Here is a 56,780-nt window from a genome sequence, read left to right on the forward strand (position 1 = left end):
TGGCCTCCCGGGCTTCCGGGCGGGGCGCGGCCGTGTCACCCGGGTGGGGGAAGCGGGGCGCGGTGCCGGTGGCGCGGGACGGGGTCATGGGTCCATGATGCCTGCCCGCCGGGGCGTAGCGGGCCGCGGGCGGCTCTTCAAGGGACTTCTCCGCCGCTGAGCGCGTTCGCGTGGGCCGTCGCCGCGCTCAGCCGTTCCGCGGCGGTGGCCCGGCGTACGCGCTCCGGCCAGGCGTCCCACTCCCGTCCGCCGCCGTACGGCCGCAGCTGTACGTACGGCCCCACGTGCCCCATGACGATGCCGAGGCGGCCGGTGACGGTGTCGACGGCGCAGGAGCCGACCGGGGGGTTCATCGCGTCCACCTCCGGTGGTTCCCCTGCCGCTGGCAATTTCACTCTTCGCATGCCACCGGTGGCCGAGCGTGTCTACACTCGGCCGGAGTCTGTCCCGGCCGCGGGCGGCGCGCCATCGTAGGAGGTGGACCAGCCGACCCGAGAACCAGCCGCCAGGAGCTCCGCATGACGTTCCCCGCCCCGCTCACCGGTGTCGTCCCGCCCGTGTGCACGCCGCTGACACCGGACCGCGAGGTGGACGTGCCCTCGCTGCTGAGGCTGGCGGGCCATCTGGTGGAGGCCGGCGTGCACGGGCTGTTCCTGCTCGGCTCGACGTCGGAGGCGGCGTACCTGACGGACCGGCAGCGCCGGCAGGTGGTGGAGGCGGTCGTGGGCCACGTCGGCGGACAGCTGCCCGTCCTCGCCGGGGCCATCGACATGACGACCCCGCGCGTCCTGGACCACGTGCGGGCGGTCACCGCCGCCGGCGCCGAGGCCGTGGTCGTCACCGCGCCGTTCTACGCCCGCACCCACCCCTCCGAGATCGTCCACCACTACCGGCGCACCGCCGCCGCGAGCCCGGTCCCGGTGATCGCCTACGACATCCCGGTGTCCGTGCACACCAAGCTGCCCGGCGACCTCCTGCTGGGGCTGGCCGCCGACGGCGTGCTGGCGGGGGTGAAGGACTCCAGCGGCGACCTGGGCGCCTTCCGGGAGATCGTCACCGGCGCCCGTGCCCACGCCGGCTTCAGCGTCCTGACCGGCTCGGAGCTGCTCGTCGACGCCGCGCTGGCGGTGGGCGCCGACGGCGCGGTGCCCGGTCTCGCCAACGTCGACCCGCACGGCTACGTCCGGCTGTACCGCCTGTGCCGGGCGCGCGACTGGGAGGGTGCGCGGGCCGAACAGGAGCGGCTGTGCGCGCTGTTCGGCATGGTCCGCGCCGGTGACCCGGCCCGGATGGGCGCCGGTTCGTCGGCGCTGGGCGCGTTCAAGGCGGCGCTGCACCTGCGCGGCGTGATCGACTGCCCGGTGACGGCCGAGCCGCAGGTCCCGCTGTCGGGGGACGAGGTGGCGAAGGTGGGCAAGCACCTCGCCGCGGCGGGCCTGCTCTAGCGACGGCCGGGGGCACGCAAGGGGCGGCCGGGTGCGCCGGCCCCCTGGACCGGCCCGCCGCGGGCCGGTGAGCGGGCGAGGAGCGCGAGCACGGTGCGCGGGGAGCGGCCGAGCGGGGTCGTCCACTCGTGCTCTGCGCCCTGACCCGCCGTCCGGCACGGCCCACCGTCCGGGCCCGGGCCGGCCGCCGCGGGACGGGCGCGCCGGCCGGGGGTCGTCAGCGGGCCGCCGTGGCGGCGCCGAGCCGCCCGTCGCGGACCTCCACGATCCGGTCGGCGGCGGCCAGCCGGGTGCGGTCGTGGGTGACCAGGACGGTGGCCGTGGCCCGCTCACGGGTCAGCCGGGTGATCAGGTCGACGACCGCCGCGCCGCGTTCGTGGTCGAGGGCGCTGGTGGGTTCGTCGACCAGCAGGACGGTGGGGTCGTTCATCAGGGCACGGGCGATGCCGACCCGCTGGCGCTGGCCGCCGGAGAGCTGGTGGGGCCGCCGCCCGGCCTGGGCGGCGAGGCCCACGGCGTCGAGCAGTTCCATGGCCCGGCCGCGGGCCCGGGCCGCGCGGCGGCCATCGATGTGGGCCATCACCTGCAGTTGCTCGGCCGCCGTCAGGGAGGGCAGCAGATGGGGCTGCTGGAAGACGATGCCGATGCGGTGGCGGCGCAGCTCGGTCAGTTCCCGGCGGCCCATGCCGGTCGTGGTCACGCCGTCGACGGTGACGGTGCCGGAGTCGGGGGTGACGAGGGTGGCGGCGACCGCGAGCAGGCTGGACTTGCCCGAGCCGGAGGGGCCGACCACGGCGGTCAGGGTGCCCGCGGGCACGTCCAGGCAGACCCGGTCGAGAGCGGTCAGGCGGCCCTCTCCGTCGGGGTAGGTCAGGACGACGTCGGACAGGGTGAGGCTCATCGGGTGCTCCCCAGGGCGGTCAGCGGGTCGACGGAGGTGATGCGGCGGACGGACAGGGCGGCTCCGAGCACACCGAGCAGCACCGTCACGGCGGCGGGGACGAGGAGGGTCGCGGGCGTGAGGAGGAACGGCACCGCGCCGTCCAGGACGAGGCCGCCGAGCGCTGCGGCGCCGCCGATGCCGAGGAGCGTGCCGGCGACGAGCAGCGCGGCGGACTGGCCGAGGGCGTCCTTGAGCAGGTACGCGGTGGGCGCGCCGAGCGCCTTGAGGACGGCGACGTCGCCGCTGCGCTGGATGGTCCAGACGGTGAAGAAGGCGCCGACGACCAGGGCGGAGATGACGAAGAGGAAGCCGCGCATCAGCTGCAGGGAGCCGTTCTCGGAGCTGTAGGAGCCGATCGCGGAGAGCGAGTCGTCCTTGGTGACCGTCCGGGTGCCGATGGCCCGGTCGGCGGCCGTGACGTCGGCGCCGGCGCGGGTGTCCAGGGCGATCACGGTGGCCGTGGGTTCCTGGCCCGTGCCCCGGGCGGGTGCCACCTGCTGCCAGGTGGTGAGGCCGGTCCAGATCACGGGTGTGTGGCTGAAGGAGGCGTCCCCGCGCACGGCGGCCACCGACAGCTTCCGGCCGGCGAGGGTGAAGGTGCCGCCCGGTGCGAGCCCGAGGGCGTCGGCGGCCGTGGCGGACAGCACTGCGGCGCGCCCGTGGATCCGTCCGCCGTCGGGGGCGAGGTGCGTGCCGGGCCGGACCCCGAAGACGGAGACACCGGCGCTGCGGTCACCCGCGGTGGCCCTGGTGGTGGTGATCCCGAGGGGTTCGGCGGCGGTGACTCCCGGCACCTGGGCCCACTGCTCCCACTGCCGTGCGGTGACGGTGGAGTCGGCGTACGACAGGCGCTGCCCCTCGCCGGACGCGCCGAAGGCGATCCGGTCCGCGGGCAGGCCGGTGACGGCGGAGACGTTCTGCCGGCCGAGGCCCGCGGTCAGTCCCGACAGCAGCCCCACCAGCAGGGTGATCAGTGTGATGACGGTTCCCATCAGGGCGAACCGGCCCTTGGCGAACCTCAGGTCTCTCCAGGCGACGAACACGGCTTCGGCTGCTCTTTTCCGGTGGCGGAGGGTGGGGGAATCGGTACGTCTCCACCGTGGCCGACCGGGACCCGCCCGGACATCTGGCGCCGGAGGGCACTTTCCGCACCCGAAGGGAGGCGGCCGGATTACAACTTTCGACAGAGGCCGCGCCCCGGGCCGCCTGCTTAAGCTGGGAGGACTGTGAACGCCGCCGCTCCCCTCCCCACCTCGACCAGCCGGGCCCTGTCCTGGTGCCTGCACCTGCTCGTCGTCGCGCTCCTCGCGCTGGCCGCCGGCCGGGCCGTGACCGACGGCGCGGCGCACCCCGCGCCGACCGTCGCCGTCGCGGCGGCCTGCGGGCTGGCTTACGCGGCGGGCCCGCTGCTGCCCCGGATCCGCGACGAGCGGCGGGCCGCCGCCTGGTGGCTGGCCGGTGTCGGCGCGCTGTGGCTGGTCCTGCTGACGCTGTCCGCCGACGCGGTGTGGGTCGCCTTCCCGCTGTACTTCCTGCAGCTGCATCTGCTGCCGCGCCGCACCGGCCTGGCCGCGGTGGCGGCGACCGCGGTGGCCGCGGTCGCCGGGTTCGCCGGGCACCAGGGGCGGTTCAGCGCGGGCATGGCGATCGGCCCGGCGCTGGGTGCCGCGGTGGCCGTCGCGGTGGTGTGGGGGTACGAGGCCCTGTACCGGGAGAGCGAGCGGCGCAGCCGTCTGATCGAGGAACTCACCTCCACCCGAGCGGAGTTGGCCGAGGCCCAGCACACCGCCGGGGTGCTGGCCGAACGGGAACGCCTGGCCCGCGAGATCCACGACACCCTCGCCCAGGGCCTGACCAGCATCCAGTTGCTGCTGCGGGCCGCCGAACGCAGCATGCCCGACGACGCGGGGAACGCCGTTCGCCATGTCGGCCAGGCCCGCCAGGCCGCGGCCGACAACCTCGCCGAGGCCCGCCGCTTCGTCGCCGCCCTCGCCCCGCCCGGCCTGGAGGGCACCAGCCTGGCGGACGCGCTGGAACGGCTGTGCGCCACGACCGGCGCCCGGCACCGTCTCACCGCACGCTTCCGGCACGACGGCGAGCCGGTCGTGCTGCCGACCTCGCACGAGGTCGCCCTGCTGCGCGTCGCGCAGTCCGCCCTGGCCAACACGGTCCGGCACGCGCGGGCCGGCTCGGTGGAGGTCACCCTCGGCCGCCTCGGCGACGAGGTCGTCCTCACCGTCGCCGACGACGGTGCCGGCTTCGACCCGGCCCGGCTGCCGGCGCCCGACCCGGAGTCCGGCGGCTTCGGCCTGGCCGCCATGCGGGCTCGCGTCGGCGCCCTCGGCGGCACCCTGACGGTGGACTCCGCCCCGGGCCACGGCACCACGCTGACCGCCCGGCTCCCTGTCCCCGTACCGGGCGGACCCGGGACCCGGTCCACCGAGGCGGGGTCCGGATCCGGGCCCGGGAACGGGTCCGCCGGAACCGGCACGGGGATCCGGCACCACGACGACCAGGACCCGCCCACCAGCTCCGCGACCCGGTCCGCACCCGAATCCGAAGCCGGGCCCGCGTCCGCGTCCGCGTCCGCCGAGGCAGGGTCCGGGGTCCGGCCCGGTGACGACCGGGTCCGCCCCACCGGGTCCTCGACCGGGTCCACCACGTCCGCGACCGGGCCGGCCGGCGTCCAGGCCCCGGCCGCCCGCACCGGCAGCCGGCTCCCGGACCACCGGGCCCAGCCCGGCGAGCCGGAGACCCGGCACGTCGCGCACCCCGCCCGTCCCGCCACTGCCCAGCCTTCCGGCCGGCCCCGGGCCGTTCGGACCGAGGCCCGCTGATGACCGGTCACCCCGTTCGTCTCCTCCTCGCCGACGACCACCCCGTGGTGCGGGCCGGGCTGCGGGCGGTGCTGGAGACCGAGCCGGATCTCCTGGTGGTGGCCGAGGCCGCCACCGCCGAGGACGCCGTCGCCCGCGCCGCCGTGGGCGACATCGACGTGGTGCTGATGGACCTGAGGTTCGGCAGGGGGATGGGGGGCGCGGAGGCCACCGCCGTGATCACCGCCCGGCCGGACGCTCCCCGTGTCGTGATCGTCACCACCTACGACTCCGACGCCGACACCCTGCCTGCCATCGAGGCCGGCGCGACCGGCTACCTGCTCAAGGACGCGCCGCCGGAAGAGCTGGCGGCCGCGGTGCGCACCGCCGCCACCGGGCGCACGGCGCTGGCGCCCGCGGTCGCGGACCGCCTCGTGAACCGGCTGCGCACGCCGGGTACGTCACTGACCCGGCGCGAGACCGAGGTCCTCGCCCTGGTCGCCGAGGGGTTGTCCAACCAGGCCGTCGGCCGGCGGCTGCACCTCACCGAGGGCACGGTCAAGTCGCATCTGGCGCGCGTCTACGCCAAGCTCGGCGTCGACTCGCGCACCGCCGCCGTCGCCACCGCCACCGATCTCGGGCTCATCCGCCGCTGACGGCGGTCAGGAGGGGGTCCGGGCCGCCTCCAGCAGCCTGCTCACCTCGTCGGCGCAGATGGTCAGGGCGGCGCCGATGGTGGTGAGGGCGTCGCGTTCGGCGGGGGTGTAGGGGCCGTCGGCCAGGGCGATGCGGGCGGCCTGCAGCAGGAGGGACTCGCGGCCGGCCGGGGCGAGATGGGGGGCGAGCGGGTCGAGGGCCTCGTGCAGCTCTATCGTCAGGCTCGCGCCGCACGGCCCGCCGAGGACCCGGCCGGTGTCGGCGGCGACCCCCTCGACCAGCGCGGCCAGCTGGTCCTCGGTGCACTCCTCGAACCCGGCGGCGCGGACGGCGCCGGCGGCCGTCTCCAGGGCCGTACGGGCGCAGGTGCCGCCGGCGGCGAGGACGGCGAGGGCGACGGTGTGCACGGCGTCGCGGAGCATCGCGGAGAAGTGGCGGGTGGTGGGGTGGTCCAGGACGTCGGTGCCGTAGTGGTGGCGGCAGGCGGCGCACTCCACGACGGGTCCGGTCGCCCCGCGCGGCAGCACGGGCACCCCGAGGAGGGTGAGGCGGCGACGGCCGGTCAGCCGCTGGTAGTTGCGGTCGCCCCCGCAGCCCGGGCAGTAGAACTCGCCGTCTCCGACGGGTGTCCATGCGGTGCGGGTGCCCAGCAGGCGCACAGCCCCGGTGGCACGGCCGTCTCGTCCCCGTACTGGCAGCACGTCGCACCTCCGTGTCCGACGCGGCAACATCGCCGCGCTGGCGTGATGTTAGCCACATCCTGGAGGCTGAGTCAGTACCCCGTAAGAGACCTTTCTGTGACCTGGCCGGCCCTGTGGCCGATAACCGACGGGGCTCCGGCCGCCCGGTGCGGCGGCCGGAGCCCCTGAAAGAGCCGGTCGGAAGGGGTCAGCGGGTCGCGCGGTTGACGGCGGAGACGATCGCCTTCAGCGACGCACGCGTCGTGTTCGCGTCGATGCCGATACCCCACAGAACCTTGTCGCCGATCGCGCATTCGATGTACGAGGCGGCCTGCGCGGAGGCGCCCTCGCTCATCGTGTGCTCCTGGTAGTCCAGCAGGCGCACGTCGATGCCGATGGACTGCAGGGCGTCGAAGAAGGCCGAGATCGGACCGTTGCCGGAGCCGGTCAGGACGGTGTCCTCGCCGTCGACGGTGGCCTCGACGGTCAGGGTGTCCACCCCGTCGGTGTCGGTGGTGGACTGGCCCGTGCGGACCTGGATCCGGCCCCACGGGTTGTCGGGGTTGGGCAGGTACTCGTCCTGGAAGACCGACCAGATCTCCTTCGGCGTGATCTCGCCGCCCTCGGCGTCCGTCTTCGCCTGGATGAGCTTGGAGAACTCGATCTGCATCCGGCGCGGCAGGTCCAGCTTGTGGTCGTTCTTCAGGACGTAGGAGACACCGCCCTTGCCGGACTGCGAGTTGACGCGGATGACGGCCTCGTAGGAGCGGCCGACGTCCTTGGGGTCGATCGGCAGGTACGGCACCGCCCACTCCAGGTCGTCCACCGTGACGCCCCTGGCCTCGGCGTCGGCCTCCATGGCGTCGAAGCCCTTCTTGATGGCGTCCTGGTGGGAGCCGGAGAAGGACGTGTAGACCAGGTCGCCCACGTACGGGTGGCGCGGGTGGACCTCCATCTGGTTGCAGTACTCCCACACGCGGCGGATCTCGTCGATGTCGGAGAAGTCGATCTGCGGGTCGACGCCCTGCGAGAACAGGTTCATGCCCAGGGTGACCAGGTCGACGTTGCCGGTGCGCTCGCCCTGCCCGAACAGGCAGCCCTCGACGCGGTCGGCGCCGGCCATCAGCGCCAGCTCGGCCGCCGCCACGGCCGTGCCGCGGTCGTTGTGGGGGTGGACGGACAGGCAGACGTACTCGCGGCGGGAGAGGTTGCGGTGCATCCACTCGAAGCGGTCCGCGTGCGTGGACGGGGTCGAACGCTCCACGGTGGCGGGCAGGTTGAGGATGATCTCGCGGCCCGGGCCCGGCTGGTAGACGTCCATGACCGCCTCGCAGACCTCCAGCGCGAAGTCCAGCTCGGTGTCGGTGAAGATCTCCGGGCTGTACTGGTAACCGAAGTCGGTCTCCGGGCCCAGCAGCTTCTCGGCGTACTCCATCACCAGGCGGGTGCCGTCGACGGCGATCTGCTTGATGTCGTCCTTGGAGCCGCGGAAGACGACCCGGCGGAACACCGGGGCGGTGGCGTTGTACAGGTGGACGGTGGCGCGGCGGGCGCCCTTCAGGGACTCCACGGTCCGCTCGATCAGGTCCTCGCGGGCCTGGGTGAGGACGGAGATCGTCACGTCCTCGGGGATCGCGCCCTCTTCCTCGATGATGGAGCGTACGAAGTCGAAGTCGGTCTGGCCGGAGGCGGGGAAGCCGACCTCGATCTCCTTGTAGCCCATCTTGACCAGCTGGTCGAACATCCGGCGCTTGCGCTCGGGCGACATCGGGTCGATCAGGGCCTGGTTGCCGTCGCGCAGGTCGGTGGAGAGCCAGCGGGGGGCGGCGGTGACGCGCTTGCCGGGCCAGGTGCGGTCCGGGATGTCGACCTGCTCGTAGCGGCCGTACTTGTGGATCGGCATGGGGCTGGGCTGCTGGCGGTTCGCCATGATGCGGGGGCTCCTCAGGGGTGTCCGGATGTCCGAGTGGACGGCCGACGACGCAACGCCAGAGCTCCGCGGGGAGGGAGTCGGCCTCGACTACAGGCCCTCGCCGCGGCAGCTAAGAAGAAGCAGCCCGAAACGCATGATGCTCCGCAGCCTAGCCGAGCCGCGCGGAATGCGCGGGCGTGTTCCATTATGCGGGACCGGGCGGCCGAACCGGACAAAACGTGCGCCATACCACTTCGTGACGCAGCGCGACGACGAATGTCCGCGTATTTCACCAATCATGGTTGCGAGTAGTGACAAGACCATCACGCAGTGCAATGGTCGGGACATGACGACCCACGGGGGCTTCCAGCCCGTCTTCTGCACGATCGTGCCGCCGCACATCCTCGACCGGCTGGCGCAGCACGAGGACTCCGCACTCGCCGGACCGGCCCGCCGGTCCCTGGAGCACGACGCCTACCAGCGCACCAAGCGCCGCCTGACCACGGTGCTCGGCGCGCCCGCCGTCGCCCCGCCCGCCGGGGCCGCCGCGGACCAGCCGCACCGCACGGTCTACGACGCCCGCCACACCCAGGACCTGCCCGGCCGGAAGGTCCGCGAGGAGGGCTCCGACCCGGGCTCGGATGCCAGCGTCAACCGGGCCTACGCGGGCCTCGGCGCCACCTTCGAGCTGTACCTGAAGGCGTACGGCCGGCACTCCATCGACGGCCACGGGCTGCCGCTGGACGCCACCGTGCACTTCGGCGAGGGCTACGACAACGCCTTCTGGAACGGCGAGCAGATGGTGTTCGGCGACGGCGACGGCGAGGTCTTCCTCGACTTCACCATCCCGGTCGACGTCATCGGCCACGAGCTGACCCACGGCGTCACCCAGCACACCGCGAACCTGGAGTACTTCGGCCAGTCGGGCGCCCTGAACGAGTCGGTCTCCGACGTCTTCGGCTCGCTCATCAAGCAGTACACGCTGGGCCAGACCGCCGCCGAGGCCGACTGGCTGATCGGCGCCGGCCTCCTCGCGCCGCGCGTCCACGGCACGGCGCTGCGCTCGATGAAGGCCCCGGGCACGGCGTACGACGACCCGGACCTCGGCAAGGACCCGCAGCCGGCGACGATGGAGCACTACGTCCGCACCGGCCGCGACAACGGCGGCGTGCACATCAACTCCGGCATCCCCAACCACGCCTTCTACCTCGCCGCCACGGCCCTCGGCGGCCACTCCTGGGAGAAGGCGGGCCAGGTCTGGTACGACGTGCTCACCGGCGGCGAACTGAAGCAGGACGCCCTGTTCACCGACTTCGCCACCCTGACCGTCAAGGCGGCCCGGGAGCGGTTCGGCGCCGGGAACGAGCTGCAGGCCGTGCAGAAGGCCTGGGAGCAGGTGGGGGTGCGGACGCTGTAGTTCCGTACTAGACAGGCTCCCATGCGTATTCAGGTACGGCGCACGGGCGGTTTCGCGGGCATCGAGCGCCGGGCCGAGGTCGACACCTCGGACCGGCCCGACGCCCCCGCATGGCAGACCCTGGCCGAACAAGCCCTCGCCGACGGTCGGGCCACCCCGCCGCCCGGCGTCCCCGACGGCTTCAGCTACGAGATCACGGTGGACGGCCGCACGGCGTACGCGGCCGATCCCCGACTGACCGACGAGCAAAGGGAGTTGGTGTCGCGCGTGCTGAAGGAGGGGGCTTAGGGCGCTGTCGTGCCGGCGTGGAAGCCACGGAAGAGCAGTTCCGTGTTGTCGGCGCGGATGCCGACGCCCCCCGGCAGCAGGAGGGAGCCGGGCGTGCGGTCGACGGTGGACAGCACCCTCCGGCCGTCGATGGTCAGCGCGAGCCGCACCCCGGCGAGCTGGTTCACGGCGGACGCCGTGACCTCGTGCCAGCCGTCGTAGGGGAAGGCATGGCGTGCTTCGGCCAGGGTCGCGTAGTCGCCGCCGTCGACGGCCTGCGCGTCGTGGGCGGGGACCTTCCGCTTGATCGCCACGGAGCCGTCGCGGCGCCGGAAACTGAGCGCGTACAGCTCCTGGGGACTGCGGTAGCGCAGCCACACGTGACCACCGTCCCAGTCCTGGGCCGGAGTCCGCGCCGTGGTGACGGGCGACCGCAGTCGGACCCAGGTGGTGACGGACACCGCACCGAAGTCCCGCCGCCTGCTCACCAGCCGGAAGACGGCGGAGTCGTTGGACCGGGCGGAGTCCGGGCCGGTGAAACCGGTGTCCGGCACCCCGGTCCAGCCGGCGCCGTGCGCGGTGAACAGGGAACCGCTGGTGACCACCCAGTCCCTGGAGCGGCGCGCACCGGCGGCGTGCGGGTGACGGAAGGCGTACTCGTTCGTCACCAGTCCCGCCCCGGTGAACACCGGCGCGAAGGGGGCCGTCCGGTGCCGCCCGGAGCCGTACAGCGCGAGGGCCGCTCCGGCCGCGGCACCGGCGGTGAGGACGCCGCCCAGCAGGGCGCGCCGGGACACCCCCGGGACGCCGGCCGCCCACGCGTGCACGGCGTCCGGAACGTCCGTCACGAGCTCCCCCGGGAGGTCACCACGAGGTCGGTGACGGTGGGCCAGGAGTGCCGGGTCATGTCCCGGTAGGCGGAGTACGCCACGCCGCCGGTCTCCGACTTGGCCATCAGCGTCATCCGCGTGCTTCCGTCCACGGCGATGACCGTCGAGCCCTCGGTCACGGTCACGGACACCCGGTGGCTGTCCGCCGCGGTGAGGGCGCGGGTGCCGACCACCTGCTGATTGTCCGCGTCACCGGAGAGGACGTTCAGCTGGTCGCGGCCGACCTGCACGCTGATGGCCAGCGCGCTGCCCACCCGCACCCAGATGGCCCCCCTCACCCCCGACCCGGACAGTCGCCGCACGGTGCCGGTGACGGTGTAGCCGGTCCAGCCCTCGGTCCGCCCCGGCTGGTAGGCGCCGTAGGCGGAGAGGGTACGGCCGGTGGGCTCGATGGCGGCGCGGGAGATGTGGAAGGGCGCCGGGACACCGGGGGCGCTGAGCCACTGGGCGGCGGGGTCCATCAGGTGGGCGGCGGAAACGCTCTGCTGAGTGCCGCCCGAGCCGGTGAACACGCCGGTGAGTGCCTTGACGGACAGGGCCGTGAACCTCGGCCAGGCGGCGCCTGACCGGTTGATGCCGACCCGGATGCCGATGCCACCGGTGGTATCGGCCGCGGGCAGGCGAGACGTGTGGTGCAGGGTGACCGTGTCGTCGACCTGCACGGTGGTGGTCCGGCCCTTGACCGTGACGCGCACATGATGGGAGACAGCCGGCGTCAGCTTCGCCTCGCCCACGTGCCTGCCCTTGACGGACAGCAGGAGGGAGCCCTGACTGACGCTCACGTCGACCGGTTCCACGCTGCCGTGGCGGACCTGGACGCCGCCTTGGTTGGTCCCGTCGCCGAGGTTGCCGACCGTGGCGTCCACCTGGTAGCCGGTCCAGTCGGCACTGCTCATGTCCCGGTAGTCGGCCGAGACGTACCTGGCGGACACGGAGGGCGTGGGGCGCTTCCCGGTGAACGCGTCGATGTCGGCCGGCCCGGCGCCGTCGTTGCGTTCCCACAGCTCGGGGTGTGCCAGCGGCGCCGGGTCGGACGGGGCGACTTGGGTCCATCGGGCGATGTCGGACATCAGACGGTCCAGCTTGGTACCGCTGACCACCTCGAGGCGCTGTACCACCCGCGCCGCGGCCGCCCGCCGGCTGGCGGTCAGTGGCCGGGACGACTCGTTCGTCATCGTCGCCGTGAAGTAGTGGTCCATCAGGCCCTGCAGACTCGGACCGGGCTTGGGCAGGTTGACCTTCTCGGTCGCCTCCGAGAAAGGGAAGGCGAAGACCTGCGGCTTGGCCAGCCCGTGGTCGGCGAAGTCCACGAAGGACCGCTCGATGTCGGCGGACACCCGGGTCTTGTACTCCTCCGGGGTCTCCAGCCGGTTCTCGCCCTTCAGCCACAGCCGGTTGGCCAGCATGGAGGCCGTGTGCCCAGCGGCGTCCACCGCCGCCCGCCGGTGCAGGTCGTGGGTGTGGTCCTGGAAGTCCCAGCGGCCGGAGTCGACCATGCGCTGGATCTCCTTCCAGGACAGGTAGTACGGCCGCTGGTCGACCCGTCCGGTGATCAGGAAGACGGTGCCGTGCATGTGGTGCCGGGCGAGGATCCGGTCGCCGTACACCCACAGGCCGTTGGGGCCGTCGTCGAAGGTGATGTACACCGAACGCGGCGGCGCCGGACCGCCCTTGAGGTAGTCGGCGAACTCGTCCGTGGTCAGGCTGCGGTAGCCGGCCTGCTCCAGCGCCGCCATCTGGGCCTCGAAGGCCTTCGGAGTGACGGCGTAGTCGCTCTTGTTGTAGCCGATGTCGTGGTAGGCGAGCACGACCGGCGCCGAGGTGGCGGGCAGGCTCTTGACCTGTGCGGCCCAGGCGCTGGTGTCGGCGGAGGCCAGATCCACCGCCGTGGTGTCCACCTGCGTGCTCACGTACTTCTGGTACAGGTAGTACTCGGTCGCGGCGTAGAACGGCAGGGCGAGCACCGCCAGGGCGAGGAGCACCAGGCCGGCCCGGGCAGCGTAGTGGCCCGGCCCCCGGCGCGGCCGGCGGCGCGGGGAGGGCGCCGCGAAGGACTCGTCGGGGGTCACGGCAGGATGCTTCCTCTCGTCAGCACGATCAGGTACACGCCGCACACCACGGCGAGGGACAGCAGGGCGGCCAGGAGCCGCAGAACGAAGGGCGGCCTCTTCATCAGTTCGCCCCCCGCGCCCACACTCCGCGCCGGATGGTGGCGAAGGAGTACGGCAGGAGCCAGGCCAGGACGAGCGCGGAGAGCAGGCTCATCAGCGGGCGGTAGCGCCAGCGGCCGTCGCCCGGATTGTCGATCTTGAAGGCGAGGCCCCAGACGCAGCCCTTGAGGACCACTCCGCACAGGTACAGAAGCGTGAGGAACGCAGCCCCGTGCAGCGGCGCCCACAGCAGGTGCCGGAACGCCATCACCGGCGCGGCGACCACCCAGAGGGCGTGTCCGTAGTACAGGGCGGCCGGGCCGATGCCCCGACGCCACATGAAGGAGCCGGTGAAGAACATGTTCCGGATGAAGCTCTTCTTCCAGCGGATCTGCTGCTTCATGAACGGCTTGAACCGGGCCGGCACGTTCGTCCACACCTTGGCGGACTGGACGTAGCCGATCCGCCAGGTACGTTCGGGATAGTCCTCGGCGGTGACGAACGGCGAGTCGGCGTAGCGCCGCTTGAGGGCCTTGCCGCGCCAGCGCTGGCCGAGAACGTAGCCGGTGAGCTGGCGGTCGGTGGCGAAGCGGAAGGGCGCGCCGAGGAAGCGGTCGCCGGCCCAGGCGGGCAGGTAGTTGTAGATGGCGTCGCGCCGGAACACGGCCAGCGGGCCGGAGACGCAGGTGACCGAGCCGAAGGTGGCCTCGGCGGCCTTCGCCACCCGGAACTGGCCCTCGTACCAGACGTCCTGGGCCTTGGTGAAGAAGGTGTCGGCCGCGTTCAGCGCCCGGGCGTGACCGCTGACGGCGCCCAGCTCCGGGTGGGTGACCAGGGCGCGGATACAGCGGGCGAGCGCGTCGGGGGCGAGGATGCAGTCGGAGTCGGTGAACGCGATGACGTCACCGTCGGCGATTTCGCAGGCCCGTACCAGCGCGTGCTTCTTACCGAGGTTCTTCTCCAGGTAGATGACCGTGATACCGAGCTCGGCCTCCAGTCGGCGCAGTACGTCCCGGGTGCCGTCCTCGGAGAGGTCGTCCACCACGATGACCTGCAGGTCCGGGTAGTCGCTGCCGGCCATGGAGCGCACGCAGTCCTCGATGCAGTCCTCCTCGTCCTTGACGGCGAGCAAGAAGGACACGCGGGGTGCCGCGGGCAGCGCGGGAAAGGCGGCGAGGTCCCTGGCCCGGGGGCGGCGCCTGAGCAGGCGCTCCGACGGGTCGTCATAACGGCTGTAGGCGATGTAGAGCATGGCGATCGTGCCGACCAGCACGGTGAAGCCGTAGCCGAGCACCAGCGGGCTCTGCGCCAGCCGCGGCGCCTCCCGGGCAAGGATCAACAGCAGCGGCAGGAGTCCCAGCAGGGTCAGGACGCGCCGGGCCGCATGCCGGATCGCCGGGTCCTGCCGGTCCAGCCGGCGGCGCAGGAAGCCGGGTCTGTGCCGGCGTGCGGAGCGCAGCGGGGGCAGCGGCACGGGCGGCGCGGTGGGCCGGGCGGGCGCGGTCGCCACGGCGGCCCGTCGCGCCGGCGCGTCGGAGTCGACGAGCGCTACCGGGCCGGCCGGCTGGTCGTCCGGCTGCCGGGGCGTCCATGACGGCTCGGCAGCAGCAGTGACGTACGGGGTTCCGCCGGTGGGCACAGGGTCGTACGCCGGCGCGGGCGCGTACGACACGTCTCGGGCATGGTCGGCGGCCCAGGCACCGAACGCCTCATCGACGTAGGTGAGGGCATCGCCGGCGCTGCAGGTGTCCGGGTACTCCGCCGGTCCGGCGGACGGGTCGGCGTGGCCGGGCCCGCGGGGCGGGGTGTCGCCGTACCACTGCCCGTCGCCCGGCGGCCGGTGCGATCCGTTGCTCACACGACCGCCTTGCTGGGCACGGAGTCCAGCCGGTACGTGGCGTCCAGCACGAGCGGCTGTCCGGCCAGCCAGCCGAGGTCCACACCGGGGTGCACGGTGTGCACCAGTACGAGGTCCCATTCCCGGTCCGCCGGTTCGGTCACGCTGGGGTGCACGGCGGCGCCCAGGCGGAGCGAGGTCACCAGCGGGTCGGAGAACTCCACCTTCGCGCCGTCTTCCGCGAGTTCCTCCATGATCTCCAGGGCGGGAGACTCCCTGAGGTCGGCGACGCCCGGCTTGTAGGCGACACCGACGACCAGGATCCGGGCGCCCGAGACGGAGGTGGCGCGCTCGGCGAGGATGTCCCGCACCCGCTGCACGACGCGGCGCGGACGGCCGGCGATGGCGCTCATGGCGGCGTCGATCAGGGGCGAGGAGACCCGGCGGGCGCGCAGCTGCCACAGCAGGTAGTGGGGGTCGCAGGGGATGCAGTGCCCGCCGACGCCGGGGCCGGGGTAGAAGGGCATGAAACCGTAGGGCTTGGTGGCGGCCGCCTCGATGATCGACAGCGGCTCCAGGCCCAGCTCCCGGCAGTCCTCGGCGAACTCGTTGGCCAGCGCGATGTTGACCGCGCGGAAGGTGTTCTCCCACAGCTTGGTCATCTCGGCCTGCTCGGCGGAGGGCAGCAGGTGTACGGCCGGTGCCGTGCGCTGCAGGACCGCTTCGGCCAGGCGGTTGGTGAGGTCGTTCGTGCCGCCTGCCACGCGGGGCGTGCGGTCCTGGGCGTGATGGGCGTTGCCCGGGTCGATGCGCTCGGGCGAGAAGGCCACGTACACGTCGGTGCCGACGCGGAATCCGCGCGCGGTCAGCGGTTCCACGAGGAGTTCGCGGGTGGTGCCGACGTAGGTGGTGGACGTCAGCATGATCAGCTGGCCGGGCACAGCGTGTGCGACCACGGTGGCGCAGGCGGCGGAGAGCGCGGTCAGGTCGGGTACCAGGTGGCGGTCGACCGGCGTCGGTACGCAGATGACGACGGTGCGCGCCCTTTGGACGGCCGCGGGATCGTTGGTGAGGGTGAAGCGCGGGTCTTCCCGGTGGGTGGTGAGCCGGTCGTGATCGCTCGGCAGCAGGTCGACCTCACCGCAGCGGATGGCGGCCAGTCTGTCCTCGCTGACGTCCACCCCGACCACCTCGTTGCCCGCGGCAAGCAGGGCCAGGGCGGTGGGCAAACCGACGTAGCCCAGGCCCACGACGGCCACGGGCGCGGCGGCGTGCTCGTCGGGGGATGGCACACCGAACGCGGATGCCGGCCGTGCGGGCATGACAAGTTGCATGACTCTCCGTGGTCAAGATCAGATCAGATGGGCGACTGCCCCCCACTGGGCCGCTTCGGCATGTACTTCGCGCATGCGAGCGCGGCGTCGTGCTGACAGTGCTGCGGATCGCGCAGTCGCCCGGCAGATCGGGGAGCCCCGTGTCCACGGCGGCGGGCGCTGGCCTGACCCGGTCCATGAGGAGACGCCGTGAAGAAACGTTGAATGTGAACTTACTTGCGATGAGGTCATTCGATCAAACGTCAGATACATGAGAACTTGCGAGATTTACCCGGTATATGCGCGCAACAACTCGACGATTTATCCGATTTGACCACCCTCGACACCCGCCGACGTGGAGAGATCATTAACAAGTTGCGATCGAGGCGTGATGAATTGTGGAGAGTTCGTGAAGTCTTACTGACGGTAACCAGTCGGTCCGCACCGGGCGTTGACTTCCGTTACCTCGGGTAAGGATGATCCCGGCCATGGCGACTGACGCAGGCGACGCGATGCCCCGTTTCCCGGCCGGCTTCCTGTGGGGTGTGTCCACCTCGGCCCATCAGATCGAGGGGGCCGCCGGGGAGCGGGAGGCGTCCGTGTGGGACGTGTTCACGGCGGAGCCGGGGCGGGTGAAGGACGGGTCGACGGCCGCGGTGGCCTGCGACCACTACCACCGGTACCGGGAGGACGTGGCCCTGCTCGCCGGGCTGGGCGTGGACGCCTACCGGTTCTCCGTGTCGTGGCCCCGGGTCAACTCCCCCGGCGGGCTGGACTTCTACGACCGGCTGGTGGACGAGCTGTGCGCGGCCGGCGTGCGGCCCGTGCCGACGCTCTTCCACTGGGACCTGCCCGCCTCGCTGGACTGGCTGCGACGGGACACGGCCGCCCGGTTCGCGGACTACGTGTCCGTGGTCGCCGGGCGGCTCGGCGACCGCGTCGGCACGTGGATCACCCTCAACGAGCCCGCCGAGCACACCCTGCTGGGCCACGCCCTCGGCGCGCACGCCCCCGGCAGGCGGCTGCTGTTCGACGCGCTGCCGGTCGCCCACCACCAGCTCCTCGCCCACGGCCTGGCGGTCCAGGCCCTGCGCGCCGCCGGGGCGGGCGACATCGGCATCGCCAACTCGCACGGCCCCACCTGGGCCGCCTCCGGGGAGCCCGCGGACCTGGAAGCGGCCGGCTTCTACGACACCCTGCTCAACCGGCTGTTCGCCGAGCCGATCCTCCTCGGGGCGTACCCGGACGGCCTCGGGGAGCTGATGCCGGGAGACGTGGCGGCCGACCTGAAGGTCATCGCCGAGCCGGTGGACTGGTACGGCGTCAACTACTACGCGCCGACCCGGGTCGGGGCGCCCGGCGGCGCCGACGCCGAGTACGGCGGACTCGCCCTGCCCGCCGAACTGCCGTTCTCGGTGCGGGAGATCGAGGGCCGGCCGGTGACCGGTTTCGGCTGGCCGGTCGTACCGGAGGGGCTGACCGAGCTGCTCACCACCTTCCGCGACCGCTACGGCGACCGGCTGCCGCCGGTCGTCATCACCGAGAACGGCTGCAGTTACGAGGGCCTCGACGACCAGGACCGGATCGCCTACCTGGACGCCCACATCCGGGCCCTGCACGCGGCCCTGGAGGCCGGCGTGGACGTGCGCGGCTACTTCGTCTGGTCCCTGATGGACAACTTCGAGTGGGCGGAGGGCTGTGCGCAGCGGTTCGGCCTGGTGCACGTGGACTACGAGACGCTGGAGCGCACCCCGAAGGCGTCGTACCACTGGTTCCGGGACGTGCTGCGGGCGCAGCGGTGACCACGGCGCGCCCCGGCCGGACCGGGCTTCGGCCACAGCACGACCAGGAGTGAGAAACACCGATTCGCCCCGTCGGGGCCACCGGGGACCGTAAGGTACCCGCCGGACCGGTCGACCCGTGAGGACACGAGACACGAGTGAACACAACTGGCGCTTCCCCCTGGCACGGTGATCCCCGCGTGCAGGCGATTCCCCGCACCGTCACCGCCATCCATGACGCCTTGCCCCCCGCCCGGCGCGAGGAGTTCCACGCTGCCGTGACGCGGGCCGCTCAGGGCGACGAACGGGACGCGGTGATGACCGTGTGGTGGCTCGAGGCCATGTTCGAGGCGGTGCCCGACCGGGACCAGCGCCTCGACGACACCGTCGCCGCGGTGGGACTCGTCGCGCTCGAACCGGAGGCGGAGGACTGATGGAGCCTGCTTCGACGGGCTGGACGGCGGTGACCCAGGTGACGGCCGCCAAGGTGCTCAGCCAGATGCGGGCCGCGGGTCACGCCGATCTGCACGACAACGTCGTCCGCTTCATCAAGGCCCTGGCGCTGGAGGTCGGCGGGACCGTCGCCTCCGGTAGGCAGCCTCCGGGACTGCCCCTCGTGATTCGCGGCGTCACCTGGTACAGCCTGCCCGTCCCCGAAGAGCCCGTCTTCTTCAACTACAGCGTCTATCCGGAGGAGCGGCAGATCAGGGTCTGCGACCTGATCTGGGTGGCGACCGTGTGAACGCCGGGTCAGAACCCCAGCTTGCGCAGCTGCTTCGGGTCCCGCTGCCAGTCCTTCGCCACCTTCACGTGCAGGTCGAGGAAGACGGGCGTGCCGAGCAGGGCCTCGATCTGCTTGCGGGACTTGATGCCGACCTCCTTCAGGCGCTTGCCCTTGGGGCCGATGATGATGCCCTTCTGGCTGGGGCGCTCGATGTAGACGTTGGCGTGGATGTCGAGCAGGGGGCGGTCGGCGGGGCGGTCCTCGCGCGGGAGCATCTCCTCCACGACCACCGCGATGGAGTGCGGCAGCTCGTCGCGGACGCCCTCCAGCGCGGCCTCCCGGATGAGTTCCGCGATCATGACCTGCTCGGGCTCGTCCGTCAGGTCGCCCTCGGGGTAGAGCGCGGGGCCCTCCGGCAGCAGCGGGACCAGCAGGTCCGCCAGCAGGTCCACCTGCTTGGATCCCACCGCCGACACCGGCACGATCTCCGCCCACTCGATGCCCAGCTCCTTGCCCAGCTGGTCGATGGCGATCAGCTGCTCGGCGAGGGTCTTGGAGTCGACCAGGTCGGTCTTGGTGACGATGGCGACCTTGGGGGTCTTCCTGATCCCGGCCAGCTCCTTGGCGATGAAGCGGTCGCCGGGACCGATCTTCTCGTTCGCCGGCAGGCAGAAGCCGATCACGTCGACCTCGGCCCACGTCGTGCGGACGACGTCGTTGAGCCGCTCCCCGAGCAGGGTGCGCGGCTTGTGCAGCCCGGGGGTGTCCACCAGGATCAGCTGGGCGTCCGGCCGGTGCACGATGCCCCGGACCGTGTGCCGGGTGGTCTGCGGCTGGTTCGCGGTGATCGCGACCTTCTGCCCCACCAGAGCGTTCGTGAGGGTGGACTTGCCCGCGTTGGGGCGGCCCACGAAGCAGGCGAAGCCGGCGCGGTGGGCGGCCTCGGCCGACCGCTCGGATGACTGGGTACGAACGCTCATGGCGCCCATTGTCCCTGATCCACGAGGCCCCGCCGTACCGTGAGGTTTCGGTAACCCTCAGGCAATGAAACGTCACGGAAACACACCCGTACGCAACCGGAAACGCGCACCGGTGACCCTCTGACGAGCCACCACACCGTTGGAGACGCCCGTGACCCTCGCCGCCGCGCACGTGAACACCGGCGACACCGCCTGGCTGCTCGCCGCCACCGCCCTCGTCCTGCTGATGACCCCGGGTCTGGCCCTGTTCTACGGCGGCATGGTCCGCACGAAGAGCGTCCTCAACATGCTGATGATGAGCTTCGTGTCGATCGCCCTGGTCACGGTGGTCTGGCTGGCGGTGGGGTACGCGCTCGCCTTCGACGGCGACGCCTTCGCGGGCCTCGTCGGCGGCCTCGGTCACGCGGGCATGAGCGGCCTCGGCCCGGGGAGCGTGCACGGCACGGTCCCGACGCTCCTCTTCGCCACCTTCCAGCTGACGTTCGCCGTCATCACGGCCGCCCTGGTCAGCGGCGCGGTCGCCGACCGCACGAAGTTCTCCGCCTGGCTGGTGTTCGTCCCGGTGTGGACCCTGCTGGTATACGTTCCGGTCGCTCACTGGGTGTGGGGCCCGGGCGGCTGGATCGGAAACGCGCTCGGCGCGCTGGACTTCGCCGGCGGTCTGCCGGTGGAGATCACCTCCGGCGCCTCCGGTCTCGCCCTGTGCCTGGTCCTCGGCCCCCGGCTGGGCTTCAAGAAGGACGCCATGCGCCCGCACAACCTGCCCATGGTGATCCTCGGCGCCGGTCTGCTCTGGTTCGGCTGGTTCGGCTTCAACGCGGGCAGCGCGCTCGGCGCCGACGGCCTCGCCGCCGCCGCGTTCCTCAACACCATGGCCGCCGGCTGCACCGGCCTGCTCGGCTGGCTCTTCGTCGAGCAGAAGCGCGACGGCCACCCGACCACCCTGGGCGCCGCCTCCGGCGCGGTGGCCGGCCTGGTCGCGATCACCCCGTCCTGCGGCACGGTGTCGCTGCTCGGCTCCCTGGTCGTGGGCCTGGCCGCCGGTGTCGTCTGCTCCTACGCGGTGGGCTGGAAGTTCAAGCTGAACTACGACGACTCGCTGGACGTCGTCGGCGTCCACCTGGTCGGCGGCGTCATCGGCACCCTGCTGATCGGCCTGTTCGCCGAGAAGGCGATGACCGGCGGCACGGAGGGCCTGTTCTACGGCGGCGGGCTCGTCCCGCTCGGCAAGCAGCTGCTGGCCGTGGTGGCCGTCGCCGTGTACGCCTTCGCGGTGACCTACGGCCTCGGCAAGCTGCTCGACAGGACCATGGGTCTGCGCGCGAGCGAGGAGCAGGAGTACACCGGGCTGGACCTTACGGTGCACGCCGAGACGGCCTACGATCACGGGGTCCTGGGACACGGTGCCCCGACCGGCGCGTCCCCCGTCGCCACCTCCGCGCAGAAGGTCAACACGCAGGCATGAAGCTCATCACCGCGATCGTCAAGCCGTTCCGCCTCGACCAGGTCAAGACGGCCCTGCAGGAGCTCGGCGTGCACGGCATGACCGTGACCGAGGCCAGCGGCTACGGCCGCCAGCGCGGGCACACCGAGGTGTACCGGGGGGCCGAGTACCGGGTCGACCTGGTGCCCAAGGTCCGGATCGAGGTCGTGGTCGAGGACGCGGTCGCCGAGGATGTGATCGACGCGATCGTGAAGGCCGCGCAGACGGGGAAGATCGGGGACGGCAAGGTGTGGGCGCTGCCCGTGGAGACCGTCGTGCGGGTGCGCACCGGCGAGCGCGGCCCCGACGCGCTCTGACCGGCACCGCCCCGTCACCACCCGGGCCCGAGGCCTGGCCGCTGGTGCGTCAGCCCGCGGAGACGGTGTCCCGCACCGCGCCGTCGGCACCGGCGAGCAGCACGGGCGTCCCCGCGCCGCCGAGGTCGGCGACCGCGGCCAGGTCCTCGGCCGGCAGGGCGTCCGCCCCCGTCACCACCGCCGCGGCCTCCAGCGACGTCGCTCCCGACGCCACCGCCATGGCCACGGCCGTCCGCAGCGCGCTCAGCCTCAGAGACGCCAGCTCCACCGTCCCGGCGGCGTACGTCCGCCCGGTCTCGTCCCGTACGGCGGCGCCCTCCGGGACTCCGTTGCGGGCCCGCACGGAGCGGGCCAGGGTGACGATCTTGCGGTCCTCGGGGTCCAGCGCGTTGCTCTCGGTCATGCCCAGAGCATACGAAGCGCCCGCCCGCTCACCCCGCCACGGGGTACATCGCCCCGCGGCACCCCACCGGCGAGGCGAGCCACTCCGGCTCGGCCGCGGTGTTCGCCCCGTCCCTGCGCCACGACCGTGCGAGAAGTCGGCGATGACGCGTTGCTCCTCGTCGTCCCAGCCCCGGACCGCCCCGACGTGCTCCCGCGTGGCGGACCGGCGGAGCCGGAAACGGAACGCGCCGTCGGCCGGGGTGGCCGGGCGCAGGGCGACGGCGCTCATGCGCGGATCACACGAGGGTCTGGACGATCTCGCTCCGCCCTGCCGTCTGCACCACGCGGGCGCGTGCGCCGTTGACCAGGGGGAGGTAGGGGGCGACGTGCCCGCACTCGACGTCGGCGACGACGGGCACGCCCAGGGGGGCGAGCGCGTCGAGGACGGCCTCGTGCTGGGTGAGGGTGGGGGCGTCGGGGGCCTTGGTGCGGCCCACGAGGACGGCGGCGGCGCGGTCGAAGAAGCCGGCCAGGCGCATGCCGTGCAGGTTGCGGCAGATGGTGAAGGCGTTGTCCTCGGCGGCCTCCACGTAGACGAGCAGCGGGTCGCCGGCGGCGAAGGACGCGGTGTCCAGGTACCGGGTGCCGGCGAGGTTGACCAGGGTCTCGACGCAGCCGCCGATCAGCCGGCCCTCCACGTCCACGTCACCGCTGCCGTCGAGGCGGGTCCAGGTGCCGGCCCTGTCCAGGATCAGCTCCCGGACGCCGGGGTGGGCCGCGTAGTCGTCCCAGCCGGTGGCGCGGTGCCGGCCCGGCGGAGTCTGCGCGAGCGGCTCGCCCTGCGCCGACTCTGCGATGTCCAGCCAGGACAGCAGGCCCTCCGGCGTCCGGTACGGCGTGTCCATCAGGTTGTTGCCGTGCACGGTCGCGACGCCGGTGAGCAGGGTGAGCGGGGTGATGATCGTGGCCATGTCCGAGTAGCCGACGACCCAGGTCGGCTCGGCCAGCCCGATCTTGTCGAAGTCGAGCAGCGGCAGCAGGTCGACGGCGGTCTCGCCGCCCCAGGGCGGAACCACCGCCCGGACGGACGGGTCGGTCAGCAGGTCCGTCAGCTCGGCCGCCCGCTCGGCGGCGGGTGCGCTGAGGTGCGTCGAGCCGTCCATGCAGCGGCCGACGGCGACTTCGTACCCGCGTGCCTCGAGGTCCCGGACCGCGACGCCGAGCCGCGCCCGGTGCTTCTCCGCGACCCCGCTGGAAGGAGAGGTCACACCGACACGGTCACCGGGGCGCAGCGGGCGCGGGTATCGAACGTCCATGCCGGATTCTGACACGGGGTCACGCATCTGCGGCAGCGGTTTCACGGCCGGTCCAGCCGCAGCCGCTCCGCCCTCGGCAGGCCCGCGACGACGAGGTCGTAGGAATCCTCGATCAGCTCCCTGACCAGGCGGTCCGGCAGGTCACCGTCCACGGTCACGGTGTTCCAGTGGCGCTTGTTCATGTGGTAGCCGGGGACGATCAGTCCCTCGTGCTCGCCGCGCAGCCGGACCGCGTCCTCCGGGTCGCACTTGAGGTTGACCGTCAGGGGCCGCGCGCCCAGACCCGTCAGGGCGAACATCTTGCCGAGCACCTTGAAGACCGAGGTCTCCGGGTTGAACGGGAAGTCCTCCACCGCGGCGTTGAACGACAGGCAGAAGGCGCGCAGCTCCTGCGGGGTCACGTGGGCGTCTCCTCCTCGGCGGGCTTGCCGGACGGCTCCACCAGCACCGTGACGATCTTGTTCCGGCGGCCGGCGGCCGCCTCCGCCGTCAGCTTCAGCCTGCGCTCGTCGGGCAGCTCGACCTCGGCGGAGGCCCCGGCGATGGGCACGCGGCCGAGCGCCTTGGCGAGCAGGCCGCCGACGGTCTCCACGTCCTCGTCGTCGTACTCCTCGAGCCCGTACAGCTCGCCGAGGTCGGTGATGTCCAGGCGGGCCGTGACCCGGAAGCGGTCGTCGCCGAGGTCCTCGACCGGCGGGAGTTCGCGGTCGTACTCGTCGGTGATCTCGCCGACGATCTCCTCGAGGATGTCCTCGATGGTGACGATGCCCGCGGTGCCGCCGTACTCGTCGATGACGACGGCGACGTGGTTGCGTTCCTTCTGCATCTCGCGCAGCAGGTCGCCGGCGTTCTTGGTGTCGGGGACGAAAACGGCCGGCCGCATGGCCGTGGAGACCAGGTCGCTCTCGGCGTCCCGGCTGATGTGCGTCTTGCGGACCAGGTCCTTCAGGTACACGATCCCGACGATGTCGTCCTCGCTCTCGCCGGTGACCGGGATCCGGGAGAACCCGGAGCGCAGCGCGAGGGTGAGGGCCTGCCGGATGGTCTTGTAGCGCTCGATCACGACGAGGTCGGTGCGGGGCACCATGACCTCGCGCACGAGCGTGTCGCCCAGCTCGAAGACCGAGTGCACCATGCGGCGCTCCTCGTCCTCGATGAGGGACTCCTGCTCGGCGAGGTCCACCAGCGCGCGCAGCTCGGCCTCGGAGGCGAACGGCCCGCGCCGGAAGCCCTTGCCGGGGGTGAGCGCGTTGCCGATGAGGATGAGCAGGGACGGGATCGGGCCCATGACGCGGGCGAGCGGCAGCAGCACGTACGCCGCCGCGGTCGCCGTGTTCAGCGGGTGCTGGCGGCCGATGGTGCGCGGTGAGACGCCGACGGCGACGTAGGACACCAGGACCATCACGCCGATGGCGACCAGCAGGGCCTGCCAGGTGGCGGGGAACTCCTGCAGGCAGGCGTACGTCACCAGGGCCGCGGCCGCCATCTCGCAGGCGACGCGGACCAGCAGGGCGACGTTCAGGTAGCGGGTGGGGTCGGCGGCGACCTGGGCGAGCCTGGCGCTGCCGCGCCGGCCGGACTTGACGGCCTCCTCGGCCCGGAAGCTGGAGACGCGGGCGAGGCCCGCCTCCGCGCAGGCGGCGAGCCAGGCCACGACGACCAGCGCGATCGCGCCGACCACGATCTGCGGACTCATGTGTCGACCGGCCCGCCTACGAGACGGTGGGCGCCGGGGAGGGCCCGGTCAGCCCGCGCTCGGCCCGCCAGCCGTCGACGATGGCGGCCTGCAGCCCGAACATCTCGGCCTTCTCGTCCGGCTCCTCGTGGTCGTAGCCGAGCAGGTGCAGCACGCCGTGGACGGTGAGCAGCTGGAGCTCCTCGTCCATGGAGTGCTGCGTCGGGGCCTCGGCCCCCTGTTTGGCGGCGACCTCCGGGCACAGCACGATGTCGCCGAGCAGGCCCTGCGGCGGCTCGTCGTCGTCCTTGGACGGCGGCCGCAGCTCGTCCATCGGGAACGACATGACATCGGTGGGCCCGGGCAGGTCCATCCACTGGATGTGCAGCTGCTCCATGGCGTCGGCGTCCACGACGATCACCGAGAGCTCGGAGAGCGGGTGGATGCGCATCCGCGCGAGGGCGTAGCGGGCGATGTCGAGGATCGCCTGCTCGTCGACCTCGGTGCCGGACTCGTTGTTGACGTCGATCGACATGGGCGTGCTGGTCTACTTCCCCTGGGGAGCCTTGGCGCCGGTCCTGCCACGGCCGCCCTTGTGGCCGCCGTTCTCCGTGCCGTGCTTGCTGTCGTACTGCTCGTACGCGTCGACGATACGGCCCACCAGCTTGTGCCGGACGACATCGTGGGACGACAGGCGGGAGAAGTGGACGTCCTCGACGCCCTCCAGGATGTCCTGGACCTGCCGCAGGCCGCTCTTGGTGCCGTTCGGCAGGTCGACCTGGGTGACGTCACCCGTGATCACGATCTTCGAGTCGAAGCCGAGGCGGGTGAGGAACATCTTCATCTGCTCGGGGCTCGTGTTCTGGGCCTCGTCCAGGATGATGAAGGCGTCGTTGAGCGTGCGGCCGCGCATGTAGGCGAGCGGCGCGACCTCGATCGTGCCCGCCGCCATCAGCCGCGGGATCGAGTCCGGGTCGAGCATGTCGTGCAGCGCGTCGTACAGCGGGCGCAGGTAGGGGTCGATCTTCTCGTAGAGCGTGCCGGGCAGGAAGCCGAGGCGCTCGCCGGCCTCGACCGCGGGGCGGGTCAGGATGATCCGGTTGACCTGCTTGGACTGCAGGGCCTGCACGGCCTTGGCCATGGCCAGGTAGGTCTTGCCGGTACCGGCGGGGCCGATGCCGAAGACGATCGTGTGCTTGTCGATCGCGTCGACGTACCGCTTCTGGTTGAGCGTCTTGGGGCGGATCGTGCGGCCGCGCGAGGACAGGATGTTCTGCGTCAGCACCTGGGCCGGGGTCTCCGGGCCGTCGCTCGTCCCGTTCTCGCTCGCCTTGAGCATGGCGATCGAGCGTTCCACTGCGTCCTCCGTCATCGGCTGCCCGGTGCGGAGCACCAGCATCATCTCGTCGAACACGCGCGAAATCAGGGCGACGTCCACGGGGTCGCCGACCGCGCTGATCTCATTGCCCCGGACATGGATGTCGGCCGCCGGGAATGCCTTCTCGATCACGCGCAGGAGGGAGTCGCCGGATCCCAGCACGGTCACCATGGGGTGCTGGGCGGGGACGGTGAACTGCGCTCTCGCCTGCTCCTGCGCGGGGGTGTGAGCTGTGGGTGTCTGAGTCATGGGCCGGCGCTGTAGGCCTGCGGTTCCTCCTCGTCACGGCCGCGTAGCTGAGGGCGGCCTCGCACTGTCCAGAGTACGACGGTGGGCTGACAACACCGTAGGGCTTTTCGGCAGGCGCGTGTACGCCGGCGGGCCCGGTGCCGGAGGCCGGCCGGACGGCTGGATCCGGCACCGGCCGGGGACCGCCGGGTCCCCACGTCGCGGGGACCCGGCGGCCGGACGGGGAGGACGGCCCGGGGACGGCGGCTCGGGGACGGCGCCCCGTGCGGCGCGGACGGGCCCGGGGCCGTACGTCCTCGTGCCGCAGCGCCCGGCCGGACGGGCGATGCGGTGGGCACCCCGGCAAGGCCGGTGTGGGCGGGCCGGTGGTCGTCCCGCTCCGAACGGAATGGGGTAACGGCCCGCGGGTCCCGTGACGACCACGGGTCGGCGGGAGGCGGCTGAGGGGTGAGAAGAGGGCGCCCGGACGGCGTGCAGGTGCCGGTGGCCGTCCGGTCCCCGGCCCGATGGGGAGACGGCCGGCCGGTCCGGTGCCTGCCCCGGTCGTGGGCGGCGGGGAGGAAGGCGCCCGGGCGGTGCGCAGCCGCCGCCCGCAGTCGTCCGGTCCCGGGCGGACGGGAAACCGTCCTCCGGGCCGGGGCCGGTACCGGTCGGCGGGACTTCAGTCGGCCGGGCGGAAGCCGATCGTCGGTACCGCTCGTCTGCGGGGCCAGACCTCCGCGGCCGCGGGGACCGGCGGCAGCAGGGCGTCGAGGAAGGCGTAGCGGCGCAGGGCGGCCGGGTCTTGTTGCGGGGCCGGCAGGGACTGGACCTTGCGCCACCAGGCGGCGATCTCGAACCAGCCCGGCGCCGACAGCGACCCCCCGAACTCCTGCACCGACAGGGCCGCCGTGAGGCCGGCGAAGGCGAGCCGGTCGGCCAGGGGCCAGCCCGCCAGGGAGCCGGTGACGAACCCGGCGACGAACACGTCGCCCGCTCCCGTCGGGTCCAGTGCCTCCACGGTGATCGCGGGCACCTCGGCGGCCTCCCCGGTGCGCCGGTCCACCGCGTAGGCGCCCTCCGCGCCCAGGGTCACCACCGCCACCGGCACGTGCTCGGTCAGGGCGTGCGCGGCCCGGCGCGGGCAGTCGGCGCCGGTGTACCGCTTCGCCTCCTCCGCGTTGGGCAGGAACGCCTCGCAGTGCCGCAGGTCGGCCAGCCCCGCGAGGTCCCAGGCGCCGGTCTCGTCCCAGCCGACGTCGGCGAAGATCCGGGTCCCCCCGCGGGCGGCCTGGGCGATCCACGGCGCCCGCCGGCCCGGGGTGAGGGAGGCGACGGCGGCCCGCGCGCGGGGCGGGCAGTCCGGGGCGGGCTCCTCCGGCGGCGGCTCGTGCCCGTGGGACACCATCGTCCGCTCGCCCTCGTACGCCATGGAGACCGTCACCGGCGAGTGCCAGCCGGGCACCGTCCGCGAGGGGGTGAGGTCGATGCCCTCGCCCTGTTCCAGCGCGTCCCAGCAGTACTCGCCGTAGTGGTCGTCGCCGAAGGCCGCGGCGAGGGACGTGCGCAGGCCGAGGCGGGCCAGGGCGGCCGCCATGTTGGCGACGCCGCCCGGGCTGGAGCCCATGCCCCGGGCCCAGGACTCGGTGCCGCGCACCGGGGCCGAGTCCAGGCCGGTGAAGACGATGTCGAGGAAGACGGTGCCCGTCAGGTAGACGTCCCAGGGCGGATCGCCGGGTGCGCGTGAGGAGGCCAGCGGGTCGACCTGCGGCCGGCAGCGCCCTGCCTGGGTGAGGTGCTCGGGTTCCTCTCCGGCGATCGTGCGGGACGGGGTCACGGTGCGCTCCCTGACGTGATGCGGGTCCGGCCAGTGTGCACCAGATCGCGTCCCGCGCAGGGCCCCTCGCACCGTGAGCCCCGCCGCCGCGGTCACCAGCGGGGCATCACCGGGGTCCGCCACCCGGGGTCGGCCGCCCGCATCGCCGCGGCGTCGTCGCGGTCGCGCATCCCGCCGTCGTCCTCGGCCCACCGCCGGTGCAGCCGGTCCAGTTCCTCCCGGTCGAGTTCGACGCCCAGCCCGGGTGCGTCCGGCACCGTGACGCGGCCGCCGGTGAAGGTGAGCCGCTCGGTGAGGACGTCCTCGGACTGCCAGGGGTAGTGGGAGTCGCAGGCGTGGTGCAGGCCCGGCACGGTGGACGCCACGTGGGTCATCGCGGCGAGGCTGATGCCGAGGTGGGTGTTGGAGTGCATGGACACCCCGACCCCGAAGGCGGCGCAGATCGCGGCGAGTTGCCGGGTGTTGCGCAGTCCGCCCCAGTAGTGGTGGTCGGAGAGCACGACCTGGACGGCGTCCTTGGTGAACGCCTCCTTGATCTCCCCGAAGGTGGTCACGCACATGTTGGTGGCCAGCGGCACCTCGGTCCCCGCGGACACCTCGGCCATGGCGGGGGTGCCGAGCGTCGGGTCCTCCAGGTACTCCAGGACGTCGCCGAGTTCCTCCGCGACCTTCAGCGAGGTCTCCACCGACCAGGCGCCGTTGGGGTCGAGGCGCAGCGGGTGCCCGGGGAAGGCCTCGGCGAGGGCGCGGACGGCGGCGATCTCCTCGTCGGGCGGGAAGACGCCGCCCTTGAGCTTGAACGAGCCGAACCCGTACCGCTCCTTGAACCGGCGCGCCTGGGCGACGACTCCGGCCGGGTCGAGGGCGGCGCCCCAGTCGTCCGCGTCCGAGGCGAGCTTGTAGAAGAGGTAGGCGCTGTACTCCACCGCGTCCCGCACCTTGCCGCCCAGCAGGGCGTGCACGGGCAGTCCCAGCGCCCGGCCCTGGGCGTCCAGGCAGGCGACCTCGAAGGCGGACAGCACGGACAGCCGCAGCTTGTCGGCGCTCTGCACGCCGCGCAGCCCGCCGGCGTCGACCGCCCCCGCGACCCGTGACTCGTCCACGGCGAGGTCGAGCCCGAACAGGCTGTTCACGTCCATGACCGAGCGTCCGGGGAGGCGCTCGGCGAGCGGGCGGGCCAGTTCCAGGTACTTGGTGTCGCCGTAGGTCTCCCCCAGCCCCGTGGTCCCGTCGGCGGTGACGACCTCCACGATCAGCCGCGGGGTGTACGGCTGGTGCACGCCCTGCGTGTTGAGCAGGGGCGGGTCGGCGACCAGGATCGGCGTCAGGCGTACCTCGGTGATGGTCAGGTCACGGGTCACAGGGTGGCTCCTACGAGGTCGAGTCCGGCGGTGAGGAGGGCCTCGAGGTCGGCGAGGTCGGCGGGCGAGGGGTCGGTGAGCGGGGCGCGGACGGGTCCGACGCGCTGCCCGCGCAGCCGGGCCGCGGCCTTCACGAGGGAGACCGCGTATCCGGGTGCGCGGTCACGGAGTTCGACGAAGGGGACGTAGAAGTCCCGCAGCAGCTTGTCGGTGGTGCCGTGGTCGCCGTCGCGCAGCGCGCCGAAGAAGGCGCCCGCGATCTCGGGGGCGAAGGCGTGCACGGCGGAGGAGTAGGCGGGGACGCCGACGGCGGCGTAGGCGCGGGCCTGGATCTCGGCGGTGGCGGCGCCGTTGAAGAACAGGAAGTCCTCGGGGGCGGTCAGTGTGAGGCGCTGGAGGCGGTCGAGGTCGCTGTGGCCGTCCTTGAGGCCGATGACGTTCGGGACGCGGGCGATACGCCGGAGCGTGGCCGGCGTGTAGACGACCTGGCCGCGCTGGTAGGCGACCAGCGGCAGCCGGGTGCGGGCGGCGAGCTGTTCGAGCTGGGCGGCGAGGCCGTCCTGCGGGGCGGCGACGAGGTAGTGCGGCAGGACGAGCAGGGCGTCGGCGCCGGCGTCCTCGGCGATCCGCGCGAACCGGGCGGCCTGCGCCCAGCCGTACCCGGTGCCGGCCACCACGGGCACCCGTCCCGCCGCCTCCTGGACGGCGATGCGGACGACCTGCCGGTACTCCTCCTCGTCCAGCGAGAAGAACTCGCCGGTGCCGCAGGCCGGGAACACGGCACCGGGACCGGCGGCGAGCCGGTCCGCCACGTGGGCGCGGCAGCCGTCGGGGTCCAGGGAGCCGTCGTCGTGGAAGGCGGTCAGCGGGAAGGACAGCACGCCCTGCGCCAGGCCTTTCCGCAGCCGCCGCGCCACGTCCTGCGGACTCGGGTCGCCGCCCACCTGAACCATCTCCCCTTGTGAATGTCGTCCATGTATGAGAACAGAGGCTAGATACACGGACGTCCCGCCGTCAACGGCCTCCCGAAGACCGGACGGCAAAGAGGAGAGGAAGGGGAGGGAGGGGGGGCGAGGAACGGGCATTACACGCAATCCGCCCGGCGAATGAGGCCTTTTACCCGCCCACTCCGATCGCAAACTCGACAGTGACTCAGATCACACCAAGCGGGCTTCTTCCAAAACCGCGTGCTTGATACAACTTGCTCGCGCGTTCCCGTCCGTCGACGGCCGTCGCCCCTCCCCCTCCAAGCCGTTGCTTTCGCCTGCCCAGGGAACGCCCTTGTCCGCCCCCCGCACCCTGCCCTGGCCCCTCGTCGCCCTGTTCGCGGCCGGGTACCTCGCTCCCTACCTGCTGCCGACCACCGTCGGCCGGCTCGACGCCGGGCTGCCGCTGTCCGCCACCCAGGCCGGGGCCGTCGGCAGCGCCCTGCTGCTGAGTTCGGCCACGGCCGGCTTCCTGGTGGCCGCCCGGGGCGAGCGGTTCGGCCCGCGCGCCCTCGCCCGGGCGGGACTCGCCCTGGCCGTCCTCGGCTACGGCGGCGCGGCGCTCACCGGTGCCGTACCGGCCGTCGTCGCGGGCGCGCTGATCGGCGGGTTCGGGTCGGGCACGGTCACGGCGGTCGCCACGAGCGGCATCGCCGCGATGGGGGTCCCCCCGCGCGAGGGTGTCCGAGCGTGGGGGAGGGACCCGCACCGGGTCACCACGCTCGGCCTGCTCGTCGTCTCCGCCCTGGCCGGCGCGCTGTACCTGACCATCCCCCACCTGGGCCCCGGCCACGGCCGGCCGCTCGCCGCCCTCGCCCTGACCGCGCTCGCCGTGTGGCCGCTGACCGGCCGGCTGCCCGCCCGCACGGCCCCCGCCCGTACGTCCCGCGCCGAGCGGGGCCGGCTCCCCCACCGGCGCGCCGGCCTGCTGCTGGCGGCGGCCATGCCGTGCTGGTCCCTGGCGCAGAACGCCCTCTGGGGTGTCAGCGGGCGCATCGGCCTGGACCAGGCCCACCTCGGCGAGGTCACCGTCGGCGCGGTGTTCGCGGTGGCGCTCGGCGCCGGGCTGGCCGGTGTGGTCGGCGCGGGCGCGCTCGGGCCGCGGCTGGGCCGGGCGGTGCCGATCGGCGCCGGTACGGCGCTCATCGCGGGCTGCGTGGCGCTCAGCGCGTCGGCGACCGACCTGGGGACCTTCGCGTTCGGGGAGATCTCCTGGAACCTGCTCTACCCGGTCGTGCTGTCGTACGTCATCGGCCTCGCCGCCTCCCTCGACCCGCGCGGCCGCTGGGCGGTGCTGGTCGGGTCGGCCGGCTCCCTGGGCACGGCGGCCGGGCCGCTGACCGGGAGCGTGCTGGCGGCGGGCGCGGGGTTCGCGGGCATGGGCCAGGTCCTGGCGGCGGTGCTGCTGGGCGTGGCCGTACCGATGACCGTGGTGGCGCTGCGGGTGGGCAGGCCGCTCCCGCCGGTGGTGGAACTCCCGCTGGAGACGGCCGCCGTGCCCGCCCGGGACGCCTACGACACCGCGTCCCCGAACTCGTACGCCTCCACCTCGGCCAGGTAACGGGCCCGGCGCTCCTCGTCGTCCTCCAGGAAGGAGGCGAGGAAGGAGTTGCGGGCCAGTTCCCGCAGCCGCTCCCCGGTGAGGCCGAGGGCCTGCCGCACGGCGGTGAAGTTGTCGCCGGCGTACCCGCCGAAGTAGGCCGGGTCGTCGGAGTTGACCGTGCACAGCAGGCCCGCGTCGAGCATGGCCGGCAGGGGATGGTCCGCGAGGACGTCCACCGCGCGCAGCCGGACGTTGGACAGCGGGCACACGGTCAGCGGAACGCGCTCCCGCACCAGCCGCTGCACCAGCGCCGGGTCCTCCAGGCAGCGCAGGCCGTGGTCGACGCGCTCCACGCCGAGCACGTCCAGGGCCTCGGTGATGTACTCCGGCGGCCCCTCCTCACCGGCGTGCGCCACGCGCCGCAGCCCGAGCGCGGCGGCGGCCTCGTACACCTCGCGGAACTTCGCCGGCGGGTGCCCGACCTCGGCGGAGTCGAGGCCGACGCCCGTGATCCGGTCCAGGTACGGCCGCGCCGCCTCCAGGGTCCGCAGCGCCGACTCGGCGGACTCGTCGCGCAGGAAGCACAGGATGAGCCTGGTGGAGACGCCGTGGTTCTCCTCGCTGCGGCCGAGTGCGCGCCACAGCCCCTCCACGACCGTGCCCATGGCCACGCCCCGGGCCAGGTGGGCCTGCGGGTCGAAGAAGATCTCCGCGTGCCGGACGCCCTGCGCGGCGGCGCGGGCGAGGTAGGCGTCGGCCAGGTCCGCGAAGTCCTGCTCGGTGCGCAGGACGGCCATGAGCTCGTAGTACAGGTTCAGGAAGGACTGGAGGTCCTCGAACCGGTACGCCTCGCGCAGCTCGTCCGTGTCGGCGTACGGCAGCGCGACGCCGTTGCGGGCCGCCAGCTCGAACGCCAGCTCGGGCTCCAGGGTGCCTTCGACGTGGAGGTGCAGTTCTGCTTTCGGGAGGGGCATCGAAGCATCGTACGGCCAGGTCACCGACGTTTCGGAACCGGCACTCGCTGCAGGTCGTGCGCCACCGTCAGCTCGCCCTCGAACCCGGCGGCGCGGGCCTGCCGTTCGAACTCCGCGGGATCGGAGTAGCGCTGGCTGAAGTGGGTGAGGACGAGGTGCCGCACGCCGGCGTCCCGTGCCACGGCCGCCGCCTGGCCGGCCGTCAGGTGCCCGTGGTCGACGGCGAGTTCCACGTCCTCGTCGAGGAAGGTGGACTCGATGACGAGCAGGTCGCAGCCCTCGGCGAGGGCGTGGACGCCGTCGCACAGCCGGGTGTCCATGACGAACGCGAACCGCTGCCCGCGCCGCACCTCGCTCACGTCCTCCAGCGTCACCCCGCCGAGCCGGCCCTCGCGCTGGAGGCGGCCGACGTCCGGCCCCGCGATGCCGTGGGCGGCGAGCCGCTCGGGCAGCATGCGGCGCCCGTCGGGCTCGGTCAGCCGGTAGCCGTAGGACTCGACGGGGTGCGACAGCTTGCGGGCCTCGAGCGTGTACGACGGTGTCGCCGCGAGGACGCCGTCGGTGGCGACCGGCGCCTCGGTGAGGCTCACCGTCTCCCGGTAGGCGGTGGCGTACCGCAGCCGGTCGAAGAAGCGCTGCCCGGAGCGCGGGTAGTGCGCGGTGACCTCGTGCGGCACCTGGTCGAGGTTGATCCGCTGGATCACGCCGGCCAGGCCCAGGCTGTGGTCGCCGTGGAAGTGCGTGACGCAGATCCGGTTCAGGTCGTGGGCGGAGGCCCCGGCGCGCAGCATCTGCCGCTGGGTGCCCTCGCCGGGGTCGAACAGGATGCCCTCGCCGTCCCAGCGCAGCAGGTAGCCGTTGTGGTTGCGCTGCCGGGTCGGGACCTGGCTGGCGGTGCCCAGGACGACCAGTTCACGTTCGGACACGGCTGGTTACCCGGGGGGCCATTCGAGGCCGCGCCCGCCGAGGACGTGCGCGTGGGCGTGCCAGACGGTCTGCCCGGCGCCGCCGCCGGTGTTGAAGACGACGCGGTAGCTGTCCAGCTTCTCCTCGTCGGCGACGGCCTGGGTCTCGGCGAGGACGTCGGCGGCGAGCTGCGGGGCGCTCGCGCCGAGCGCGGCGGCGTTCTCGTAGTGCGCCTTGGGGATCACCAGGACGTGGGTGGGAGCCTGGGGGTTTATGTCACGGAAGGCGACGGTGGTCTCCGTCTCACGGACGATCGTCGCCGGGATGTGGCCCGCGACGATCTTGCAGAACAGGCAGTCGTCCTGCGGCTCACCGGCCATGCGGGTGCCTCCTCACTGGTGATCGGTACCGGTGATCGGTACCGGGGCATCGTATCGGGGGACGTCGCAGGGGCAGGTCAGGGCAGTTCCGGTGGCGTCTTGGCCGGCGCGGCCTCCAGTGCCTCCAGCGCCAGCCTGATCGCCTCGTCGAGCTGGACGTCCCGGCCCGCCGCCCAGTCCTGCGGCCGCTGCACCACCTCCACGTCGGGGTCGACGCCGTGGTTCTCCACGCCCCAGCCGGCGCCCTCCAGCCAGAACGCGTACTTCGGCTGTGTGATGAGGGTGCCGTCGACCAGGCGGTAGCGGCTGTCGATGCCGATGACGCCGCCCCAGGTGCGGGTGCCCACGACCGGGCCGATGCCGAGGGCGCGGATCGCCGCGTTGACGATGTCGCCGTCGGAGCCGGAGAACTCGTTGGCGACGGCGACGACCGGGCCGCGCGGGGCGTCCCTGGGGTAGCTCTCGGGCTGCATGCCGCGCGGCAGGTCCCAGCCGACGATCCGGCGGGCCAGCTTCTCCACCACGAGCTGCGAGGTGTGGCCGCCGCGGTTCTCCCGGACGTCGACGACGAGCCCCTCGCGGGCCACCTCGACGCGCAGGTCGCGGTGGATCTGGGCCCAGCCGGGGGCCTGCATGTCGGGTACGTGCAGGTACCCGAGGCGGCCGCCGGACTTCTCGTGGACGTGGGCGCGGCGGCCGGCGACCCAGGCGTGGTAGCGCAGGGGTTCCTCGTCGGCGAGGGGGACGACGACGGCGTGCCGCGGGTCGCCGCCACCGGCGGGCGAGACGGTCAGCTCGACCGGCTTCCCGGCCGTGCCGACGAGCAGCGGGCCGGGCCCGGTGACCGGGTCGACGGGCCGGCCGGCGACGGCGACGATCGCGTCCCCGGGGCGTACGGCGACGCCGGGTGCGGCCAGCGGGGAGCGGGCGTCGGGGTCGGAGGTCTCCGACGGCAGGATGCGGTCGATGCGCCAGGTGCCGTCCTCGTGGCGGGAGAGGTCGGCGCCGAGCAGGCCCTGGCGTTCGCCGTGGCCGAAGCCGCCGCGCGGGGTGACGTAGGCGTGCGAGGTGCCGAGTTCGCCGTGCACCTCCCACAGGAGGTCCACGAGGTCGTCGTGGGTGGCGAGGCGGTCCAGGAGGGGCCGGTAGCGGTCGAGGACGCCGTCCCAGTCGACGCCGCCCATGTCCGCGCGCCAGAAGTTGTCCCGCATGACGCGGCCCGTCTCGTCGTACATCTGCCGCCATTCGGCGACCGGGTCGACGGTCTGCCGGACGCGGCCGAGGTCGACGGGGATGTTCGAGTCGCTGTCCTCGTCGTCGGAGGCGCGCCGGTCGGCGGGGACGACCCGGAGCCGGCCGTCGCTCCACAGCAGGACCCGCTTGCCGTCGCCGCTGACCCGGAAGTGGTCGGCGTCGGCGGCGAGGTGCTCCAGGCGCTGCTGGGCCAGGTCGTAGCGTTCCAGGGCGGTCTTGGGGTCGGGGGCGTCGGGTGTGGCGCGGGAGGCGCCGAGGACGCCGCGCACGGGGTGGCGCAGCCAGAGCACGCCGTCCTTGGCGGCGCGCAGGTTGGTGTAGCGGGCGGCCTCGACCGGGAAGGGCACGATGCGGTCGGCGAGCCCGTCGAGGTCGATCCGGGTGGCCGGGGTGCCCTCGCTGTCGGGGGTCTCGTCCTTGTCGGGGGTGCCGAAGGGCCGGCCGTGCCGCTGCGGTCCGAACGGGGACGGCGTGGTCGCGGCGAGGGTGATCAGGTAGGGGCGGACGCCCTCCACGAAGGCCAGGTCGAAGACGTGCTCGTCGTAGACCGGATCGAAGGAGCGGCTGGAGAGGAAGGCGAGGTGCCGGCCGTCCAGGGTGAAGGCGGGCGCGTAGTCCCGGAAGCGCAGCGGGGTCGCCTCGGTGACCGTGAGGTCGGTGGTGTTGGCGATGCGGAGCTGGGCGAGCGGGGAGGGGCCGGGGTGGGACCAGGCGAGCCAGCCGGAGTCGGGCGAGAAGGCGAGGTCGGACACGTCGCCGTGCTCGCTGCGGGTCACCTCGCGGATCTCGCCGGTCTCACGCTCGACGAGCAGCAGCCGCCCGTCGTGCGAGGCGACGGCGGCCCGGCTGCCGTCGGGTGCCATGGCGAGTTCCAGGACGCGGCCGAGCTGCCCGGCGGCGAGCCGGCGCGGGGTGGTGCCGGGGGCGGCGCCGGTGGCGGGCGCGAACTCCAGGGCGTCCTCGCCCTCGGCGTCCGTCACCCACACCACCCACTCCTCGCCCTCGCTGCGGAAGGTGCGCGGCAGCCGGGCCCGCACGCCGGGCTCGGCGGCGAGGGCGCGGGCGGGGCCGGAGCGGTGGGTGACCCAGTGGACGGCGCCGCGCACGGCGACCGCGCTGCCGCGCGCGGTGTGGTCGGGGGCGGCGGAGCCGAACCAGCGGGCGGCGTTCACCGGGAACGGCTGCAGGTCCGCGCGGGATCCGCCCAGCCGCACGTCGAGCCGGCGCGGCTCGGCGCCCTGGAGGTCGTCCAGCAGCCAGAGTTCACCGGCGCTCGCGTACACGACCCGGGTGCCGTCGGAGGCGGCGTGCCGGGCGTAGAAGCCGTCGAGAGGGGTGTGGCGGCGCAGGTCCGTGCCGTCGGCGAGGGAGGAGTACACGGCCCCGGTGCCCTCGTGGTCGGACAGGAACGCGACGCGGTCCCCGACCCACAGCGGGTACTCGAGGTTCCCGTCCAGCTCCTCGTGCAGCCGCGTGAACTCGCCGTCGCCGCCGCGGTCGATCCACAGCTTGCCCGCCGTGCCGCCCCGGTACCGCTTCCACCAGGCGGCCTCGCGGCCCATCGGCGCGGACAGCAGCACGGTGTGCGGGCCGTGCGCGACGTCGCCGACGGGCCCGTACGGCAGGGTGGCCGCCGGTCCGCCGTCCAGCGGGACGGCGCGGGCCCAGGTGCGGCGCAGGGTGGCCTGACCGTGGGTGCTGACCACGAGGACCTCGCCGTCCGGGGTCCAGCCGCGCACCTGGGTCTTCCAACTCCCCCAGTACGTCAGCCGCTTGGCGGGGCCGCCGGCCACGGGGGCGATGTGCGCCTCGGGGGCGCCGTCGCGGGTGGAGGTCCAGGCGACGGTCGTGCCGTCGGGCGAGACGCGGGGATGGTTCACCGGCACGTTGTCGGCGCTGACCCGCCAGGCCCGCCCGCCGTCGAGGGGGGCGAGCCACACGTCGTCCTCGGCGGTGAAGGTCACCAGATCGCCATGGAGGGAGGGGAATCGGAGGTAGCCGGAGGTTCCTGTCGAAGCGCCCTGAGTCACCCCGTCACTGTACGCAGCGGCGGGGTTCCCCGCCCCGGTTTTTCGATCACTTGCCCTCGACGGGCCAGCAGGTCGGGTCGCCCTTGCACCAGATGGTCCGGGTGACGGTGACCGTCACGGTGGGCCGGGGCCCGCCGGTGGGCCGGTAGGTGACGGGCGGCCGGTACGTCGGGCCCGGTGTGGCGTCGCAGTCGCCGAGCCCGCTCACGCGGAACACCCGCCGGCCGCCGACCGTGGCCGTCAGGTCGCCGCGCACACAGGCGCCGTCGACGGCCCGGGTCACCTTGCCGGTGACGGTGATCCTCCGCCCGTCCTTGGTCCGCCCGCGGCAGTCGACCGAGACGACGGTGGTCTCCGACGGCGAGGGCGATCTGCCCACGCCGAGGCCGCCCTTGCCGTAGCTGCCGGTGCAGCTGAGCCAACTGACGTCCACGTGCTGCCGTTTCAGCTCGGTGGTCGCGGTGGTGTCGGTGGTGTACGCGGCCGCGGCGGAACTCAGCCCGCCGGGGTCGCACGCCACCAGCGCGCCCGCGGCCACCGCCGCGAGTCCCGCCACGCCCGCCGTCCGCACGGACCACACCCGACGCCGCATCCGCATGGAAGCCCCCATGGAGGGCAGCGTCCCACCGACACCGGCGCCGCGGAAGGCCGCATACGGCCACTCACCCGTCCGGGCGGCCCGTGCCGCCCGTCGCCGCGGTCAGCCGCGCAGCAGGAGCCACTCCTGGAGTTCGACCAGGTTGCCCTCCGGGTCCTTCAGGTGGGCGACGCGCATGCGGTCGGTCATGGGGGCGGGGCCGTGGAGCAGGGTGGCGCCCCGGGAGGTGATCTCGGCGCAGTACGCGTCGAGGTCGTCGACGCGCAGCACGACCAGGGAGCGGTGGCCGGTGGCGCTCTCGCCGGCCTCGGCCAGGACCTCGGCCATCATCGCGCGGTCCTGCAGCGCGATCCCGGCGGAGCCGGCGTGCGGGCTGAACTTCTCGTACGGCCCCCCGGTCGCGCCGGACTGCGGCATCAGGCCGAGGACGTCGGCGTAGAAGCGGTAGCAGGCGGCGAAGTCGGTGACGAGGAGCCGGACCTGGGCGAGTTCCATCGGTGTTCCCCCGGTGTCATGACCAGCGGCCGGTGCGGCCCAGCAGGAGGGCCGCGGCGGCGGTGCCGGCGGTGGATGTCCGCAACACCGTGGGCCCGAGCACGTACGCCTTCGCGCCCGCCTCCTCGAAGAGCGCCAACTCGTCCCGGGAGACGCCTCCTTCGGGTCCGACGACCAGAACGATCTCGCCCTCGGCGGGGAGTTGGGCGGTGGCCAGCGGCTCACTGGCGTGCTCGAAGTCCGAGTGCAGCACGGCGGCGAAGTCGGCCGCGGCGAGCAGCGCGGCGACCTGCTTGGTCGTCGCCGCGTCCGCGACCTCGGGGAAGCGGACCCGGCGGGACTGCTTGCCGGCCTCCCGGGCGGTGGCCCGCCACTTGCCGAGCGCCTTCAGTCCGCGCTCGCCCCGCCACTGGGTGATGCAGCGGGCCGCCTGCCAGGGCACGATCGCGTCGACGCCGACCTCGGTCATCGTCTCGACGGCGAGTTCGCCGCGGTCGCCCTTGGGCAGCGCCTGCACGACGGTGACGCGCGGGGCGGGCACCGGCTCCTCCTCGACCGTGCCCAGGCGCACGACCAGCCGGTCCTTGCCCTCGGCGGTGACCACCTCGCCCACCGCGTGGCGTCCGGCGCCGTCGGTGAGGACGACCTCCTCGCCGGGCTGGAGCCGCTTCACGGACACCGCGTGCCGGCCCTCGGGACCGTCCAGGACGTAGTGGCCGTCCCCGCCGGCCCGGAAGTGCTCGACGACGAACACGGGGGCGGTCATCGGGCGCCACCACCGGCCGACAACGCCGCCCGCGCCTCGGCGAGTTCGCCGGCCAGCACCCGCACCAGCTCCCCGGCCGGCAGGTCGCGGGCCATGCGGTGGCCCTGGCCCGCCCACAGCGCCATGCCCTGCGCGTCGTCGGCCCGGGCGGCCGCCTTGCGCAGCGGCGAGGTCAGGTGGTGGACCTCCGGGTAGGCGGCGGGCGCGTAGGGGCCGTGCTCGCGCAGGAAGCGGTTGACCAGGGCGCGGGCCGGGCGGCCGGAGAAGGCGCGGGTCAGCTCGGTGCGCGCGAACAGGGGGTTGGTCAGCGCCTGCTTGTGCAGGGCGTGGGCGCCGGACTCGGCGGTGGCGAGAAAGGCGGTGCCGAGCTGGGCGGCGGCGGCGCCCGCGGCGAGGACGGCGGCGATCTGGCCGCCGCGCATGATGCCTCCGGCGGCGACGACCGGGAGGTCCACCGCCTCCCCGATCTGCGCGACCAGCGACAGCAGTCCGAGGCCGGCGCCGTCGTTCTCCGGCAGGTCCCGGTGGGTGCCCTGGTGGCCGCCGGCCTCCACGCCCTGGGCGATCACCGCGTCCGCCCCGGCCCGCTCCACCGCCCGGGCCTCCTCGGCGGTGGTGGCGGTGACCAGGGTGAAGGTCCCGGCGCGGTGCAGGGAGTCGACGACCTCCCGGTCCGGCACGCCGAAGTGGAAGGAGACCACCGGCACCGGATTGTCGAGGAGGACGGCGAGCTTGGCCTCGAAGCCGTCGTCGCGGCCGCTGTCCGGGTCGCCCAGCTCGGTGTCGTACCAGGCGGCCTCACCGGCCAGCTGGTGGGCGTACAGCTCCACGGCACCGGAAGGGGGCGCGGCGCCGGCCGCTCCAGGGGAGCCGGTGCTTGCACCGGGGTACTCCGGCTGCGGCATGAACACGTTCACGCCGAAGGGGCGGCCCGTCAGGCTCCGCAGCTGCTTGATCTCCTGGTACAGGCCGTCGGCGGTCTTGTACCCGGCGGCGAGGAAGCCGAGGCCGCCCGCCTCGGACACGGCGGCGGCGAGCCGCGGCACGGAGACCCCGCCCGCCATGGGAGCCTGCACGATCGGGTGGGGGAAGAGATCGGTCAGTGCGGAGGACATGACCGCATGGTGTCATGTCCTCCGATCAAGTCCGAATCCACCCGTACCCGTGGCACATGCCACTTCCGCGCCGGCCGGACCGAGCCGGTCAGCGCCCGTTGAACGCGTCCTTCAGCCGGGAGAACAGGCCCTGCTGGCCGGGCTGGAACTGGCCCTGCGGCCGCTCCTCGCCGCGCAGCTTCGCCAGCTCGCGCAGCAGCCGCTCCTGCTCGGGATCCAGCTTCGTCGGCGTCATGACCTCGACGTGGACGATGAGGTCGCCCCGGCCGCCGCCGCGCAGGTGCGTGACACCGCGGTTGTGCAGCGGGATCGACTGGCCGGACTGGGTGCCGGGCCGGATGTCGACCTCCTCCATGCCGTCCAGCGTCTCCAGCGGCACCTTCGTGCCGAGCGCCGCCGCGGTCATCGGAATGGTCACCGTGCAGTGGAGGTCGTCGCCGCGGCGCTGGAAGGTGGCGTGCGGCAGCTCGTGGATCTCGACGTACAGGTCACCGGCCGGACCGCCGCCGGGCCCGACCTCGCCCTCGCCGGCGAGCTGGATCCGCGTGCCGTTGTCGACACCGGCCGGGATCTTCACCGTCAGCGTCCGCCGCGACCGCACGCGGCCGTCGCCGGCGCACTCCGGGCACGGCGTCGGCACGACGGTGCCGAAGCCCTGGCACTGCGGGCAGGGGCGCGAGGTCATGACCTGGCCCAGGAAGGACCGGGTGACCTGCGAGACCTCACCGCGGCCCCGGCACATGTCACACGTCTGCGCGGACGTGCCCGGAGCGGCGCCCTCGCCGTTGCAGGTGTTGCAGACGACCGCCGTGTCGACCTGGATGTCCTTGGTCGTGCCGAAGGCCGCCTCGTCCAGCTCGACCTCGATGCGGATCATCGCGTCCTGGCCGCGCCGGGTGCGCGAGCGCGGCCCGCGCTGCGACGCCGTGCCGAAGAACGCGTCCATGATGTCGGAGAAGTTGCCGAAGCCACCGGCCCCGAAGCCGGCGCCGGCCCCGCCCGACTGGGAGAGCGGGTCGCCGCCGAGGTCGTAGACCTGCTTCTTCTGCGGGTCCGACAGCACCTCGTAGGCGGCGTTGATCTCCTTGAACCGCTCCTGGGTCTTCGGATCGGGGTTGACGTCCGGGTGCAGCTCGCGCGCGAGCCGGCGGAACGCCTTCTTGATCTCATCCTGCGACGCGTCGCGGCGCACGCCGAGAACGGCGTAGTAGTCCGTGGCCACTTACGACTCCGCCAGGATCTGTCCGACGTACCGTGCCACTGCGCGTACCGCTCCCATCGTTCCCGGGTAGTCCATGCGGGTCGGTCCGACCACGCCGAGCTTGGCAACCGCCTCGCCGCCCGAACCGTAACCGACCGACACCACGGAGGTGGAGTTGAGTCCCTCGTGGGCGTTCTCGTGCCCGATGCGCACCATCACGCCCGGATCCTTCGCCTCGCCGAGGAGCTTGAGAAGCACGACCTGCTCCTCCAGAGCCTCCAGGACGGGGCGGATCGTGAGGGGGAAGTCGTGCCCGAAGCGGGTGAGATTGGCGGTGCCGCCGATCATCAGCCGCTCCTCGTTCTCCTCGACCAGTGTCTCCAGCAGAGTGGAGAGCACCGTGGAGACCGTACCGCGGTCCTCGGCCTCGAACGCATCCGGCAGGTCCTCGACCAGCTTCGGCACGTCGGTGAACCGGCGGCCCGCGACCCGGCTGTTCAGCCGCGCGCGCAGATCCGCCAGCGAGGACTCGCCGAACGGCGCCGGGCAGTCGACCATCCGCTGCTCCACCCGGCCCGTGTCCGTGATCAGCACCAGCATCACGCGCGCGGGAGCCAGCGGGAGCAGCTCCACGTGGCGCACGGTGGACCTGGTCAGGGACGGGTACTGCACGACGGCGACCTGCCGGGTGAGCTGCGCGAGCAGCCGCACCGTCCGGGCCACCACGTCGTCGAGGTCGACGGCGCCGTCGAGGAAGTTCTGGATCGCCCGCCGCTCGGGCGCGGTCATCGGCTTGACGCCCGCGAGCTTGTCCACGAACAGACGGTAGCCCTTGTCGGTGGGGATGCGCCCGGCACTGGTGTGCGGCTGCGCGATGTACCCCTCGTCCTCCAGGGCCGCCATGTCGTTGCGCACGGTCGCCGGGGAGACGCCGAGGTTGTGCCGCTCGGTGAGCGCCTTGGAACCGACCGGCTCCTCGGTGCCCACGTAGTCCTGGACGATGGCGCGCAGCACCTGCAGCCTGCGTTCACTCAGCATCCGCGCGCACCTCCAGCATCCGGTCCCTCGGCCCTCCGGGTCACCCGCCTGGCACTCTGCGTCCCTGAGTGCCAGCGTTCCCCGGCCCAGTGTACGGCCGTGGGGTACTCACCGGGCAAGGTCGGTCCCCGCTCGCCGCCCCGGCTACCGCTAGCGTCGCGGTATGACGGTGACTTGGGAAGAGCTGGGGTGGGAGCGGCTGGCCGCCGGGGTGGGGCGGTGCCGGCTGCCCGGCTGGGACTGCACCGCTGGGCTGGTCGTCGGGGACGGCACGGCCCTGGCGGTGGACGCCGGCTCGAGCCTCGCGGAGGGCGCCCGGGTGCGGGAGGCGGCGCAGCGGCTCGCCGGCCGCCGTGTGACCCATCTCGCGCTCACCCACCCCCATTTCGACCACGTCCTCGGCGCGCCCGCGTTCGCCGGGGCGCAGGTGTACGCGGCGGTGGGCATGGACGCGGTGTTCGCCCAGGAGCGCGAGGAGCTGCGCCTGGACGCGGTCAGGAACGGGCTGCCGGTGGCCGATGCGGACGAGGCCGTCGACGCCCTGGTCCCGCCCCGCCACCTGGTCTCCGGCGAGTGGACCCTCGACCTCGGGGGCGGCCGGCAGGCGCTGCTGGCCAACGTGGGGCCCGGCCACACGGCCCACGACCTGGTGGTCCTGGTGCCCGGCGACCCGGAGGTGGTCTTCTGCGGCGACCTGGTCGAGGAGTCCGGCGCGCCCCAGGCGGGCCCGGACGCCGTACCGTCGCGCTGGCCGGACGCCCTGGACCGGCTGCTCGCGCTGGGCGGCGCGGACGCGCTGTACGTACCCGGTCACGGAGCGGTGGTCGACGCGGCCTTCGTCCGGCGCCAGCGCGACGAGCTGGCCGCGCGTTTCGGCGTGTCGTGAGCGAGCGCCCGGCGGTTCTCCTATCGTCACTCGAATGCGCCCACCCGTCTCCCGCCACCGCCCTTCCCACGGGGGCCCTTCGGGCCCACGCCCTCGTGCGTACTCCGCCGACCTGACCCCTTCCTGGAAGAAGCCGAAGGCCGTGCCCGAGGTCCCGGCGGAGCCCGGTCTGGTGGTGGAGGAGCCCGCCAGCGGGTTCTGCGGCGCGGTGATCGGCTGCGAGGCGGGCACGGTGACGCTGGAGGACCGCCACGGCAAGCACCGGGTGTTCCCGCTCCAGCCGGGCGGCTTCCTGCTGGAGGGCAGGACCGTCACCCTGGTCCGGCCGTCCGCCGGCCCGGTGCGGCCCGCCCGCACGGCCTCCGGCTCGGTGGCCGTCCCGCAGGCCCGCGCGCGCGTGGCCCGCGCCGGCCGCATCTACGTCGAGGGCCGGCACGACGCCGAGCTGGTCGAGAAGGTGTGGGGCGACGACCTGCGCGTCGAGGGCGTGGTGGTCGAGTACCTGGAGGGCGTGGACGACCTGCCGTCGATCGTGGCGGAGTTCGGGCCGGGCCCCGACGCCCGGCTCGGCGTCCTGGTGGACCACCTGCTGCCGGGCACCAAGGAGTGGCGCATCGCCGAGTCGGTGACCAGCGAGCACGCGCTGGTGGTCGGCCATCCGTACATCGACGTCTGGGAGGCGGTGAAGCCCTCCTCCGTGGGCATCCCGGCGTGGCCCACCGTGCCGCGCGGGCAGGACTGGAAGACGGGCGTCTGCCGGGCCCTGGGCTGGCCGGAGAACACGGGCGCGGCCTGGCAGCACATCTTGTCGCGGGTGCGGTCGTACAAGGACCTGGAGCCGGAGCTGCTGGGCCGGGTCGAGGAGCTGATCGACTTCGTCACGGCCGGCCCGGGCGGCGCGTGAGGCCCGCGCTCAGTCGACGAGGTCCCTGACCACCGCGTCCGCCAGCAGCCGCCCCCGCAGCGTCAGCACGGCGTGTCCCCCCGCGTACGGCTCCTCCTGGAGGAGCCCGTCGGCCAGCGCGCGCCGGGAGGCCGCCAGGCCCTGCTCCTTCAGCAGCGACAGCGGGACCCCCTCCCGCAGCCGCAGCTCCAGCAGGATCCGCTCCACCCGGCGGTCCTCCCCGGTGAGGAGTTCGCGTCCGGCGCCCGGGGAGCGGCCGGCGGCGAGGGCCGCCGCGTACGCCCCCGGGTGCTTGACGTTCCACCAGCGCACCCCGCCCACGTGCGAGTGCGCGCCGGGTCCCGCGCCCCACCAGTCGGCGCCCCGCCAGTACAGCTCGTTGTGCAGGCACCGCCCGGCCCGCGAGGTGGCCCAGTTGGAGACCTCGTACCAGCCGTAGCCCGCCGCCGACAGCGTCTCCTCGGCGATCAGGTAGCGGTCGGCGTGGACGTCGTCGTCCGTCATCGGGACCTCGCCCCGGCGGATGCGGCGGGCGAGCTGGGTGCCCTCCTCGACGATCAGGGCGTAGGCGCTGACGTGGTCGGGTCCGGCGCCGATCGCCGCGTCCAGGGAGGCCCGCCAGTCGTCGTCGCTCTCCCCCGGCGTGCCGTAGATCAGGTCGAGGTTGACGTGGTCGAACCCGGCCGACCGCGCCTCCGCCACGCAGGCCTCGGGGCGGCCGGGGGTGTGGGTGCGGTCCAGGACCTGGAGCACGTGCCGCCTGGCGCTCTGCATCCCGAAGGAGATCCGGTTGAAGCCGCCCTCCCGGAGGGTGGCGAGGTACGCCGGGTCGACGGACTCCGGGTTCGCCTCCGTGGTGATCTCCGCGTCCGGTGCCAGGCCGAACTCGTCGCGGATCGCCGCCAGCATCCGGACGAGGTCGCCGGCGGCCAGCAGCGTCGGCGTGCCGCCCCCGACGAAGACCGTGCGGACCTCGCGCGGGTCGTCGCCGAGCACCTTGCGGGCCAGGCGGACCTCGTCGGTCAGGGTGTCCGCGTAGTTGTCGCGGGAGGCGAGCACTCCGCCCGTGCCGCGCAGCTCGGTCGCGGTGTAGGTGTTGAAGTCGCAGTAGCCGCAGCGGGTCGCGCAGTACGGGACGTGCAGGTAGAAGCCGAGGGGCCGGCCGGCGGCCCCGGTGAGCGCGGAGGCGGGCAGCGCGCCGTCGGCGGGGACGGGCTCGCCGTCGGGGAGTGCGGAGGGCATGCCCTCCATTGTCCAGCACCGGCCGGGTCACCGGGCCCGGAGTCACTCGGCCTGGAGCACCAGCAGCGCCAGGTCGTCCTCGGGCCGGTCGCCGCCGAACTCGTGCACGAGGCGGCGGATCCGCTCCGCGATCAGTTCGGCGCTCAGGCCCGCGCAGCCGGACAGGGCCCGGGCGAGCCCGTCGCCGTCGTCGAACTGGCGGGAGCCGGAGCGCCGCTCGGTGACCCCGTCGGTGACGCAGAGCAGGCTGTCGCCGGGGCGCAGCTCGATGGTCTCGCTGGTGTAGGTCTCGTCCTCGACGACGCCGAGCAGGGTCTGCGGCCGGGCGGCCGTGCGGACGTCGCCGTCGGGGCCGAGGACCAGCGGCAGGGGGTGCCCGGCGGAGGCGAGCGTGCAGCGGACGCCGCCGCCCTCGCGGGGGGCCAGCTCGCCGTAGAGCAGGGACAGGAAGCGGGTCTGCGGGCCGTCGCCGGGCAGCAGGGGCCGCCCGGCCACCAGGGCGCGGGCGGCGGCGTCCGCGGCCTCCGTGGCGTCGTCCAGCAGGAGCTGGTTGAGCCGGTCGAGGACGTCGGCGACCCGGTATCCCTCGCGGGCGAGGAGGCGCAGCCACGGCCGGGCGAGGCCGATCACGACCGCCGCCTCGGGGCCCTTGCCCTGGACGTCGCCGACGGCGAAGCACCAGCGGCCGTCGCCGGCCGGGAACAGGTCGTAGAAGTCGCCGCTCGGGCCGCCCTGGTCGCGGGGCTCGTAGACGAGGGCGCTGCTCACCCCGGGGATCTCGGCGACGGCGCCGGGCAGCAGGCCGCGCTGCAGGACGGCGCTGATGGTGGCCTGCCGGGCGTACTGGCGGGCCGCGCCGATGGCCAGCGCCACCCGGCGGCCGAGGTCCTCGACCAGGCCGGTGATCTCGTCGGGGAAGCCGGCCGGTCCGCAGCGCCCGACGACCAGCGTGCCGAGCGGCCTGCCGCCCGCGATCAGCCGGTACGCCAGCGCCGTGCCGTCCGCGCCCTGCGGGCCGAGCGCGTCGCCGGGCCAGGGATGGGGCACCGGGCCGGAGCGCAGCCCGTCCCGGGGGCGGGGCGGGTCCTTCTCCAGGGCCCGGCCCAGTTCCTCGACGCGGTCCTCGCTGACGTGCCAGACCCGGGCCGGCGCGCCGGCGTCGGCGCCGCGCGCGGTCGCCTCGTCCTCCAGCCACATCGCGCACCAGTCGGCCAGCCGGGGCACCAGGAGCTGGCCGGTGAGGGCGGCGACCAGGTTCTCGTCGAGCTGCCCGGCGAGCAGGTCGGAGGCCTCGGCGAGGAAGGACAGCGCGCCCCGGCCGAGCCAGTCCCGGTCGGCTCCGGGGCGCTGCGGCTGCGGGGCGAGCGCCTCGGCGGTCTCCAGGGTGTGCTCCGGGCCGGGCCCGTCCGGGTCCGGGTCCGCCGTGCCGCCGGGGGGCAGCCGGGCCCACACCGTCTTGCCGCCGGCGCGGTAGGTGACGCCCCAGGACTCGGCCAGGGTGGCGACCAGGCGCAGGCCGCGTCCGTGGTCGGGGGTCTCGTACGGCGCCTCGCCGGGCGCGGGGTCCCGCGGGGCGCGCGCGGGGTGGCGGTCGCTCACCTCCACGACGAAGGAGCCGGCCGTCTCCAGGCGCCAGTCGACCTCCACGTCCGTGCCGGCGTGGACCACGGCGTTGGTGACGAGCTCGCTGACGACCGCCGTGGCGTCGTCCACGAGCCGGGCGGGCACCTGCGGTCCCTCGGCCAGCCAGGCCCGCACCAGGGCCCGTGCGGAGCCCGGCGAGAAGGGGCTCCCGGGCAGGGTGGCGTGGCCCTGCGCCCGTTCGGCGTGGGCCTCGTTCTCCCGCTGCGTCGGTATGGCCGCCATGTCCATGCGGCCAGGGTGACAGAGAGCCCGGATACATCAGCGCTGAGTCACCGAAGCGGGCAGCAATGAAGGGGAACTGTGCTACGGCGGCGCCAGAAGACGCACAGTTTCGGGCGGAGGCGGACGCAAGCGGCCCCCGCGCGGGCGGGAGGCGCGAAGGGCGGGCGGGTGCGGGGACTGCCCGGCCCGGGCGGGACCCGGATCCGGTGGCAGTCCCCGACGGCCGTGCCCGGCCGGGTCAGGCCTCGCGGGTCCCCGCGTACATCTCGTCGATGAGGTGCTTGTACTCGCGCTCCACCACCGGCCGCTTCAGCTTCAGGCTGGGCGTGATCTCGCCGTGCTCCACGTCGAGGTCGCGCGGCAGCAGCCGGAACTTCTTGATGGTCTGCCAGCGCTGCAGGCCCTCGTTGAGCTCCCGGACGTACCCGTCGACCATCTCGACGGTCTGCGGCGCGGCCACGACCTCGGCGTACGACCTGCCGTCGAGGCCGTTGTCCTTGGCCCACTGCAGGATCGAGGGCTCGTCGAGGGCGATGAGCGCGGTGCAGTAGTTCCGGTCGGCGCCGTGCACCAGGATGTTGGAGACGTAGGGGCACACCGCCTTGAACTGGCCCTCGACCTCGGCGGGGGCGACGTACTTGCCGCCGGAGGTCTTGATGAGGTCCTTCTTGCGGTCGGTGATCCGCAGGTAGCCGTCGGGCGAGAGTTCGCCGATGTCGCCGGTGTGGAACCAGCCGTCGGACTCCAGCACCTCGGCGGTCTTCTCGGGCTGCTGGTGGTAGCCCTCCATGATGCCGGGGCCGCGCAGCAGGACCTCGCCGTCGTCGGCGATGCGTACCTCGGTGCCGGGCAGCGGCTTGCCGACCGTGCCGGTGCGGTAGGCCTCGCCGGGGTTGACGAAGGAGGCCGCGGAGGACTCGGTGAGGCCGTAGCCCTCCAGGATGTGGATGCCGGCGCCGGCGAAGAAGTAGCCGATCTCGGGGGCGAGCGCGGAGGCGCCGGAGACGCAGGCGCGCAGCCGGCCGCCGAACGCCTCGCGGAGCTTGCCGTAGACGAGGGCGTCGGCGGCCTTGTGCTTCGCGGCCAGGCCGAAGGGCACGGCGTGGCTGCCGGTGCGCCGGAAGTTGTCCTGGCTCACCTTGGCGTACTCGCGGGCGACCTCGGCGGCCCACTGGAAGATCTTGTACTTGGCCGCGCCGCCCTCCCGGGCCTTGGCGGCGACGCCGTTGTAGACCTTCTCGAAGATGCGCGGCACGGCCGCCATGTACGTCGGCCGCACCACCGGGAGGTTCTCGATGATCTTGTCGACGCGGCCGTCGACGGCGGTGACGTGGCCGACCTCGATCTGGCCCGAGGTGAGCACCTTGCCGAAGACGTGCGCGAGCGGCAGCCACAGGTACTGCACGTCGTCCGCGGTGACCAGGCCGGTCGCGGCGATCGCCTTCGCCATGTAGGCCCAGTTGTCGTGCGGCAGGCGCACGCCCTTGGGGCGGCCGGTGGTGCCGGAGGTGTAGATGAGGGTGGCGAGCTGGTCCCGGGTGATCGCGCCGACCCGCTCCTTGATCAGCTCGGGGTGCTTCTCCAGATAGGCGGCGCCCCGCTGCTCCAGCTCGGTGAGGGTGGTCACCCAGTCGCCGGTCTCGACACCGGCCGGGTCGATGACGACGACCTTGGTCAGCGCGGGCAGTTCGGCGCGCTTCTCCAGTGCCTTGGCGAGCTGGCCGGCGTCCTCGGCGATCAGCACCCGGCTCTCGGAGTCGGAGAGGATGAACGCGGACTCGTCGGCGTTGGTCTGCGGATAGACGGTCGTGGTGGCGCCGCCCGCGCACATGATGCCGAGGTCGGCGAGGATCCACTCCACCCGGGTGGAGCAGGCCAGAGCGACGCGCTGCTCCGGCTGGACGCCCAGTTCGATGAGGCCGGCGGCGATGGCGTAGACGCGCTCGGCCGCCTCGCCCCAGCTCAGCGACTTCCAGTCGTCGGGGCCCTGCCCCGAGGCCGGCGGCACCGGGTGGCGGTAGGCCTCGGCGTCCGGTGTGGCCGCGACGCGCTCCAGGAAGAGGGCCGCGACGGACGGCGGACGGTTCTCGATCAGGGTCTGTGTGTCGCTCACGACATCCTCCGGGCCCGCGACGGTGCGGCTGACAGTGCGGCTGGGTTAACTCACGGTGGGGTTCTGGGTGCTTGTTTAACTCGCGAGTAACTATCGAGCAGGGATCAGGGTAAGCCGCGACCGGCCGCTGCGTAAGGGGCCTCGGCCTGTCACTTTCCACGCACAGCGACCCTACGCACGCGTAGGGGCCCGCCGCACTTTCGCACGACGGGCCCCTTTGGGTCCGGTTTGCCGACGTAACCCGCGGTTACCGGCGGCTACTTCTTGCTCTTGGCCGACCCCGCGCTGTCATCGCTGGACAGGACCGCGATGAAGGCCTCCTGCGGAACCTCCACGGAACCCACCATCTTCATCCGCTTCTTGCCTTCCTTCTGCTTCTCCAGCAGCTTCCGCTTACGGGAGATGTCGCCGCCGTAGCACTTGGCGAGGACGTCCTTGCGGATGGCGCGGATGGTCTCGCGGGCGATGACCCGCGAGCCGATGGCGGCCTGCACCGGCACCTCGAAGGCCTGCCGCGGGATCAGCTCCTTGAGCTTGGCGACGAGCCGCACGCCGTACGCGTACGCCTGGTCCCGGTGGGTGATCGCGGAGAACGCGTCCACCTTGTCGCCGTGCAGCAGGATGTCGACCTTCACCAGGGAGCTGGTCTGCTCGCCGGTGGGCTCGTAGTCCAGCGAGGCGTAGCCGCGGGTCTTGGACTTCAGCTGGTCGAAGAAGTCGAAGACGATCTCCGCGAGCGGCAGCGTGTAGCGGATCTCGACCCGGTCCTCCGAGAGGTAGTCCATGCCGAGCAGGGTGCCGCGCCGGGTCTGGCACAGCTCCATGATCGAGCCGATGAACTCGGTCGGCGCCAGGATGGTGGCGCGCACGACCGGCTCGTACACCTCGCTGATCTTGCCCTCGGGGAACTCGCTCGGGTTCGTGACCGTGTACTCGCTGCCGTCCTCCATGAGCACGCGGTAGACCACGTTGGGGGCGGTGGCGATCAGGTCGAGCCCGAACTCGCGCTCCAGGCGCTCGCGGATCACGTCCAGGTGCAGCAGACCGAGGAAGCCGACGCGGAAACCGAAGCCGAGGGCGGCGGAGGTCTCCGGCTCGTAGACCAGCGCGGCGTCGTTGAGCTGCAGCTTGTCCAGGGCCTCGCGCAGCTCGGGGTAGTCCGAGCCGTCGAGCGGATACAGGCCCGAGAAGACCATCGGCTTCGGGTCCTTGTAACCGCCGAGCGCCTCGGTGGCGCCCTTGGCCTGACTGGTGACGGTGTCACCGACCTTGGACTGGCGGACGTCCTTCACGCCGGTGATCAGGTAGCCCACCTCACCCACGCCGAGGCCGTCGGCGGGGAGCATCTCGGGCGAGTTGGTGCCGATCTCCAGCAGCTCGTGCGTGGCGCCCGTCGACATCATCCTGATGCGCTCGCGCTTGTTGAGCTGGCCGTCGATGACACGGACGTACGTCACGACACCGCGGTAGGAGTCGTAGACCGAGTCGAAGATCATCGCGCGGGCGGGGGCGTCGGCGACCCCGACCGGCGCCGGGATCTCCTTGACGACCTTGTTCAGCAGCGCGTCGACGCCGAGACCGGTCTTCGCGGAGACCTTGAGGACGTCGGCCGGGTCGCAGCCGACCAGGTTCGCCAGCTCCTCGGCGAACTTCTCCGGCTGCGCGGCCGGCAGGTCGATCTTGTTCAGCACGGGGATGATCGTGAGGTCGTTCTCCATCGCCAGGTAGAGGTTGGCGAGGGTCTGCGCCTCGATGCCCTGGGCGGCGTCGACGAGGAGGATCGTCCCCTCGCAGGCGGCCAGCGACCGCGAGACCTCGTAGGTGAAGTCGACGTGCCCGGGGGTGTCGATCATGTTGAGGATGTGGGTCGTGCCCTGGTCGGGGCCCTCGGTCGGGGCCCAGGGCAGACGCACCGCCTGGGACTTGATCGTGATGCCGCGCTCGCGCTCGATGTCCATCCGGTCGAGGTACTGAGCACGCATCTGCCGCTGCTCGACCACACCGGTCAGCTGGAGCATCCGGTCGGCGAGCGTGGACTTGCCGTGGTCGATGTGCGCGATGATGCAGAAATTGCGGATCAGAGCCGGGGCGGTACGGCTCGGCTCGGGCACATGGTTAGGGGTCGCGGGCACGCAGGGTCCTGTCTCTTGAGGCGCCTTATGCCTCGGGTCGGATCGATACGTAGTCTCCATGGTCCCACGCGGAGCGAGCGGGGACCGTTTTGGGCCGCCCGCGGGGCCGCTGGTACTGTAGGCGGCTGTGCCTCATGCCCTCTCAGCGCGAGGCACGTCCGAGAAATTTTGGATCACCGGTACGGGACCCGAGCGGCCCCGCACCTGAACCTGAAAAGGCTCCTTCGTGGCGAACATCAAGTCCCAGATCAAGCGGATCAAGACCAACGAGAAGGCCCGGCTGCGCAACAAGGCCGTCAAGTCCTCCCTGAAGACCGCGATCCGCAAGGCCCGCGAGGCCGCTGCCGCGGGTGACGTCGAGAAGGCCACCGAGCTGCAGCGCGCTGCCGCGCGTGCGCTCGACAAGGCCGTCTCCAAGGGCGTCATCCACAAGAACCAGGCCGCCAACAAGAAGTCGGCGCTCGCTTCCAAGGTCGCGACCCTCAAGGGCTGAAACCCCTCTGTGATCTGACCGCCGGACGGACCCAGAGCGGGCCCTCTCTCATCCGCTCCCGCCCGGCACTCCGGACTCGTACGCGGCCTGCGTTCGCCACGCGGGTACGGGTCCACCCGTCTTGACCGAGAACCCCGTCACCCTCCCTTCCCCAGGGCGGGTGCCGGGGTTCTCGGCTGTCCGGCCGGAGCGGGTCCGGGGCGGAGCCCGGCGCCTACCCGCGCCCGCGGGAGCGGGCCGCGCGTGCGACGGTCACCACCGCCTTCTCCAGCGCGTACTCGGGGTCGTCGCCCCCGCCCTTCACCCCGGCGTCGGCCTCGGCGACCGCCCGCAGCGCCACGGACACCCCGTCCGGCGTCCAGCCCCGCATCTGCTGCCGCACCCGGTCGATCTTCCACGGCGGCATCCCCAGCTCACGGGCCAGGTCGGCGGGCCGTCCACCGCGCGCCGACGACAGCTTCCCGATCGCCCGGACGCCCTGCGCCAGCGCGCTGGTGATCATCACCGGGGCCACCCCGGTGGCCAGCGACCAGCGCAGGGCCTCCAGCGCCTCGGCCGTCCGGCCCTCCACCGCCCGGTCGGCGACCGTGAAGCTCGACGCCTCGGCCCGGCCGGTGTAGTACCGCCCGACGACGGCCTCGTCGATCGTCCCCTCGACGTCGGCGACGAGCTGCGCCACCGCCGAGGCCAGCTCGCGCAGGTCGCTGCCGATCGCGTCGACCAGCGCCTGGCAGGCCTCGGGCGTGGCCGACCGGCCGAACCCACGGAACTCCCCCCGCACGAACGCCAGCCGGTCCGCCGGCTTGGTCATCTTCGGGCAGGCCACCTCCCGCGCGCCCGCCTTGCGCGCGGCGTCCAGCAGCCCCTTGCCCTTGGCGCCGCCCGCGTGCAGCAGCACCAGGGTGATCTCCTCCGCGGGCGCCCCGAGGTACGCCTTCACGTCCTTGACCGTGTCGGCCGAGAGGTCCTGCGCGTTGCGCACGACCACCACCTTGCGCTCGGCGAAGAGCGACGGACTCGTGAGCTCGGCGAGCGTGCCGGGCTGCACCTGGTCCGGGGTCAGGTCCCGTACGTCCGTGTCGGCGTCGGCGGCCCTGGCGGCGGCCACCACCTCCCGCACGGCACGGTCGAGCAGCAGGTCCTCCTGGCCCACGGCCAGGGTCACCGGGGCGAGAGGGTCGTCGTTCGCAGTCCTTTTTGCCATCGTCCACAGCATCCCACGCGGCACCGACAGCGGACCGGCCGCGCCCTCGTCGTCACGGCTCCTCGCGCCAGCCGTCCCACTCCCCGGCGAAGGCGTCCAGTTCGGCGGGGTCCAGGCGGCCGTCCTCGTCGCGCAGGACGACGAGCCACTGCGCGTCCTCGGCGTCGTCCTCGCCGGCCAGGGCGTCGCGGAGCAGCCGGGGCTCCTCGTCGGTGCCGAAACGCTCGGCGAGCGCCTCGGCGGCGTCCTCGGCGGCCTCGCGGTCGGGCAGGACCAGCACGTGTCTCACATCGCTCACGGACCCATTCTCAGCCGTCGCCGCCCGGGCCGCGGACCGCGGGCACACCGGTCAGCTGCACCCCGAACCGCTCCCGGTACACCGTCAGCACCTCCTCGTCGGTTCCCCACTCCTTCGTGTGTTTCGTCCCGTCGGCGGCCGTCGTCGTGAGCACGCGTCCGCTCAGGGTGATCCGTCCTCCGTCCTTCGTCACCCGGGAGCACACCAGGGACCGGGTGAAGTGGGACCGCGGCGAGGTGCTGTGCCACCAGGCGCCCGCCGTGAAGTCCCCCAGCGCCCGGGGCCGCGTCTCCAGCCGGTACTGCGCCCGGCCGTCGCGCACGACGTCCAGGTCCCCCGCCCCGGCCGGACCACCGCCGCCGGCCGCCCCGGCGGGGCCGGGGCCGAGCACTCCCGCGGGGTCCGGGCCGGCCTGGGCCACCCGGAACGTCCCGCCGGGGTCCGCCTGCTCCCCGCGGTCCGCGAACGCCAGCGGGAAGTGGCTGTGCGCCCCGAACCCGACGTCGGCGAGCCAGTCGCCGCCGTCCGCCGTCCGCACCCGCAGCGCGAGGTGGTCGTACGGGATCCCGAGGCGTCCCTCGTCCCCGTACACCCGCGCCGCGAGCAGCTCGACGTCGAAGCCGAGCGCGGCGAGCAACGCCCCGAAGGCGCCGTTGAGTTCGTAGCAGAAGCCGCCCCGCCGGGCGTCGACCACCTTGGCCAGCAGCCGCTCCTCCTCCAGCACGATCTGCTCTTCGAGGTGGACCGACAGGTTCTCGAACGGGACGGTCCGCAGATGGCGCAGGTGCAACTCGCGCAGTGCCCCACTGGTGGGGTGCTGCGGCCGGGTGGCCCCGATACGGCGGAGGTAGGCGTCTGCCCGTGCTGAGTCCATGCGCCCAGTCTGGCGCCCGGTCGGTCCGGGCGAGGACCCGCCGCTCAGTCTCTCGTCACGCGCAGCTCCCCTCCCGGCCCGCCTCCGCCGACCGCGAGCGCCCCGTCCCGGTCCGTGCGCAGCACCACGGCCCCGCCGGCCCGCAGCGCGGCGACGGTCGCCGGTGCCGGGTGGCCGTAGGTGTTGTCCGCGCCGACGGAGACCAGCGCCACCCGCGGCGCCGCCAGCCGTATCAGGTCCGGGTCCTGGTAGGCCGAGCCGTGGTGCGCCACCTTCAGCACGTCCACGCCGGCCAGCTCGGCGGCCTGCGGGGAGCGCAGCAGGGCCTGCTGGGCGGGCGGTTCGAGGTCGCCGAGCAGCAGGAGCCGCAGCCCGCCGGAGCGGACGAGCAGGGCGACACTGGCGTCGTTCGGTCCGTCCGGTTCCGGTGCCGGAGCCTGCCCCGGCCCGGGGGGCACGGGCGGCCAGAGCACCCGCCAGGTGAGCGGGCCGACGCGCCCCTCCTCTCCTGCGGCGGCCCGGGTGAGCGGGATGTGCCGCGCCATCGCCTCCTTCCTGACGAACGCGGCCTGGTCCGCCGGTTCTTCGAAGTCCGTGGTCTCGATCGAGGCCACCGAGCGGCCCCGCAGCACGCCGGGGAGCCCCGCGACGTGGTCGGCGTGGAAGTGGGTCAGCAGGAGCAGGGGGACACGGGTGATGCCCAGCTCCCGCAGGCAGCGGTCCACCGGCGCCGGGTCGGGGCCGGCGTCCACGACGACCCCGGCTCCCTCCCCGGCCGCCAGCACGGTCGCGTCGCCCTGGCCCACGTCGCACATCGCGTACCGCCAGCCCGGCGGCGGCCAGCCCGTCACCGCCCGGGTCAGCGGCACGGGCCGCACCACCGCGAGCAGGAGCAGCACGGCGAGCGCACCGCACCACCAGGGGTGCCGCAGCAGCCGCCGCCCGGCCAGGACGACGGCCACGGTGACCGCCGCCAGCAGCAGCGCCCCGGACCAGCCGCCGGGCCAGTCCACCGCGCCTCCGGGCAGGGCCGCCCCGGTCCGGGCGACCCCGGCGATCCATCCGGCGGGCCAGCCGGCACATCGGGCGAGCAGCCTGGCCACCGGCATCGCCAGCGGCGCCGCGGCCAGCGCCGCGAACCCGAGGACGGTGGCCGGGGCGACCGCCGCCTCGGCCAGCAGGTTGCACGGCACCGCCACCAGGCTGACCCGCGCCGACAGCACCGCCACGACCGGCGCGCACACGGCCTGGGCGGCGGCGGCCGAGGCCAGTGCCTCGGCGAGCCGGCCGGGCACCCGGTGCCGGCGCAGTGCCTCGCTCCAGCCGGGCGCCAGGACGAGCAGCGCCCCGGTGGCCAGCACGGAGAGCAGGAAGCCAAAGCCGCGGGCCAGCCACGGGTCGTACAGCACCAGCAGGAGCACGGCCGCGGCCAGGGCCGGGAGCAGGGATCTGCGGCGCCCTGTCGCCAGCGCGAGCAGGGCGACCGAGCCGCAGGCCGCGGCCCGCAGCACGCTGGGGTCGGGCCGGCACACGATCACGAAGCCGAGCGTGAGTGCTCCCGCGCCGAGGGCGGTCGCCCGCAGCGAGAGCCCGAGCCGCGGGGCGAGACCGCGGCGCTCGGCGCGCTGGGCGAGGCCGGGCGGGCCGATGAGCAGGGCGAGCAGGATCGTGAGGTTGCTGCCGGAGACGGC

50 protein-coding genes and 1 pseudogene (1 of these 51 cut by a window edge) are annotated in these 56,780 nt (G+C 73.3%); 14 read left to right on the forward strand and 37 right to left on the reverse strand.

Annotated elements, in window-relative coordinates; all coding sequences use genetic code 11:
• Positions 1–137: 137 nt before the first annotated feature.
• A complete protein-coding gene (locus AQJ66_RS18120; RefSeq protein WP_061923284.1) occupies positions 138–353 on the reverse strand; it encodes a hypothetical protein in 216 nt (71 codons plus the stop codon).
• A gap of 165 nt (positions 354–518) precedes the next feature.
• Between AQJ66_RS18120 and AQJ66_RS18125 the strand changes: the two genes are divergently transcribed.
• Positions 519–1,445: a dihydrodipicolinate synthase family protein gene (locus AQJ66_RS18125; RefSeq protein WP_061922792.1), complete on the forward strand. Its 927-nt coding sequence runs from the start codon at positions 519–521 to the stop codon at positions 1,443–1,445.
• A 217-nt stretch (positions 1,446–1,662) separates the two neighbouring features.
• Here AQJ66_RS18125 and AQJ66_RS18130 read toward each other — a convergent pair whose 3' ends face one another.
• Both AQJ66_RS18130 and AQJ66_RS18135 read right to left on the reverse strand, forming a co-directional pair.
• Positions 1,663–2,346, reverse strand: coding sequence for an ABC transporter ATP-binding protein (locus tag AQJ66_RS18130; RefSeq protein ID WP_061922795.1), 684 nt, complete (start codon positions 2,344–2,346; stop codon positions 1,663–1,665).
• Positions 2,343–3,431 carry an ABC transporter permease gene (locus AQJ66_RS18135; protein WP_061922798.1) on the reverse strand — a complete coding sequence of 363 codons (1,089 nt, stop codon included), beginning with the start codon at positions 3,429–3,431 and terminating at the stop codon, positions 2,343–2,345. The genes AQJ66_RS18130 and AQJ66_RS18135 overlap by 4 nt, the downstream gene beginning before the upstream one ends.
• Positions 3,432–3,614: 183 nt before the next feature.
• On the opposite strand from AQJ66_RS18135, the pseudogene AQJ66_RS18140 reads away from it, so the two are divergent.
• A pseudogene (locus tag AQJ66_RS18140) lies at positions 3,615–4,814 on the forward strand (sensor histidine kinase); the annotation flags it as partial.
• A 410-nt stretch (positions 4,815–5,224) separates the two neighbouring features.
• Positions 5,225–5,860 (forward strand): response regulator, encoded by a 636-nt coding sequence (locus AQJ66_RS18145; RefSeq protein ID WP_061922801.1) that lies wholly within the window; start codon positions 5,225–5,227, stop codon positions 5,858–5,860.
• 6 nt (positions 5,861–5,866) lie between these two features.
• Here the strand turns inward: AQJ66_RS18145 and AQJ66_RS18150 are convergent, their stop codons facing one another.
• The gene (locus tag AQJ66_RS18150; protein WP_061922804.1) at positions 5,867–6,562 is read right to left on the reverse strand and encodes a TerB family tellurite resistance protein; all 696 of its coding nucleotides are present in this window, start codon (positions 6,560–6,562) and stop codon (positions 5,867–5,869) included.
• A gap of 187 nt (positions 6,563–6,749) precedes the next feature.
• Positions 6,750–8,471, reverse strand: coding sequence for a 2-isopropylmalate synthase (leuA, locus tag AQJ66_RS18155; RefSeq protein WP_061922807.1), 1,722 nt, complete (start codon positions 8,469–8,471; stop codon positions 6,750–6,752).
• Between the two features lie 328 nt (positions 8,472–8,799).
• Between leuA and AQJ66_RS18160 the strand changes: the two genes are divergently transcribed.
• A complete protein-coding gene (locus AQJ66_RS18160; RefSeq protein WP_061922810.1) occupies positions 8,800–9,870 on the forward strand; it encodes a M4 family metallopeptidase in 1,071 nt (356 codons plus the stop codon).
• Positions 9,871–9,891: 21 nt separating this feature from the next.
• Positions 9,892–10,158: a protealysin inhibitor emfourin gene (locus tag AQJ66_RS18165; RefSeq protein WP_061922813.1), complete on the forward strand. Its 267-nt coding sequence runs from the start codon at positions 9,892–9,894 to the stop codon at positions 10,156–10,158.
• On the opposite strand, the gene AQJ66_RS18170 is transcribed toward AQJ66_RS18165, so the two are convergent.
• The 4 genes from AQJ66_RS18170 to AQJ66_RS18185 all read right to left on the reverse strand — a co-directional run bounded on the left by AQJ66_RS18170 (position 10,155) and on the right by AQJ66_RS18185 (position 16,336).
• Positions 10,155–10,985, reverse strand: coding sequence for a hypothetical protein (locus AQJ66_RS18170; RefSeq protein ID WP_244162852.1), 831 nt, complete (start codon positions 10,983–10,985; stop codon positions 10,155–10,157). The genes AQJ66_RS18165 and AQJ66_RS18170 overlap by 4 nt on opposite strands.
• Positions 10,982–13,096, reverse strand: coding sequence for a polysaccharide deacetylase family protein (locus tag AQJ66_RS40640; protein WP_061922815.1), 2,115 nt, complete (start codon positions 13,094–13,096; stop codon positions 10,982–10,984). Before AQJ66_RS40640 ends, AQJ66_RS18170 begins: the two co-directional genes overlap by 4 nt.
• Before the next feature lie 103 nt (positions 13,097–13,199).
• Positions 13,200–14,687, reverse strand: coding sequence for a glycosyltransferase family 2 protein (locus AQJ66_RS18180; RefSeq protein WP_061923290.1), 1,488 nt, complete (start codon positions 14,685–14,687; stop codon positions 13,200–13,202).
• A 344-nt stretch (positions 14,688–15,031) separates the two neighbouring features.
• Positions 15,032–16,336, reverse strand: coding sequence for a nucleotide sugar dehydrogenase (locus AQJ66_RS18185; RefSeq protein ID WP_107118963.1), 1,305 nt, complete (start codon positions 16,334–16,336; stop codon positions 15,032–15,034).
• 479 nt (positions 16,337–16,815) lie between these two features.
• On the opposite strand from AQJ66_RS18185, the gene AQJ66_RS18190 reads away from it, so the two are divergent.
• From AQJ66_RS18190 to AQJ66_RS18200, 3 genes are all read left to right on the forward strand, one after another.
• Positions 16,816–18,129: a GH1 family beta-glucosidase gene (locus AQJ66_RS18190; protein ID WP_079060273.1), complete on the forward strand. Its 1,314-nt coding sequence runs from the start codon at positions 16,816–16,818 to the stop codon at positions 18,127–18,129.
• A 179-nt stretch (positions 18,130–18,308) separates the two neighbouring features.
• Positions 18,309–18,542 carry a hypothetical protein gene (locus AQJ66_RS18195; protein WP_061922818.1) on the forward strand — a complete coding sequence of 78 codons (234 nt, stop codon included), beginning with the start codon at positions 18,309–18,311 and terminating at the stop codon, positions 18,540–18,542.
• On the forward strand, positions 18,542–18,850 hold the full coding sequence (locus AQJ66_RS18200) for a hypothetical protein (RefSeq protein WP_159052580.1): 309 nt from the start codon (positions 18,542–18,544) through the stop codon (positions 18,848–18,850). The genes AQJ66_RS18195 and AQJ66_RS18200 overlap by 1 nt, the downstream gene beginning before the upstream one ends.
• A gap of 8 nt (positions 18,851–18,858) precedes the next feature.
• Here the strand turns inward: AQJ66_RS18200 and era are convergent, their stop codons facing one another.
• Positions 18,859–19,812, reverse strand: a complete 954-nt coding sequence (gene era / locus AQJ66_RS18205) for a GTPase Era (RefSeq protein ID WP_061923299.1) — start codon at positions 19,810–19,812, stop codon at positions 18,859–18,861.
• Positions 19,813–19,963: 151 nt separating this feature from the next.
• On the opposite strand from era, the gene AQJ66_RS18210 reads away from it, so the two are divergent.
• Together AQJ66_RS18210 and AQJ66_RS18215 are read left to right on the forward strand one after the other, a co-directional pair.
• On the forward strand, positions 19,964–21,277 hold the full coding sequence (locus tag AQJ66_RS18210) for an ammonium transporter (RefSeq protein WP_061923302.1): 1,314 nt from the start codon (positions 19,964–19,966) through the stop codon (positions 21,275–21,277).
• On the forward strand, positions 21,274–21,612 hold the full coding sequence (locus AQJ66_RS18215; protein ID WP_061922826.1) for a P-II family nitrogen regulator: 339 nt from the start codon (positions 21,274–21,276) through the stop codon (positions 21,610–21,612). Before AQJ66_RS18210 ends, AQJ66_RS18215 begins: the two co-directional genes overlap by 4 nt.
• Positions 21,613–21,661: 49 nt before the next feature.
• Here AQJ66_RS18215 and AQJ66_RS18220 read toward each other — a convergent pair whose 3' ends face one another.
• The 9 genes from AQJ66_RS18220 to AQJ66_RS18260 form a co-directional block, all read right to left on the reverse strand.
• Positions 21,662–22,015 (reverse strand): cytidine/deoxycytidylate deaminase family protein, encoded by a 354-nt coding sequence (locus tag AQJ66_RS18220; protein WP_061922829.1) that lies wholly within the window; start codon positions 22,013–22,015, stop codon positions 21,662–21,664.
• A gap of 277 nt (positions 22,016–22,292) precedes the next feature.
• The gene (locus AQJ66_RS18225) at positions 22,293–23,312 is read right to left on the reverse strand and encodes a S66 family peptidase (protein ID WP_061923305.1); all 1,020 of its coding nucleotides are present in this window, start codon (positions 23,310–23,312) and stop codon (positions 22,293–22,295) included.
• 41 nt (positions 23,313–23,353) lie between these two features.
• Positions 23,354–23,713 (reverse strand): MmcQ/YjbR family DNA-binding protein, encoded by a 360-nt coding sequence (locus AQJ66_RS18230; RefSeq protein WP_061922832.1) that lies wholly within the window; start codon positions 23,711–23,713, stop codon positions 23,354–23,356.
• A complete protein-coding gene (locus tag AQJ66_RS18235) occupies positions 23,710–25,008 on the reverse strand; it encodes a hemolysin family protein (protein WP_061922835.1) in 1,299 nt (432 codons plus the stop codon). The genes AQJ66_RS18230 and AQJ66_RS18235 overlap by 4 nt, the downstream gene beginning before the upstream one ends.
• A 16-nt stretch (positions 25,009–25,024) precedes the next feature.
• Positions 25,025–25,522: an rRNA maturation RNase YbeY gene (gene ybeY, locus AQJ66_RS18240; RefSeq protein ID WP_030657030.1), complete on the reverse strand. Its 498-nt coding sequence runs from the start codon at positions 25,520–25,522 to the stop codon at positions 25,025–25,027.
• A gap of 12 nt (positions 25,523–25,534) precedes the next feature.
• Positions 25,535–26,614, reverse strand: a complete 1,080-nt coding sequence (locus AQJ66_RS18245) for a PhoH family protein (RefSeq protein ID WP_061922838.1) — start codon at positions 26,612–26,614, stop codon at positions 25,535–25,537.
• A 661-nt stretch (positions 26,615–27,275) separates the two neighbouring features.
• The gene (locus tag AQJ66_RS18250; protein WP_208611394.1) at positions 27,276–28,412 is read right to left on the reverse strand and encodes a carbohydrate kinase family protein; all 1,137 of its coding nucleotides are present in this window, start codon (positions 28,410–28,412) and stop codon (positions 27,276–27,278) included.
• A gap of 110 nt (positions 28,413–28,522) precedes the next feature.
• A complete protein-coding gene (locus AQJ66_RS18255; RefSeq protein ID WP_061922844.1) occupies positions 28,523–29,791 on the reverse strand; it encodes a glucarate dehydratase family protein in 1,269 nt (422 codons plus the stop codon).
• A complete protein-coding gene (locus tag AQJ66_RS18260; RefSeq protein WP_061922847.1) occupies positions 29,788–30,744 on the reverse strand; it encodes a 5-dehydro-4-deoxyglucarate dehydratase in 957 nt (318 codons plus the stop codon). Before AQJ66_RS18260 ends, AQJ66_RS18255 begins: the two co-directional genes overlap by 4 nt.
• Before the next feature lie 328 nt (positions 30,745–31,072).
• Between AQJ66_RS18260 and AQJ66_RS18265 the strand changes: the two genes are divergently transcribed.
• Positions 31,073–32,338, forward strand: a complete 1,266-nt coding sequence (locus AQJ66_RS18265) for an MFS transporter (protein WP_061922851.1) — start codon at positions 31,073–31,075, stop codon at positions 32,336–32,338.
• Here AQJ66_RS18265 and AQJ66_RS18270 read toward each other — a convergent pair.
• The 10 genes from AQJ66_RS18270 to hrcA form a co-directional block, all read right to left on the reverse strand.
• Positions 32,290–33,294, reverse strand: coding sequence for an adenosine deaminase (locus AQJ66_RS18270; RefSeq protein ID WP_061922853.1), 1,005 nt, complete (start codon positions 33,292–33,294; stop codon positions 32,290–32,292). The two genes, AQJ66_RS18265 and AQJ66_RS18270, sit on opposite strands and share 49 nt — an antisense overlap.
• 20 nt (positions 33,295–33,314) lie before the next feature.
• Positions 33,315–34,220 (reverse strand): ribonuclease Z, encoded by a 906-nt coding sequence (locus AQJ66_RS18275; RefSeq protein WP_061922856.1) that lies wholly within the window; start codon positions 34,218–34,220, stop codon positions 33,315–33,317.
• Positions 34,221–34,226: 6 nt separating this feature from the next.
• Positions 34,227–34,580: a histidine triad nucleotide-binding protein gene (locus AQJ66_RS18280; RefSeq protein WP_061922859.1), complete on the reverse strand. Its 354-nt coding sequence runs from the start codon at positions 34,578–34,580 to the stop codon at positions 34,227–34,229.
• Between the two features lie 77 nt (positions 34,581–34,657).
• Entirely contained in the window at positions 34,658–37,864 is a 3,207-nt protein-coding gene (locus tag AQJ66_RS18285; protein WP_079060274.1) for a S41 family peptidase, read from the reverse strand.
• 46 nt (positions 37,865–37,910) lie between these two features.
• Positions 37,911–38,474 carry a hypothetical protein gene (locus AQJ66_RS18290; protein ID WP_244162853.1) on the reverse strand — a complete coding sequence of 188 codons (564 nt, stop codon included), beginning with the start codon at positions 38,472–38,474 and terminating at the stop codon, positions 37,911–37,913.
• A 90-nt stretch (positions 38,475–38,564) separates the two neighbouring features.
• Positions 38,565–38,957 carry a VOC family protein gene (locus tag AQJ66_RS18295; RefSeq protein ID WP_061922863.1) on the reverse strand — a complete coding sequence of 131 codons (393 nt, stop codon included), beginning with the start codon at positions 38,955–38,957 and terminating at the stop codon, positions 38,565–38,567.
• Positions 38,958–38,973: 16 nt separating this feature from the next.
• Positions 38,974–39,723: a 16S rRNA (uracil(1498)-N(3))-methyltransferase gene (locus AQJ66_RS18300; RefSeq protein ID WP_061922865.1), complete on the reverse strand. Its 750-nt coding sequence runs from the start codon at positions 39,721–39,723 to the stop codon at positions 38,974–38,976.
• On the reverse strand, positions 39,720–40,838 hold the full coding sequence (locus tag AQJ66_RS18305; protein ID WP_061922868.1) for a nitronate monooxygenase: 1,119 nt from the start codon (positions 40,836–40,838) through the stop codon (positions 39,720–39,722). The genes AQJ66_RS18300 and AQJ66_RS18305 overlap by 4 nt, the downstream gene beginning before the upstream one ends.
• An 88-nt stretch (positions 40,839–40,926) precedes the next feature.
• Positions 40,927–42,060: a molecular chaperone DnaJ gene (gene dnaJ, locus AQJ66_RS18310; protein ID WP_061922871.1), complete on the reverse strand. Its 1,134-nt coding sequence runs from the start codon at positions 42,058–42,060 to the stop codon at positions 40,927–40,929.
• Complete coding sequence (gene hrcA / locus AQJ66_RS18315) at positions 42,061–43,077, reverse strand: heat-inducible transcriptional repressor HrcA (protein WP_061922874.1); 1,017 nt, start codon at positions 43,075–43,077, stop codon at positions 42,061–42,063.
• 163 nt (positions 43,078–43,240) lie between these two features.
• Here hrcA and AQJ66_RS18320 point away from each other — a divergent pair, with 163 nt between their 5' ends.
• Complete coding sequence (locus AQJ66_RS18320; RefSeq protein ID WP_061922877.1) at positions 43,241–43,963, forward strand: MBL fold metallo-hydrolase; 723 nt, start codon at positions 43,241–43,243, stop codon at positions 43,961–43,963.
• A 34-nt stretch (positions 43,964–43,997) separates the two neighbouring features.
• Complete coding sequence (locus tag AQJ66_RS18325) at positions 43,998–44,867, forward strand: DUF3097 domain-containing protein (RefSeq protein WP_061922880.1); 870 nt, start codon at positions 43,998–44,000, stop codon at positions 44,865–44,867.
• Between the two features lie 9 nt (positions 44,868–44,876).
• Here AQJ66_RS18325 and hemW read toward each other — a convergent pair whose 3' ends face one another.
• From hemW to lepA, 4 genes are all read right to left on the reverse strand, one after another.
• Positions 44,877–46,109 (reverse strand): radical SAM family heme chaperone HemW, encoded by a 1,233-nt coding sequence (gene hemW / locus AQJ66_RS18330; protein ID WP_061923313.1) that lies wholly within the window; start codon positions 46,107–46,109, stop codon positions 44,877–44,879.
• 42 nt (positions 46,110–46,151) lie between these two features.
• Positions 46,152–47,975 carry a SpoIIE family protein phosphatase gene (locus AQJ66_RS18335; RefSeq protein ID WP_208611395.1) on the reverse strand — a complete coding sequence of 608 codons (1,824 nt, stop codon included), beginning with the start codon at positions 47,973–47,975 and terminating at the stop codon, positions 46,152–46,154.
• 238 nt (positions 47,976–48,213) lie between these two features.
• Positions 48,214–50,088, reverse strand: coding sequence for an AMP-dependent synthetase/ligase (locus AQJ66_RS18340; RefSeq protein WP_061922882.1), 1,875 nt, complete (start codon positions 50,086–50,088; stop codon positions 48,214–48,216).
• A 257-nt stretch (positions 50,089–50,345) separates the two neighbouring features.
• Positions 50,346–52,220: a translation elongation factor 4 gene (gene lepA, locus AQJ66_RS18345; RefSeq protein ID WP_061922884.1), complete on the reverse strand. Its 1,875-nt coding sequence runs from the start codon at positions 52,218–52,220 to the stop codon at positions 50,346–50,348.
• Positions 52,221–52,446: 226 nt separating this feature from the next.
• Between lepA and rpsT the strand changes: the two genes are divergently transcribed.
• Complete coding sequence (gene rpsT / locus AQJ66_RS18350) at positions 52,447–52,713, forward strand: 30S ribosomal protein S20 (protein ID WP_061922887.1); 267 nt, start codon at positions 52,447–52,449, stop codon at positions 52,711–52,713.
• A gap of 214 nt (positions 52,714–52,927) precedes the next feature.
• On the opposite strand, the gene holA is transcribed toward rpsT, so the two are convergent.
• The 4 genes in view from holA to AQJ66_RS18370 are tightly spaced (at most 52 nt apart) and all read right to left on the reverse strand, a layout consistent with a single transcriptional unit that may run on beyond the window.
• Positions 52,928–53,917 carry a DNA polymerase III subunit delta gene (gene holA / locus AQJ66_RS18355; RefSeq protein ID WP_208611389.1) on the reverse strand — a complete coding sequence of 330 codons (990 nt, stop codon included), beginning with the start codon at positions 53,915–53,917 and terminating at the stop codon, positions 52,928–52,930.
• Positions 53,918–53,969: 52 nt separating this feature from the next.
• Complete coding sequence (locus tag AQJ66_RS18360; RefSeq protein WP_061922894.1) at positions 53,970–54,215, reverse strand: hypothetical protein; 246 nt, start codon at positions 54,213–54,215, stop codon at positions 53,970–53,972.
• 10 nt (positions 54,216–54,225) lie between these two features.
• Entirely contained in the window at positions 54,226–55,089 is an 864-nt protein-coding gene (locus tag AQJ66_RS18365) for an arylamine N-acetyltransferase family protein (protein ID WP_061922897.1), read from the reverse strand.
• Positions 55,090–55,133: 44 nt separating this feature from the next.
• A protein-coding gene (locus AQJ66_RS18370; RefSeq protein ID WP_079060275.1) for a ComEC/Rec2 family competence protein crosses the window boundary here: on the reverse strand, positions 55,134–56,780 show its 3' portion. The gene runs 1,059 nt beyond the window's last position; 1,647 of the gene's 2,706 nt are visible here — the last part of the coding sequence; its start codon lies beyond the right edge, outside the window; its stop codon occupies positions 55,134–55,136.

Source organism: Streptomyces bungoensis, from assembly GCF_001514215.1.
GTDB classification, from domain to species: domain Bacteria; phylum Actinomycetota; class Actinomycetes; order Streptomycetales; family Streptomycetaceae; genus Streptomyces; species Streptomyces bungoensis.

Bases quoted from the DNA above. Each gene is read 5' to 3' on its own strand.
- AQJ66_RS18120 (WP_061923284.1), bottom strand. From the start codon at position 353: ATGAACCCCCCGGTCGGCTCCTGCGCCGTCGACACCGTCACCGGCCGC.
- AQJ66_RS18125 (WP_061922792.1), top strand. From the start codon at position 519: ATGACGTTCCCCGCCCCGCTCACCGGTGTCGTCCCGCCCGTGTGCACG.
- AQJ66_RS18130 (WP_061922795.1), bottom strand. From the start codon at position 2,346: ATGAGCCTCACCCTGTCCGACGTCGTCCTGACCTACCCCGACGGAGAG.
- AQJ66_RS18145 (WP_061922801.1), top strand. From the start codon at position 5,225: ATGACCGGTCACCCCGTTCGTCTCCTCCTCGCCGACGACCACCCCGTG.
- leuA (WP_061922807.1), bottom strand. From the start codon at position 8,471: ATGGCGAACCGCCAGCAGCCCAGCCCCATGCCGATCCACAAGTACGGC.
- AQJ66_RS18160 (WP_061922810.1), top strand. From the start codon at position 8,800: ATGACGACCCACGGGGGCTTCCAGCCCGTCTTCTGCACGATCGTGCCG.
- AQJ66_RS18165 (WP_061922813.1), top strand. From the start codon at position 9,892: ATGCGTATTCAGGTACGGCGCACGGGCGGTTTCGCGGGCATCGAGCGC.
- AQJ66_RS18185 (WP_107118963.1), bottom strand. From the start codon at position 16,336: ATGCCCGCACGGCCGGCATCCGCGTTCGGTGTGCCATCCCCCGACGAG.
- AQJ66_RS18190 (WP_079060273.1), top strand. From the start codon at position 16,816: ATGGCGACTGACGCAGGCGACGCGATGCCCCGTTTCCCGGCCGGCTTC.
- AQJ66_RS18200 (WP_159052580.1), top strand. From the start codon at position 18,542: ATGGAGCCTGCTTCGACGGGCTGGACGGCGGTGACCCAGGTGACGGCC.
- era (WP_061923299.1), bottom strand. From the start codon at position 19,812: ATGAGCGTTCGTACCCAGTCATCCGAGCGGTCGGCCGAGGCCGCCCAC.
- AQJ66_RS18215 (WP_061922826.1), top strand. From the start codon at position 21,274: ATGAAGCTCATCACCGCGATCGTCAAGCCGTTCCGCCTCGACCAGGTC.
- AQJ66_RS18220 (WP_061922829.1), bottom strand. From the start codon at position 22,015: ATGACCGAGAGCAACGCGCTGGACCCCGAGGACCGCAAGATCGTCACC.
- AQJ66_RS18225 (WP_061923305.1), bottom strand. From the start codon at position 23,312: ATGGACGTTCGATACCCGCGCCCGCTGCGCCCCGGTGACCGTGTCGGT.
- AQJ66_RS18235 (WP_061922835.1), bottom strand. From the start codon at position 25,008: ATGAGTCCGCAGATCGTGGTCGGCGCGATCGCGCTGGTCGTCGTGGCC.
- ybeY (WP_030657030.1), bottom strand. From the start codon at position 25,522: ATGTCGATCGACGTCAACAACGAGTCCGGCACCGAGGTCGACGAGCAG.
- AQJ66_RS18245 (WP_061922838.1), bottom strand. From the start codon at position 26,614: ATGACTCAGACACCCACAGCTCACACCCCCGCGCAGGAGCAGGCGAGA.
- AQJ66_RS18260 (WP_061922847.1), bottom strand. From the start codon at position 30,744: ATGGTTCAGGTGGGCGGCGACCCGAGTCCGCAGGACGTGGCGCGGCGG.
- AQJ66_RS18270 (WP_061922853.1), bottom strand. From the start codon at position 33,294: ATGCCCCTCCCGAAAGCAGAACTGCACCTCCACGTCGAAGGCACCCTG.
- AQJ66_RS18280 (WP_061922859.1), bottom strand. From the start codon at position 34,580: ATGGCCGGTGAGCCGCAGGACGACTGCCTGTTCTGCAAGATCGTCGCG.
- AQJ66_RS18290 (WP_244162853.1), bottom strand. From the start codon at position 38,474: ATGGGGGCTTCCATGCGGATGCGGCGTCGGGTGTGGTCCGTGCGGACG.
- AQJ66_RS18295 (WP_061922863.1), bottom strand. From the start codon at position 38,957: ATGGAACTCGCCCAGGTCCGGCTCCTCGTCACCGACTTCGCCGCCTGC.
- AQJ66_RS18300 (WP_061922865.1), bottom strand. From the start codon at position 39,723: ATGACCGCCCCCGTGTTCGTCGTCGAGCACTTCCGGGCCGGCGGGGAC.
- AQJ66_RS18305 (WP_061922868.1), bottom strand. From the start codon at position 40,838: ATGTCCTCCGCACTGACCGATCTCTTCCCCCACCCGATCGTGCAGGCT.
- hrcA (WP_061922874.1), bottom strand. From the start codon at position 43,077: ATGCTGAGTGAACGCAGGCTGCAGGTGCTGCGCGCCATCGTCCAGGAC.
- AQJ66_RS18320 (WP_061922877.1), top strand. From the start codon at position 43,241: ATGACGGTGACTTGGGAAGAGCTGGGGTGGGAGCGGCTGGCCGCCGGG.
- AQJ66_RS18325 (WP_061922880.1), top strand. From the start codon at position 43,998: ATGCGCCCACCCGTCTCCCGCCACCGCCCTTCCCACGGGGGCCCTTCG.
- hemW (WP_061923313.1), bottom strand. From the start codon at position 46,109: ATGCCCTCCGCACTCCCCGACGGCGAGCCCGTCCCCGCCGACGGCGCG.
- AQJ66_RS18335 (WP_208611395.1), bottom strand. From the start codon at position 47,975: ATGGCGGCCATACCGACGCAGCGGGAGAACGAGGCCCACGCCGAACGG.
- holA (WP_208611389.1), bottom strand. From the start codon at position 53,917: ATGGCAAAAAGGACTGCGAACGACGACCCTCTCGCCCCGGTGACCCTG.
- AQJ66_RS18365 (WP_061922897.1), bottom strand. From the start codon at position 55,089: ATGGACTCAGCACGGGCAGACGCCTACCTCCGCCGTATCGGGGCCACC.